The organism is Micromonospora sp. NPDC005413 (assembly GCF_040606435.1).
GTDB lineage: Bacteria > Actinomycetota > Actinomycetes > Mycobacteriales > Micromonosporaceae > Micromonospora.
Window position 1 is genome coordinate 1 of record NZ_JBEXEV010000029.1, and the last position, 56,358, is coordinate 56,358.

A 56,358-nucleotide genomic window follows, 5' to 3' on the forward strand; every position below is an offset into this window, starting at 1 on the left:
GGGGGCCGCGGGGGGCGGGGGGGGGGCGGGGCGGGCGGGGGGGGGGGGGGGGGGCGGGGCGCGGGCGCGGGGCGTGCGGGCACGGGGCCGTGAGGCGCGGGGCCGTGAGGCGCGGGGCACATGGGGTTAGAGAAAAAGCCGGCCGGAGACACCCTTGGGGTGCCTCCGGCCGGCTATGTCGGTTTGCGGATTTAGTTCGCCATCAGATCGGCGCCACGCCAACTGAAATCGGGCTCCGTCACGAACCGCTCGGTGATCTTCACGAGATCCTCCGCGTATTTGTTCGCGTGGTGTCCGCAGAACACCAGCTCGCTCCCACCCACCAGGGTGATCCGGAGCTTCCCGGCAGCATTGCAGCGGTCGCACCGTTCATCGGCGGCTGGGGGCGCCACCGTCTCGGGCGGCGGCGTGAGGGTCGAGTTCATCGCCTTCCTCCTCTGGTCGTCACCGATGAACAATCTCTTCGGTCGTTGCTCACCTATGGTGCAACACCCTTGCTAGGCACTGCCTTCCCTGTGTGCCCGCGGGGGACCGAGGTCACACATGGCAGGGACAGTGTGCCGTGCACCCAGGGTGCCACGTCAACGATCACATTCGTGCATCCGGACGATCACCATCTGGTGTTGCACACCAGGTGGTCAAAACGACACGTTCGGTTGACGAAACCCGCTCAGTCCAGGTAATCCCGCAGGACCTGCGACCGGGACGGGTGGCGCAGCTTGGACATCGTCTTGGACTCGATCTGCCGGATCCGCTCCCGGGTCACCCCGTAGACCTGGCCGATCTCGTCCAGCGTCCGGGGCTGGCCGTCGGTCAGGCCGAAGCGCAGGCGTACCACACCCGCCTCACGCTCGGAGAGCGTCTGTAGCACCTGCTGGAGCTGGTCCTGCAGGAGCGAGAACGAGACCGCGTCGACCGCGACCACGGCTTCGGAATCCTCGATGAAGTCACCGAGCTGGCTGTCGCCCTCGTCGCCGATGGTCTGGTCCAGAGAGATGGGTTCCCGGGCGTACTGCTGGATCTCCAGCACCTTCTCCGGTGTGATGTCCATCTCCTTGGCCAGCTCCTCCGGAGTGGGCTCGCGGCCCAGGTCCTGGAGCAGCTCGCGCTGTATGCGGCCGAGCTTGTTGATGACCTCGACCATGTGCACCGGGATGCGGATGGTGCGGGCCTGGTCGGCCATCGCGCGGGTGATCGCCTGCCGGATCCACCAGGTGGCGTACGTGGAGAACTTGTAGCCCTTGGTGTAGTCGAACTTCTCCACCGCGCGGATCAGGCCGAGGTTGCCCTCCTGGATCAGGTCGAGGAAGGCCATGCCACGCCCCGTGTACCGCTTGGCCAGCGACACCACCAGTCGGAGGTTCGCCTCCAGGAGGTGGTTCTTGGCCCGCTCGCCGTCACGGGAGATCCAGCCCAGGTCACGGACCATCTCCCGGACGAGCTTCTCCTCGCCCTCGTCGGCCGCGCGCAGCTGCTCGGCAGCGTAGAGCCCGGCCTCGATCCGCTTGGCCAGCTCCACCTCCTGCTCGGCGTTGAGCAGCGGAACCTTGCCGATCTGCTTCAGGTACGCACGGACCGAGTCGGCGGAGGCGGTCAGCTCGGCGTCCCGCCGGGCCTGCTTGAGGGCCTCGGACTCCTCGTCGTCCCACTCGAAGTCGTTGTCGGTGGCGGAGGCTGCGGCGTCGGTCTCGGCAGCCTGGGCCAGCTCGGCCGGCTCCTCGACCACCACGTCCTCGATCGTGGCCGCAAGCTCCTCCGGGTCGATCTCGCCCTCGGCGCCCTCGCCCTTGGCCTTGCCGCCGGCCTTTGTCGGCTTGGCGCCGGCGGCCGCGGCCACCGTCGCCTTGGTGGCCCGGGTCGGCTTGGCCTCGGCGGAGGTGCCCGTGGCCTTGCGTGCGGCCACCTTGCGCGGGGCCGGCGTCGGCGCATCGTCGCCGGCGGGCGCCTGCTTCGGGGCCGGCGCGGCGGCCTTCTTGGTGGTCTTGGCGGTGGTGGCCCGGGACGCCGGCGTGGTCGAGCGGGCCGCGGCGACGCGAGGGCGGCGGGTGCTCGCCGACCCGTCCACCACGACGGTCACTCCCGCCTCGGAGAGCGCCCGCAGAATCTTCTTGGCCTGGGCCGGAGTCACCTCGGCGGACTCGACGGTGCGCGCGAGCTGGGCCGACGTGAGCTGGCCACCGGCGCTCTGCGCGTGGGCGATCAGGGTGTCGGTGAGCGAGCGAACGTCGGCGCCGATCTGGCGGGGTTCTGTCACGAATGACCTTCCGGAGGCGAAGAGCGGGCACGGCCGGGTCGTCCGGCACAGCGTGGGTCAACCGGGCCGGGCGATGTGGTTGAGGGCCCCCGTGTCGCGGACCGGCCGGTGGTCGGCGGTCCGTGGCGCGTGGGTAGGGGTGAATTGTAACGCCGTCGGTGGCGATCATCCTGCGCCGCACTGGGTAACGGCGGTGGGACCGCCGATTCGGCGCTGATGTGGACTTTGTAAGGATGATACTCGCGCGTGACCCGGAACACCCCGGTCGTGCGGGAAGGGGACGTTGGGATGGACCGTTCGGCGCCGTCACCACGGGAACTTTTGGCGATCGGGCTCGATATTACGCGGGATGCGGCCGCCACCGCGTACCGGATGCGGGTCGAGGGTGTGTCCGTGGCGGCGACCAAGAGCACGGTTACCGACGTGGTCACCGCGGCGGACCGGGCGGTCGAGCGGCAGGTGCTCGACGCGCTGCAGCAGATGCGGCCGGACGACGCGGTGCTCGGCGAGGAGTACGGCACGGGCGACACCGGACCGGTCGCGCCGGGCGGCGTGCGCTGGATCGTCGACCCGATCGACGGCACCGTCAACTACCTCTATGGGCTGCCGTACAGCGCGGTGTCGCTGGCCGCCGAGGTGGACGGGGTGGTGGTCGCCGGTGTGGTGCGCAATGTGAGCACCGGCGAGGAGTGGACGGCGACGGCCGGTGGCGGGGCCTGGCGCGACGGTGTCCGGCTGCGCTGCTCCGGCGAGGTCGACCTGGGGCAGGCGTTGGTCGGCACCGGCTTCGGCTACGACGCCGGCCGCCGCGCGCACCAGGCCCAGGTGGTGGCCGGGCTGATCGCACACGTACGGGACATCCGCCGGCTCGGCGCCGCCGCGCTGGACCTCTGCCTCGTCGCCGAGGGGCGACTCGACGCGTACTTCGAGAAGGGTCTCGCGGCCTGGGACCTGGCGGCCGGCGGACTGGTGGCCGCCGAGGCGGGTGTGCGAGTCGCCGGCCTGGCCGGTCGGCCGCCGGGGCCGGACCTGGTGGTCGCGGCCCCGCCCGCGCTCTTCGCGCCGCTGCATGACCGGCTTGCCGAGCTGGACGCCGCCGGCGGTCCCTGACCGGCCGACCCGGCGGTGATGCAGGTCGGTTACGCCGTCACTTGGCGGCCGGGGACGGGCAGGAGCCCTTGGGTGCCTGTGGCGCGCCCGAGTCACCGAGGGACTGGTTGACCTCGGTCGTGGTGGCGAGCTGCTGGAAGCCGTTGCCCAGCACCACGTCCACGGTGTCGTCGGTGCGCTTCTCGTCATAGCCCGGCACGGCGTTGTTGAGGAAGTACGCCTGCAGCAGGTGCGCGGAACCGACGCCCTTCGGGCCGTACCGCAGCACCGCGACGCCGTCGACCTGCTTCTTTTCGTTCGCGGTCTTCTTGACCTGGAACTGCCGGTTGCTGAACTCGTCGGCGACGGTGCGGGCGAGGCCCGGCTGGTCCGTGCCGTTGAGCACGTTGATCTTCACGTCCTTGCGCTCGCGCAAGTTGAGATCAGCCAGCGGCCAGCCGTCCGGGCAGCCCGCGGCCGTGCCTGCCTTCCCCTGGCTGTCCCGAACGATCGCGGTGACCACGAATGCCAGGGCCAGCACCCCCAGCAGGCCGACGACGACGAGTGCTCGCACTCGCGCAAAACTCATCTGGCACTCCCGGGACCTCAGGTGGATGGTGGCGGCCGGCAACGATCGGACTGGCCGTCGGCCGTCGAATACGCCGCTGAGGTTAACGGTTGTCCGGCCGTCGCGTGGAAACAGCCCGACATGCCGGCGCGCCGACCGCGAACCGGGTACTACTACCCCTATCTTCGTGTCGCCTGAATCACATTGGGAACAACTTCGCGTGCGGGGGCGTACATCTCAGCCGCAAGGGCGGTATACATGCCTCGCCCAAGGGGGGGTAAGGTTCCGCGCTCGCAGGGGAGTCGCCCCAGTGAGCTCGACCCGTTCGGTCCTCGGGTCGGGTGCCCGACACAAGTGGTGGCCGGCCAATGGAACCGAAACAGCGTCGTCCGGCGTTACAACCGGAAGCGACAACATCGATATGGGAGAGTGAAAACCGATGGCCACCGACTACGACGCCCCGCGTCGCGACGAGGTCGACCTCGGCGAGGACAGCCTGGAAGAGCTCAAGGCCCGGCGCGTCGACTCACAGTCGGGCGCGGTGGACGTCGACGAGGCCGAGGTGGCCGAGAGCTTTGAGCTGCCCGGTGCCGATCTGGCCGACGAGGAGCTCACGGTCAAGGTGCTTCCGATGCAGCAGGACGAGTTCCGATGCGCCCGCTGCTTCCTGGTCCACCACCGTAGCCAGCTGGCGGTCGAGCGTAATGGCGAGCTGATCTGTCGCGAGTGCGTCTGACATCCACGACACCGGCGGCGGCCTCCTGAACGGGGCCGCCGCCGCCGGTGTAGGCATGCGGCCTTGGTGGGTACCTGCTTGACTCGTAGCGGGTAGCCACAGCACCGGGAGGTCCGACCCATGAGCGCTCGAGGCGGCACCACCGATGGCGACGCGGACGACCTCGGCGCCACCGTCGCGGCGTTGACCGCGGACGACATCGAGCCGGCCCGACGCCGTCAACTGCTGACCCGCATGGTCGGGCAGGCCCGTGCCCGGGGCATCTCCGACCTGTTCAAGCCCCGCTCCGCCGTGCGCTGGATGGTCGACGCCGTCGCCGACGTCGCTCCCCACGTACCTGTGCGGGACCTGGACACCCTGCGCCAGCACTTTCCCGGCCTGGACGACGCCGCCCTGGCCGACAGGCTCATCCGCAACGCGTCCCGGACCACCGCCGCGATCGGCGCGGCCGGCGGAGGAGTCGCCGCCGTCGAGTGGGCGGTTGCCCCGGCCCTGCTCTCCGCGCCGGTGCTGCTCGCCGCCGAGACCGTCGCCGTGGTGGCGGTGGAGCTGAAGCTGGTCGGTGAGCTGCACGAGGTCCACGGTGTGGCGCTGCCGGGCGCGGGCAGCCAACGGGCGGTCGCCCTGGTGCACTCCTGGGCCACCCAGCGCGGGGTCAACCCGATGGTGCCCGGCGTGGGAGTGGGCGCGGTGCTCGGCACCGCCGCCCGCAAGGAACTGCGGGACATGCTGCTGCGGCGTTTCGGTCGCAACCTCACCACGCTCGGCCCGTTCCTGACCGGCGCGGCGGTGGCCGGCTTCCTCAACCGTCGGGCCACCCAGCAGATGGCCGACCAGCTTCAGGTGGACCTGCGCAGACAGGGCATCGCCCGGCCCGCGCCGCCGCAGGCCCTGCCGGGCCCGCCGACCGGCACCTGACGGGCCGCGTACGGCGTGGTTGTCAGGCCGCCTCGCCGGCCGGCCGGTCGACACGCGGGCGGATGGCGTCGCGCGCGGTCAGCACCGCGTCGGCCAGCTCGACCGGGTGCCGCGTGCTCACCACCCAGAACGGGGTCGGATCCGCCGGATCGTCGAGCACCACCTGCACGGCGCCGCTGATCCACGGTCGCTGCACCACGAAGGCGAGCGGGTCCGCGCCAACCCCGAGCACCTCACGGCGGCCGGACGCGTCCAGCGGCACCACGTCGGCCACGAAGCGGACCGGCAGGCGGGCGTCGTCAACCCTCAGCTCGGAGTCGGCGACCCCGACCCGGATCCGGCCCAGCCACCACATGCCGGCCGCGGTGAGCGGCAGCAGCACGGCGAACGGCAGCCAGGTGCGGACGCCGGAGGCGCCCATCCAGATCTCGACGGCCAGCAGCGCGGCGGCCACCAGCCCGACCAGCCACAGCCACCAGGGCAGATCCAGCCGTTCGGCGTACGTCGTGCGGGCGGCGACCGGCGGCTCATCGGCGGACGGGGAGGGCGACATGCTCACTCCTGCGAGGGTACGGCGCACGGTGGCTCGGCGAACCGGCAGGATGGCAGGGTCACCCCGAGAACCGGACAGAAGAGGGGACCCGTGACCGACGTCGTACCCGTGCCCGTACAACTGCTCGACTCCGAGCTGCCGCTGCCCACGTACGCCCATCCCGGCGACGCCGGGGCCGATCTGGTGGCGGCCGCGGACGTGGAGCTGCCACCAGGTGGCCGCGCCCTGGTGCCCACCGGCGTGGCCATCGCCCTGCCGGAGGGGTACGTGGGCCTGGTCCACCCCCGCTCCGGTCTGGCGGCCAGGCTCGGCGTGACGGTGCTCAACGCGCCCGGTACGGTCGACGCCGGCTACCGGGGTGAGATCCTGGTCAACCTGATCAACCATGATCGGGATGTGCCGGCGAAGATCTCCCGCGGCGACCGGATCGCGCAGCTCGTGGTCCAGCAGGTCGCACGGGCGCGGTTCGAGCCGGTGGTCGAGCTGCCCGCGTCCCGGCGCGGGGCCGGTGGGCACGGGTCCACCGGTGGGCACGCCGGGCTGGTGCCGTCGCCGGCGGGCCAGGACCGGGTCGAGCAGCGGCCAGATGAGCCGGGCCGCGGGCAGACGGAAGAGGTGGCAGGGTGAGTGTGAACAGCGGAGGGTGGGTGCAGTGATCTTTTCCCGAAAGCGGGCCGATGCCGAGCGGCACACCCGTGACGAGCGGGCCACCGAGGTCCCCGACCAGGGCGATGCGGCGCCGGCGCTGGTGCGCGGCCCGTACGACATCTCCGAGAGCTACGACGACGTGCAGCGACTCGACCTGGGCAGCCTGCACATCCCGGCGATCGCCGACGTGGAGGTGCGGGTGCAGGCTGACCCGCAGGGCGTGATCCAGCAGGTGGTGCTGGTGCACGGGGACAACGCGCTCCAGCTGGGTGTCTTCGCCGCCCCCCGGTCCGAGGGGATCTGGGGCGAGGTGCGCGAGGAGATCCGCCAGTCACTGCTTCGCGACGGCGCGAGCGCGCAGGAGGTCGAGGGCGAGTACGGCCCGGAGCTGCACGCCCAGGTGCGCACGCCGGACGGCCCGACGAACCTGCGGTTCGTCGGCATCGACGGGCCCCGCTGGATGGTTCGCGGCGTGTTCCAGGGCCCGGTCGCCACGGATCCGGCCGCGGCCGGCCCGCTCGCGGAGTGCCTGGACGGCCTGGTGGTCGACCGTGGCCAGGAGGCCAAGCCGGTCCGCGAGCCGCTGCCGCTGCAGCTGCCCCGGGAAATCGCGGACCAGGCCGACGCCGAGGCGGGCGACGCCGCCGCCGAGCCGCGCCAGGTCTGACCCACGCGCACCGGCCCGCCGGAACCAGCCCCGTCGGCGTACGCTGGCGGCACGGTTCCGGCGTCGCCGGGGTCGGCCGGGGTCGGCAAGCGTGGAGAGGGTGACGCGGAGGTCATGATGACCGACGAGAGCCGGGTGTCGCTGCGGCGCATCCTGCAACGGTTCACCGCCAGCGAGGCCGAGATCGACGCACAGGAGCTGCGTCGGGAGAGCGCCCAGTGCGGCGGCATCCCGGCCCAGCAGTGCTCCCGGGGCCAACTGGTCTCGGTCGCTGGTCGGCTGCGCACGGTGGTCTACACGCCGCGTACCAACCTGCCCACCCTCGAGGCCGACCTGTACGACGGCACCGACGTGGTCACCCTGGTCTGGTTGGGTCGACGGCACATCGCCGGGATCGAGCCGGGCCGGCACCTGACCGCCCGTGGCCGGGTGGCGGTGCGCGACGACCGCAAGGTCATCTACAACCCCTACTACGAGCTGGACCTGCCGAAGTGACGGCTCTGCGGACGGAAGGCCGGCGATGACGACGGGACAGCACCGGGCGGCACAGCCGGAGACCGGCCCTCAGGACGAGGAGCGGCTGCCGACGATCGCCGAGCAGATGGCCGACCAGCTCGGCGGCTGGCGAGGGCTGGTCGAGTCCAGCATCCCGGTCGTGGTCTTCGTCATCGCCAACGTCATCGGCGACCTGCGGCCGGCGGTGATCGCCTCGATTTCCGTCGCGCTGTTGATCGCCGGGCTGCGGCTGGCCCAGCGCCGGCCGATCCGGCACGCCGTCAACGGGCTGTTCGGCGTCGGCGTCGGTGCGGCCATCGCCTGGCGTACCGGCGACGAACGAGATTTCTACCTCCCCGGCATCCTCTACGGCATCGGCTACGGCATCGCCCTGCTGATCTCGGCGGCCATCCGGCAGCCCCTCGTCGGCTGGATCTGGTCGGTGCTCGTCGCCAAGGGCCGCTCGGAGTGGCGGGACGACCCGAAGCTGGTGCGCACCTTCACCCAGCTGACCGTGCTCTGGGGCGTGGTCTGGCTGGCCAAGGTGGGCGTGCAGGCCGGGCTCTACCTGGCCCACCAGGACACCGCGCTGGGCGTGGCCCGGCTGGCTCTGGGCTACCCCCCGTACGCGCTGCTGCTGCTGATCACGGTCTGGACGGTGCGCCGGGTCACCCGGGAGTCGCAGCCGACCCCGCTGCCCGGCGCCTGAGCGGGGCTGGGCAGCCCGGCGCTTTCCGTCGGCTCAGCGTGAGCCGCGGGTCCGTTCGACGCTGTCCGGCCCGAGGATCACCGCGCGGACCTCGTCCTCCACCTCAGCGGTGCAGACGAAGATCAGCTCGTCGCCGGCCTCGATCGGGTCGTCCGGGCTGGGCACCAGGACCCGCTTGCCGCGCAGGATCGCCACCAGCGCGGCGTCGCGGGGCAGCGGCACGGCGTGGATCGGCTGACCGACGTAGGGCGCGGTCGGCGGCAGGGTGATCTCGACCAGGTTCGCCTCGCCCTGCCGGAAGGTCATCAGCCGCACCAGGTCGCCGACGGTGACCGCCTCCTCGACCAGCGCGGCCATCACCCGCGGCTTGCTCACCGCGACGTCCACGCCCCACTGCTCGGTGAACAACCACTCGTTCTCGGCCCGGTTCACCCGGGCGACCACGCGGGGCACCGCGAACTCGGTCTTGGCGAGCAGCGACACCACCAGGTTGGCCTTGTCGTCGCCGGTGGCCGCGACCACCACGTCGCAGCCCGCGATGTTGGCCTCCTCCAGGCTGGCCAGCTCGCAGGCGTCGGCCAGCACCCAATCGGCGGCCGGCACCCGCTCCGGGCGGAGCATCTTGGGTTGGCGCTCGATCAGCATCACCTGGTGGCCGTTGTCGATCAGCTCCTGGGCGATCGAGCGGCCCACGTTGCCCGCGCCCGCGATGGCGACCCGCATGGCTCAGTGCCCCCCTTCCGGCGGCGTCGCCGCCACCGACGTGACCGTCGCCACGATGTCATCGCTGACCAGCATGAACACCTGGTCACCCTCCTGCACGACGGTGGAGCCGGTGGGCAGCGTGCCGATGCCGAAGCGGATCAGGTAGGCCACCCGCGCCCCGGTCGCCTCCTCCAGCGTTCGCACCGACCGGCCGATCCAGTCCTTGTGCACCGGGACCTCGACGATCGACACCGTGCTCGTGGGGTCGCGGAAGATCTCCACGTTGCCCTCCGGCACCAGGTGCCGCAGCATCCGGTCGGCCGTCCAGCGCACGGTCGCCACGGTGGGGATGCCCAGCCGCTCGTACACCTGCGCCCGGCGCTGGTCGTAGATGCGGGCAGCGACCCGGGACACGCCGAACGTCTCGCGGGCCAGTCGGGCCGAGATGATGTTGGAGTTGTCGCCGCTCGACACCGCCGCGAAGGCGTCCGCGCGCTCGATGCCGGCCTGTCGCAGCACCTCACCGTCGAAGCCCGCCCCGGTTACCGTGATCCCGGCGAAGTCGGGGCCGAGCCGGCGGAAGGCGTCGGCGTCCTGGTCGATCACCGCCACCGAGTGCCCCCGGGACTCCAGGCTGTGGGCGAGGGTCGACCCGACCCGGCCACATCCCATGATCACGACGTGCACGCTGTCCCTCCCAAGGTGCGTACCGCTCCGGTTGCCGGTGGCCTCCGAGTGCGAGCCTGCCACGTCCCGGTGGGAAGCGGGGACCGACCGTACCCCGTCGTGCCGAACAGCGGGGATCGCCCACCCCCGCGCTTCCGCCGTGGTGGTCGTACTCTTGGCGATCGTGGCCAGTCCCACCTCGCTGCTGAAGCGGCTTCTCCTCGGTCGACCGTTCCGGTCCGACCGGCTCCAGCACACCCTCCTGCCGAAGCGCATCGCGCTACCCGTGTTCGCCTCCGACGCGCTGTCCAGCGTCGCGTACGCGCCCGACGAGATCCTGCTGACCCTCTCCATCGCCGGAGCCTCCGCGTACGTCTTCTCGCCGTGGATCGCCCTGGCGGTGGTCGTGGTCATGCTGACGGTGGTCGCCAGCTACCGGCAGAACGTGCACGCCTACCCCTCCGGGGGCGGGGACTACGAGGTGGCCACGGTCAACCTGGGCCCGAAATTCGGCGTCGGCGTGGCCAGTGCCCTGCTGGTCGACTACGTGCTCACGGTGGCGGTGTCGGTCTCCTCCGGGGTGGCCAACCTCGGCTCGGTGGTGCCGTTCGTGGCCACCCACAAGGTCATGATCGCGGTGGCGGCGGTGGTGCTGCTGAGCGCGGTGAACCTGCGCGGTCTGCGCGAGTCGGGCACCGCCTTCGCCATCCCCACCTACGGCTTCGTGATCGTGATGGGCGCGATGCTGCTCACCGGGCTGGTCCGGGTCTTCGTGCTGGGTGACGAACTCCGCGCGCCGAGCGCCGATCTGGTGATCCAGGCCGAGCACAGCGTGACCGGTTTCGCGCTGGTCTTCCTGCTGCTGCGGACGTTCAGCTCGGGCGCCGCCGCGCTCACCGGAGTCGAGGCGATCTCCAACGGGGTGCCGGCGTTCAAGGCGCCGAAGAGCCGCAACGCCGCCACCACCCTGCTGCTGCTCGGCACCATCTCGGTGAGCATGCTGGTCGGGATCATCTGGCTGGCGCGGCTGACCCACTTGCAGTTCGTCGAGGACCCGGGCCTCCAGATCCTCTCCGGCCCCGAGGGGTACGTGCAGAAGACCGTCACCACCCAGCTCGGCGAGACGGTCTTCGGCTCCGGATCGATCCTGCTCTACGTGGTGGCCGGGGTGACGGCCCTGATCCTGTTCCTGGCCGCGAACACCGCGTTCAACGGCTTCCCGGTGCTCGGCTCGATCCTCGCGCAGGACCGCTACCTGCCCCGGCAGTTCCACACCCGGGGCGACCGGCTGGCGTTCTCCAACGGCATCGTCTTCCTCGCGCTCTTCGCGATCGTGCTGATCGTCGGCTTCCAGGCCGAGGTGACCCGGCTCATCCAGCTCTACATCGTCGGGGTCTTCGTCTCGTTCACCGTCTCCCAGGCCGGCATGATCCGGCACTGGAACCGACACCTGCGGACCGAGCGGGATCCGGAGGCGCGTCGCCGGATGCACCGGTCCCGGGCCATCAACACGTTCGGCATGGGCCTGACCGGCACGGTGCTGGTGATCGTGCTGATCACCAAGTTCCTGCTCGGCGCCTGGATCGCGATCGCCGCGATGGCGGTGATCTACCTGTTGATGCTGGCCATCCGCCGGCACTACGACCGGGTCGCCCGGGAGTTGACCCCGCCGGACGAGGGCCGCGCCGTACTGCCCGCCCGTAACCACGCGATCGTGCTGGTCAGCAAGCTGCACCAGCCGACGCTGCGGGCCATCGCGTACGCCCGGGCCACCCGGCCGGACACGCTGACCGCCGTGACCGTCAACGTGGACGACAAGGACACCCGGGACCTGCAGGCCGACTGGGAGCGGCGGGAGATGGCCATTCCGCTCACCGTCGTCGACTCGCCGTACCGGGAGATCACCCGGCCGATCCTGGACTTCGTCGCCTCCACCCGCCGCAAGTCACCCCGGGACGTGGTCACCGTCTTCATCCCGGAGTACGTGGTCGGCCGCTGGTGGGAGAACCTGCTACACAACCAGAGCGCCCTGCGCCTCAAGGGCCGGCTGCTCTTCGAACCGGGGGTGATGGTGGTCAGCGTGCCGTGGCAGCTCGCCTCGACAGCGAACAAGAACCTGGACCGGCTGGACGCCACGCTGTCCCGGACCCCGGCCCGGGGGCCGCGGGGTACGGTGCCGCCGCTGGTCTCCGCACCGCCGGTGGTCGCCGCACCGCCCGGCGAGGGTGGCCCGGCGGACAGCGGAACGAGCGGAGACGGCCGTGACTGAGCGAAGCGGGCAGCAGACCACGACACCTCCGACGTCGGAGCGTGGCCTGGTCGAGACGGAACGGGTCGAGCTGACCGTCGACGCGGTCGCCCCTGGCGGGCACTGCGTGGCACGCGTGGACGGGCAGGTGGTCTTCGTCCGGCACGCGCTGCCCGGTGAACGGGTCATCGCCGAGGTCACCGAGGTGCACCGGGGGTTCGTCCGGGCCGACGCGGTGACCGTGCTGGAACCCTCACCGGACCGGGTCGAGCCGCCCTGCCCGTACGCGAAGCCAGGCGCCTGCGGTGGCTGCGACCTGCAGCACGTCGCCCCGGACGCGCAGCTGGCCTGGAAGACCGCCGTGGTGCGCGAACAACTGGTCCGTCTCGGCGGGCTGACCGACGTCGAGCTGGACCGGCTCGGCGTCCGGGTCGAGGCGCTGCCCGGCGGGCTGCTGGGCTGGCGCTCCCGGGTCCGCTACGCGGTGGACGCCGCGGACCGGGCCGGCCTGCTCAAGCACCGCTCGCACGAGGTGGTGCCGATCGACCGCTGCCGGATCGCCCACCCGGCCATCCAGCAACTGCCGGTGCTCATGCCGACCGGCGCGCGCTGGCCGGCCGCCGAGGCGGTGGAGACCATCGCCAGCACCGGCGGGGACGTGACCGTCGCGGAGGTCCGCGACGGCGTGCCCACCCCGGTGAGTGGGCCGACCGAGGTCCGCGAGGTGGCCGCCGGACGGGACTGGACGCTGCCCGCGTCCGCGTTCTGGCAGGTGCACCCGGCCGCCGCGGACACCCTGTCCACGGCGGTGCTGGAACTGCTCGATCCCCAGCCGGGCGAGGTCGCCTGGGACCTCTACGGCGGCGCCGGGCTGTTCGCCGCAGGGCTGGCCGCCCGGGTCGGTGCGACCGGCCGGGTGACCCTCGTGGAGGCCGCGGCGCAGGCCGTCGCCGCCGCCCGGGAGAACCTGGCCGACCTGCCCCGGGTCGAGGTGGTGTCGGCCCGGGTGGAGACCGCGCTGGCCCGCCGACGGATCACCGGCCCGGTCGACGTGGTGGTGCTCGACCCGCCGCGCGCCGGGGCGGGCGCCCCGGTGGTCCGCGCGCTGGTCGCCGCCGGCCCACGGGCGATCGCGTACGTGGCCTGCGACCCGGCCGCCTTCGCCCGGGACGTGCGCACCTTCGCCGAACTCGGCTGGCGGCTGACCGCGCTGCGTGGCTTCGACCTGTTCCCGATGACGCAGCACGTCGAGCAGGTCGGGCTGCTGCTCCCGCCGGCATGAGTGACCCGCTGACGGTCGTCGGGCTGATGTCGGGGACGTCGTATGACGGGGTGGACGTCGTCGCGGCGGAGTTCAGCGTCGAGGGGGACACCCTGTGGCTGCGGCCATTGGGGCATCGTGGCCTGGACTACGACGAGCGGCTGCGGGCCGAGATCGCCGCGCTGCTGCCCCCGGCGGCCACCACCATCGAGGCCGTCTGCCGGCTCGACAACCGTCTGGGCGAGGTCTTCGCCGAGGCGGCGGCGGTCGGGGTGGAGCTGGCCGGTGGGCGCGCCGACGCGGTGGTCTCTCCGGGTCAGACGGTCTTTCACTGGGTCGCCGACGGGGTGGCCCTGGGCACCCTGCAACTGGGCGCGGTGGCCCGGGTGGCCGCCCGGGTCGGCGTACCGGTGCTCAGTGACCTGCGTTCGGCGGACATCGCCGTCGGCGGGCAGGGCGCGCCGCTGGTGCCGGCCTTCGACGCGTTGCTGCTCGACGGTGCCGCCGGGCCGCGCGCGGCGCTGAACCTTGGCGGCATCGCCAACCTCACCGTGGTCGCGCCCGGGGCCCCGGTGCTCGGGTACGACGTGGGCCCGGCCAACGCCCTGCTGGACGCGGCGGCCCAACGCTTCCTGGGCCGGCCGTGTGACCTCGACGGTGCGCGGGCGGCGGCCGGCCGGGTGCACCCCGGGCTGCTCGCCGCGCTGCTGGCTGAGCGGTACTACGCGGCAGCACCACCCAAGTCCACCGGCAAGGAGCTGTTCCACGCCGGCTACCTGGACCGGCACCTTGCCGCGCTCGGTGCGCAGGTGCCGGTGGACGACCTGCTGGCCACGCTGACCGAGCTGACCGCGCGGGTGGTTGCCGCCGAGTGCGATCGGCACGGCGTGGTCGAGGTGGTCGCCGCAGGTGGTGGTGTGCGCAATCCCACCCTGCTGGGTCGACTCGCCGCACTCGGTGCCGGCCGGTGGCGGCTGCGCCGCAGCGACGAGCTGGGCGTCCCCGCGCAGGCCAAGGAGGCGTACGCCTTCGCGCTGCTCGGCTGGCTGTCCTGGCACGGACTGCCCGGGTCGATCCCGTCGGTGACCGGCGCCACCCGGGGCGCTGTGCTCGGCTCGTGGACACCGGCCGGGCCGGCGTACCCCGGCATCCCGACCGACCCGCCGCTCCGGCTGCGCATCCGGGCCTGATGAGGGTTGCAGCCGGCCTTGACCAGGCACGCGGCAGATCGCCCGCGCCGGGCCGACCGGGCTCTGACCAGGCGCTCAGCCGTCGGCCGCGGGTGAGCCGGGCTCGGGCCGGGCTGCGGAGTACCGCACGGCCGATAGACTCTCTGGTCATGAGTGTTGAAGAGGACACGGCCAACCACGGCCGGCTGTTGGGGACGGTGCGTAGCCCGCAGGACGTCAAGCGGATGTCGGTTGAGGAACTGGATGTCCTCGCCGCCGAGATCCGGGACTTTCTGATCGCCAAGGTCTCCCGCACCGGTGGGCACGTCGGGCCCAACCTCGGTGTGGTCGAGCTGACGCTGGCCATGCACCGCGTCTTCGACTCCCCCCGTGACCGGCTCCTGTTCGACACCGGCCACCAGTCGTACGTGCACAAGATCCTCACCGGGCGCCAGTCCGGCTTCGACAAGCTCCGCCAGCGCGGTGGCCTCTCCGGCTACCCCAGCCAGGCGGAGAGCGAGCACGACCTCATCGAGAACTCGCACGCCTCCACCGCGCTCTCCTACGCCGATGGCCTGGCCAAGGCGTACGCCCTGCGGGGCGAGGCGCGCAGCGTCGTGGCCGTGGTCGGCGACGGCGCGCTCACCGGCGGCATGTGCTGGGAGGCGCTGAACAACATCGCGACCGCCGGAAACTCCCTGGTGATCGTGGTCAACGACAACGGCCGGTCCTACTCGCCGACCATCGGCGGCCTGGCCGACCACCTCTCGTCGCTGCGGCTCAACCCGGGCTACGAGAAGGTCCTCGACACGGTCAAGGACGCCCTCGGCTCCACTCCGCTGGTCGGCAAGCCGATGTACGAGGTGCTGCACGCGGTCAAGAAGGGCATCAAGGACGCGGTCGCCCCGCAGGCCATGTTCGAGGACCTCGGCATCAAGTACGTGGGCCCGGTGGACGGGCACGACGTGGTTGCGGTCGAGGCGGCGCTGCGCGCGGCGAAGAACTTCGGCGGTCCGGTGATCGTGCACGCGGTCACCCGGAAGGGCTACGGCTACCGCCCCGCCGAGGAGGACGAGGCGGACTGCCTGCACGGCCCCGGCAGCGCCTTCGACGTCGAGACCGGTGCGCTGCTGGCCGCCCCGTCGGTGAAGTGGACGCACGTCTTCGCCGACGAGCTGGTCGCGATCGCCGACGAGCGGCCGGACGTGGTGGGCATCACCGCCGCGATGGCTGAGCCGACCGGCATCGCCAAGCTGGCCCGCAAGTACCCCGAGCGGGTGTACGACGTGGGCATCGCCGAGCAGCACGCCGCCACCTCGGCGGCCGGGTTGGCGCTCGGCGGCCTGCATCCGGTGGTCGCCGTCTACGCCACCTTCCTCAACCGCGCCTTCGACCAGGTCCTGCTGGACGTGGCGATGCACAAGCTGCCGGTGACCTTCGTGTTGGACCGGGCGGGCATCACCGGCCCGGACGGCCCCAGCCACTACGGCATCTGGGACATGTCGGTCTTCGGGGTGGTGCCCGGGCTGCGGATCGCCGCTCCCCGCGACGCCGCCACGCTGCGGGAGGAGCTGCGCGAGGCGATGGCCGTCGACAACGGCCCGACCGTGGTGCGTTTCCCGACCGGCGCGGTCGCCGCGGACCTGCCGGCGCTGCGCCGGGTCGGCCCGGTCGACGTGCTGGCCGAGTCGGCGCGTACCGACGTGCTGCTCGTTGCCGTCGGCTCCTTCGGCCAACTGGGCATGGAGGTGGCCGCCCGGGTCGCCGAGCAGGGCTACGGGGTCACCGTCGTCGACCCCCGCTGGGTGCGTCCGGTCCCGGCTGAGCTGGTCGAGCTGGCCGCCAGCCACCGGCTCGTGGTCAGCGTCGAGGACGGCGTCCGGGTCGGCGGGGTGGGCGACGCGCTCGCCCAGGCGATGCGCGACGCCGACGTCCGGGTGCCGCTCAAGGACCTGGGCGTGCCAGCCGACTGGCACCCGCACGGCACCCGCGCCCAGATCCTCTCGGACCTGGGCCTGACCGCCCAGGACGTGGCCCGCAACGTCACCGGCTGGATCTCCGGCCTGGATGCCGCCCCGGACCGCCTGACGCCCACCAGTAACGCCTCCGCGCAGAACTGACCCACAACACGACGACGGCGGGCGGCCCCTCCGGGGACCGCCCGCCGTCGCGTCACGCCCTCTGGTGGGGTCAGTGGGGTTTCACTGAGCGGTAGTGGGTCTTGTCGGTGTTGGCGAGGCTGTAGGTCTGGGTGCGGGGCGGGCTGGGGATGACCACCAGGCCGGGGTGTTCGACCAGCAGGGGAGTTCCCGGCGGAACGGACAGGGAGCTGTCCCGGGTGGGCCGCCAGCTGAGCACCACCAGCGGCTGACCGGGCACCGGCAGTTGGTACGCCTGCAACGGGGTGGCCCGGTCGGCGGGCGAGACGACCGGCGCGCTCCCGTCGGCCGGTCGGTAGACAACGGCGGTCATCGCGCCGGCGTCGGTGTCCCAGCTGAGCTGCTGCAACTCGGCTGCCTCGCCACCGCCGAGGGCGACCTCACCGAGCGACCGAACGGTGAGCTTCGCCATCGGCCAGGACGTCGGCACCGAGCGCGGCGCATCCCGGTCGCCGATCCGGCGCGGGATGCTGCCGAACGGACCCCGGTCGCCGGCCAGCACGCAGGTGTCCAGGCCGGTGAGAGCCCGCCGTCCCGTGCCGGACTCGTCGCGGACCAGTGGGTAGCGCGGATCGACGGTGCCGGTGCCCAGGTCGAGCAGCCGGTCGGCGGCCCGCCCGCGGGGCAGTGACTCGGTGGTCTTCAGGGTCGCGGTCACGGCGACAGCCGTGCAGGACGGCACGTCGACCGGCGCGCTGAGGCCGTCAGCGACGGTCAACGTCCGATCCTGTGGCCCAACCAGCGTCTGCACCCGAGCGGAGACCAGGTAGCGCCGGCCGCCGGCGGTCTGCACCGGCAGCACGTCGGAGTAGACGAGGTAACCCGGGTCGGTGTATTCGGTGGCGCGGGTCACCGCGTACCGGTCGCCGTCGCGGGTGAGTTGCAGCAGCCAGGAGGCGCTCTCGCCCGGCACGTCGGCGGCCACGAGGGCCACCGGGGCGCCGTCGACCCGACCGGAGAAGAGGATGCCGGACGACGGCAGGTGCGCGCGGTCGTCGGCCGGCGACCGCCAGGCACGGACCGCCTCGGTGACCGCTCTCGTCGCCGTGGCGTCACCCGAGAGGTCGCCTCGGGGCGGCCACACTGCCAGCGCGCCATCCAGGCTGTCGTACCCGACTCGCAGGTCCTGCGGCTTCCGGTCGGCCCCCGAACCACAGGCCGTGGTGGCCAGCAGCGCGCTCAGCAGGACGGGAAGCGCCCTGCCGTACCGACGGCCTGGAGTCACCTGGCCCGCCCTCCGATCGCCTCGCCATCGCTGTCGGAAAGCGCCATAGTACGAGATGTCCGATGCGGGGCCTCAGGTGGCCGTCGCCAGACCCACCACATTGGACACCACCGGGGCTTTAGTGCGTTTTGGTTGCTCCGGTAGACTCCGCCGACTGTGACGCCTGCCGAGTCCCGCGCCCTGCCCGCGCCGCATTCGGAGGCGGCAGCCGGCTCCGACGAGATGGTGAGCTATCGCACTCCGGTCGGCCTCTTCGCCGGCCCCGCCGCGCTGACCAGCACATCCACCGCACCGGTCGAGGCCCGCGGTGCCACCGGCTCCACACTCGCCGCGCCAACCGAGGACGCCCCGCCCGAGGATGCGCCGGCCGAGGACGCGGTGGCCGTACCGACGCGGGCGTGGTGGCGTCGGTGGACTCGGCGGCGGCAGCACCTCGCGGTGGGCGGGCTGTTCCTGCTCGCCGCGCTCTGGGTGACCAGCCGGATCTGGCTGGACCCGTCCGGCCGGGTGGCCTCGCTCTACACCGGGGACCCGGCCCAGGTGCAGTTCTTCCTCGCCCACTCGGTACGCGTGGTGCTGCATGGCGAGTACCCGTTCTACACCGAGCAGTTCAACTACCCGGACGGCGTCAACCTGATGGCCAACACGGCCGTGCTGGCGCTGGGCATCCCGATGGTCCCGGTGACGCTGCTCTTCGGGCCGGCGGTCTCCTTCGTGCTGCTGGTGACCCTCGGTCTCGCCGGCACCGCCATGGCCTGGTACCTCATGCTCTCCCGCAACCTGGTGCGTACCCCGCTCGCGGCGGCGGTCGGCGGTTGGTTCTGCGGGTTCTCGCCCGCGATGCTCTCGCACGCCAGTTGGCATCCGAACATCATCAGCCAGTTCCTGCTGCCCTTCATCGTCTGGCGGGTGCTGGTCCTCACCCGGTCCCGCCGACCGGTCCGTGACGGGGCGCTGCTCGCTCTGCTGGTCGTGGCGCAGGCGTTCATCAACGAGGAGATTCTGCTCTTCACGGCGCTGGCCTGCGGGGTCTTCCTGCTGGCCGTGCTGGCCCAGGAGCCGGTCCGCTGGCGGGCGGCGTGGCGACCCCTGGGCGCCGGCGTGGTGACCTGCGCGCTGCTGGCCGGGGCACTGCTGGCGTACCCCCTGTACGTGCAGTTCGCCGGGCCCATGGCCTACCACGGGCTCAGCGATGCGGTGCGGGACTACGGCAACGACATCGCCGCCTTCTTCGCCCCCGGTTCGCCCACCCTGGGCGGCAACCAGCGAGCCAACATCAACCTGGCGCCGAACTACTCCGAGGAGAACGCCTTCTTCGGCTGGAGCCTGTCGCTGCTCGCCATCGGCATCGTGGTCTGGCTGCGCCGGGAGTTGATCGTTCGGGCGCTCGCGGCGACCGGCCTGTTCTTCGCCGTGCTCTCCCTCGGCGAGCGGGTCTCCTGGTGGGACCGGGAGCTGGTCAGCGGGCCCTGGCAGTGGTTGGTCCACCTGCCGCTGCTGGACGCGGTGGTGCCGACCCGGTTCGGTCTGATCACCAGTGTGGTGATCGGTCTGCTGCTCGCGCTCGCCGTCGAGCGGGCCTGGGCGCTGCGCCCGGCCGACCAGCGCACCGTACGGATGCTCACCGCCGCAGGCCTGGTGTTCGCGCTGCTGCCGATCGCTCCGATGCCGCTGCGGGTGGTCTCTCGGCCGCCCGTGCCGGACTTCATCACCGCCGACCGCTGGCGGGCGTACGTCGGGCCGGACCAGACGCTGGTGCCGATCCCGGTGCCCAGCATGGGCAACACGCACGGCATGCGCTGGGCGGCGGCCACCAACCTCGACTTCAAGATCCCCGGCGGTTATTTCCTCGCACCCCGGAACGGCAACACCGGTGACCCGGGCCGGTTCGGCGGCCGACCCAGCGGGGTGGGCCAGGCGCTGGAGGAGGTGGCGGCCACCGGTCGTACGCCCAAGCTCGACGACCGGCAGCGCCGTCGATTCACCGACGAGCTGCGGCACTGGCGGGCGGCGATCCTGGTGCTGCCGGTGCGGCAGCACAACGCGGAGCCGCTGCGGCGTACGGTCGAGGAGCTGGTCGGCCCGGGACACCAGGAGCTGGACGTCTGGGTGTGGGACGTCCGGGGTCTGGCCGGCTGACCCCGGCGGCGGCTAACCCACCAGGTCGCGGACGTCCCAGACCCAGACGTCGTCGACGCGCTGCGGCGGCCCGATCAGGCCGGTGACCAGCTCGCGCAGCACCGCCTCGCGCGGGTGCGCCCCGAGGACCACCACCGACGCCCGCCAGAAGCGCAGGTCTTCGACGGCCTGGCGGCGGTTCTCGTCGGTGAGCACGGGGACCGCGTCACGGTCCATCGTGGAGTAGACGAGGCTGCTCGTGGGCCGGTTCGGCGCGCCGAACACGCCCTCGCCCAGCTCGTTCGGGCCGATGAAGTAGCCGCCCGGGACGGGGAACTCCTGCTCGGTCAGCGCGCTCCAGCGCAACGTCGGCAGGCCGTGCACGTTGCTCGGGATCGGCACCGGCACCAGGGTTCGGCCCGCTGGCACGTACGGCCGCCAACCGCCGGCGGTGATGAAGTGCGGCGGCGGGTCCATCTGCTGGGCGGGCAGCGGCCGGGGGAAGAGCGGCAGGACGGCGAGGGCGACCGCCGCGTACCCCACCGGGCGCAGCCACCGACGGCGCGCCGCGACCGGCGTGGGCGTGGCCGCGTCGTCGGACGCCGCCGGGGCCGGTTCGCCGGTCCGCTGGGCCGGCACCCGGGGCCGGTCGGCCACCGGGCGCCCCTGGCGGTACGCAGCGTCCCAGGTCAGCGCGAGGAGTACGCCCACCGCGGCGGCGACCACCAGCGTCAACCTGGTCGGCATCATCATCTCGACCAGCGGCAGGTCGTCCGACACGTACGACCACGGGCCGCGCACACCGGTCTCCACGCCGTTGAAGCGCACCCACGGCCCGATCGCGGCCACGCTGAACACCACGATGAGCACCGCGACGATCCGCGTGGCCAGCGACCGGCGCACGAGCAGCACGAGAGCCACCAGCGAGAGCAGCACCAGCGGCCAGCCGAACCAGGTGTTCTGCTCGGTCAGCCCGATCGTCTTCTCCACCTCCGGGTCACCGGCCCAGGTGTCCCGGGCGAAGGTGACGAAGGCGACCAGGTCCTCGCCCCAGTTGTGGAAGACGCCACCCTGCAGACCCCGGTAGGACTGTGGGCCGTTGAACTGGAACCAGATCGGGTACGCCGCGAGCACCAGGGCCAGCCCGCCGGCGACGCCGAGCCCGGCCAGGAACGTGCCGGCGACGGCCCGCGTGGCCGCCGGCCGTTGCACGGCGTACGCCAGCACGATGACCAGGCAGGCCAGCGCGGTGAGCAGCAGCATCTCCTCGTTGATGAAGATCTGGTACGTCACCAGCGCCCCGAGCACCAGCCCGTTGCGCCGCCAGCGGCCCGGCTCGCCCAGGCGCAGCACCCGCACCACGATCAGCGGCAGCAGGAAGTTGGACACGAAGTTGGGCTGGCCGTTGGCGTGGTGGATGATTCCCGGCGCGAAACCGAGGAACGCGCCGCCGACGAAGGCCGCCGCCCGGGAGCGCACCAGGTGGCGGGAGAGCATCCAGTACCCGGTGCCGGCGGTGGCCGCCAACGCCCCGCCCAGGTAGAGCGCGTACATCACCTGGGGGCCGAGCAGCATGGTCAGCGGGGCAAGCGGCAGAGTCACCCCGAGCAGTGAGGTGTTGGCCATCATGTTCACCCCGTCCGGGGCGTTCTGCTGGGCCGTGAACAGCGGGTTCTCCAGGTGCCGCACCGAGTACGCGCCGTGCGCGAACAGCCACTCGAACCAACTGTGGTCGGTGGGCAGGTGCGAGGAGACCCGGCCGGTGACGTCACCCCAGTAGTTGAGGCAGACGAAGATGCCCAGCAGCACATAGGCTCCGAGGGCCAACAGGTCGGCTCGGGCCGGGCGGCGTCGAGGCCGCCGTGTCGGCTCGACCTCGACCGGGTCGGCGTCGGTCACGGGATTCAGCGAAGGGTTTACCACCGGCACGGCCACGACGCGCCATCGTACAGGCGAGGGTGCGTCGCTTTTGCCGGGCCGGTGCGCCCACGGCCGATATGCCGGACGTTGACGCGTCAGCCAGCCGTACTCGGTGACGGAAGGACGGTCTTTGTCGATCATCGAGCTGGGCGAGGTCCGGGACGAGCCGACATCGGTGCCTCCGGTCCGTCGGCCCCGCGCCGCTGGCCGCCCGCTGCGCAGCGCGGCGGTGCTACTGCTCGCCCTGGTGGTGCTGGCCGGGGCGACACCGCCGTCGGAACGGACGGTGAGCGTGGTGCCGGCAGCGCGGGGCGCCTCGGTGTACCTCGCCGCGGACGGCGTCTTCGTGGTCGACCCGGCGACACCCGACGAGGACCGGTTCCTGACCGCGTACGCCCAGCCGTCGCCGGGCGCCGGTGTGCGGCGGCGGTGGCAGGCGTCGCTGGCCCGCGACGGTGACTACCTCGACGTCCGGGTCGAGCGGGGACTGGTGCTGGCGATGGGGGTCAACGCCGCGAACGGGGTGTTCCAGACCACCGCTTTCGACGCCGAGACGGGCCAGCAGCGCTGGCAGCACCCGGGGGCTCCCCAACCGAGTGCCGACGGTGGCCTGCTGCTGACAGACATCCGAGAGGAAGGGCCGGTCGCGATGATCCGGGTCGAGCCCGACACCGGCCGGATGCTCTGGACGGTGGCACTTCCACCGCCCGCCAACGCCTCCTACCACGTGACCGACGGCCTGATCGACCGGTTCGTGCTCGTCCAGCCGACGGGCGAGGTGCAGGTGCACGACGCCGGCACCGGCCGGATGCTGGGCAGCGTCGACACGCTGCCGGGCGACCGATCGGCGTTCCAGCGGGTGCAGGTCGTCGACGACCTCCTGCTGCTCGCCCCACCCGGCAGTACCCGACTGCTGAGCTACGGGCTGGCCGGGTTGGAGCCGCGGTGGACGGCCGAGGTGCCGCTGATGTCCTATGTGGTCGGCTGTGGCGGCCTGCTCTGCGTGATGCAGCAGACCGGCGGTCTCCAGGTCCTCGATCCCGCCACTGGTGCGGGGCGCTGGTCGGACGTGAGTGGGGAACTGCTGGCCGACGTCCGGCACGGCCGGCTTCTGATGGTGGGGCCCGAGGAGCGGTACGCGGTGCGGGATTCGGCGACCGGGCAGGTGCGGGCCGAACTGGGCCGGTGGAACCTGATCCCGACGCTCCGGCCCGCCGACCCGCTGGTCGGGGTGCGGCTGGGCGACGACGGTCGGCTGGTCGTCGCCGAGCTTGACCTGGTGGCCGGCCGGGCACGGATCAGCGACGTGCTGCCGGGTGTCGCCGGCAGCTGCCAGGCGGCCCTGCCGACCCTGCTCTGCCGGCGTACCGACGGCTCGACCGCGCTGTGGCGGTTGCCGCGGTGACCGGCCCGGTGATCGACCTCGGCGAGCTGCGGCACGGGCCGGATCCGGACCCGCTGCCCCGTCCACCCCGGGCCAACGGCCGGCCGCTGCGCTGCGCGCTGGTCCTGTTGCTCGTACTGGTCACTCTCGCCTCCGCCGCCGTGCCGCCGCCCCGGCGGGCCCCGGTGACATTGCCGGCCTGGCCCGGGGCCGACGTCATGGTCGACGGTGACCTCGTCCTGGTCATGGAGCCGACAAGCCCGACGCGGCAGGGGCGGCTGGCCGCGTACCGGCTGCCCGGCGTTGAGCCGGTCTGGCAGGCGCCGCTGTCGGCGGAGGCGCGGTACTGGGGAATGACCCAGCTGGCCGGGATGGTGCTGGCCACCGGGTACGAGATCGGCCCCGAGGGTCGGGAGACACGCACCATCGCACTGGACCGGGCGACCGGGGCGTACCGGTGGCAGCAGCCGGGTGGCGCCTACAAGCTGGCCGACGGCAACGTGCTGCTGCGTACCGGCGGCGAGACCGAGCCGTCCAGTCTGCGCGCGGTCGACCCCTGCTGCGGCACGGTGCGTTGGCAACTGCCCGCCACCACCGCCGAGGTCAGCGTTCGGGACACCGGGCACGGAGTGGACCGGGTCGTGCTCAACCAGGTGGACGGTCCGGTCGAGGTACGCGACGCGATCACCGGTGCGGTGCTGTCCAGCGCCGACCTGCGCCCGCCCGACGGTGGTCCGATCGCTGTGGACCTGACGAAGGACCTGTTGCTGTCCATCGACAGAGGCGCGGGCACGGTCACCGCGTACGGGTTGGACCAGCTCGACCGACGCTGGGCCCGCGTCGGCGTCCTCGTGGACTTCGCGCTGGACTGTGGCCCCGTCCTGTGTATGCGCGCCGGTCAGAAAGAACTGCAGGCGGTCGACGCCGCGACCGGCGAGCTTCGCTGGCGCAACAGCCGGTGGGGGTGGGCCTGGCCGTACGACGGTCGGCTGATCGTCAACGTGTTGGCCAGCGCGGACGGGCCGGAGCACTTCGTCGTGCTCGATCCGCTGACCGGCCGGGAGCTGGCCGACCTGGGCCGGTGGGACCTGTACCAACTCAGTGCCGGCGGCCGGCTGGTCGGCACCCGTCGGCATCCCGACGGAGGGGTCCTCCTCGGCGAGGTGGACGTCCGCGCCGGGAAGGTGCGCGTCCTGGACGTGCTGCCCGAGGCCACCGGCGACTGTCAGGCGATCACCGGTCACCTGGTGTGCGGTGCCGCCCCGGCCGGCGCGTACCGGATCTGGAAGTTGCCCGACTGACTACCAGTTCGCCTGGGCGGGCGGCGGGGGCAGCGGCACCGACGGGGGCCGCAGCACGTACGCCACACCGCCGCTGCCGCGCTGCCAGACCGCCTCGAACCGCTGCCGGGGCACGGTACGACGGACCGTGTCGTCGTCCGGGGCGTACGGGTCGTTGAGCACCGGGTCGCCATCGGCGGTGAAGCCGACCAGCACCATGAGGTGTCCACCGGTGTCGTAGGCGAGCCCCGGCACCTCGTCGGCCCGGAACGCGGCGGAGACGATCAGGGGGATGCCGGCGGCGAGGAACGCCTCCGCCTCGACCAGTGACCGCAGCCTCGTGACAAAGGCGTCGACCCCGTGCAGACCGGCGTACGCGGTGTTGAACGGCCAGTTGCCGGCCCCGGCGTACGCGTGGTCGTAGCAGTGCCGAGCGGCGTGCACCACCACCGGACGCGGGCCGGACGGCTCCACCCAGGCGTAGTGCTCCGGCACCGGCTCGGCACCCCAGTAGGCGAGCACCATCGAGGTGCAGGTGGGGCTGCACCAGGAGTCGCCGCCGCCACCCCACTGCGGGTACTGGCCGGCGTGCAGCCGCTGCGAGTAGCAGGGCACGTCCAACACCCGCCCACGGGCAGCGGCCTCGTCTGCGTCGTACCCCGGTTCGTCGGTCGGGTCGGTCGAACCAGTCGGGACGGTCGGAGCGGGGCCGGTGGCGACCGCGCCGATGCTGCGCAGCCTCGGGCCGGTCGGGCTGTCGATCGGCCGGCACAGGGTCACCCGCGCCTGCCAACCGGTGACCGTCGCCCCGGTCACGATCAGGGTGTCGGTGTCGACCCGGGCGTCGCCGTCGCGCTGCCCGGGCACCGAGGCGCGTCGCACCGCGTGGTCGTCGGCCGCCCAGCGGGCCAGCCGGTACCAGTCGGTGCTGGCCGCGTCGCCGTGCCAGCCGCGCAGGTCGACCTCGATCCAGCAGCCGTCCGGGGTGTCGGCGGTCCAGGACGGCACCACCTCGGCGACCGTAAAGCCGACCCGCACCGGCGGAGACGTCCAGGTGCCGCGCTGGTCGGCGCCGTCGAGGGCCAGCCCTCGATGGGTGGCCAGCAGACCGTCACCGCTGCTGGCCGTCATGTCGTCCGGCAGCTGGAAACCCCGGTAGGCGATGTCCCGCTGGGTTGGTGATGCCGCGATGGTCATGCCAGGTCCGCCCGTCGCTCGGTGCCGCCGGACAGCATCGCGTACGCCGCAATGGTCCGCAACGCCGACCGACGCGGGCGGCGAGGGACGATGGTTGCCAGCCGGCACTAGGTTGGCGGTGGTCAGCAGCGAGGAGGCCGGGATGCGGGTACTGGTGGTGGAGGACGAGCGCAACCTCGCCGACGCGATCGCGCGCGGGTTGCGCAAGCGGGGGATGGCCGTCGACGTGGCGTACGACGGCGACGCCGGCCACGAGGCGGCGTTCGTCACCCGGTACGACGTGGTGGTGCTGGACCGCGACCTGCCGGGCGTGCACGGAGACCAGATTTGCGCGGACCTGGCCGCCTCCGGTGCGTTGACCCGGGTGCTGATGCTCACCGCGAGCGGCACGGTGGCCGACCGGGTGGAGGGGTTGCAGCTCGGCGCGGACGACTACCTGCCCAAACCGTTCGCCTTCGACGAGCTGGTCGCCCGGGTGCAGGCACTGGGCCGGCGGGCCACCCCGGCCGCACCGCCCGTGCTCGAACTGGCCGACCTGGTGCTCGACCCGGCCCGCCGGGTGGCCACCCGCGCCGGCCTGCCGGTCGACCTCACCAACAAGGAGTTCGGGGTGCTCAGCGAGCTGCTCAAGGCGCGCGGCGCGGTGGTCTCCAGCGAGGAGCTGCTGGAACGGGTCTGGGACGCCAACACCGACCCGTTCACCACCATCGTCCGGGTCACCGTGATGACGTTGCGCAAGAAGCTCGGTGACCCGCCGCTGATCGAGACGGTGGTCGGCGCGGGTTACCGCACCGCCGAGGTAGGCGCGTGAGCGCGAGGAGTGAGCCGGGTTCGCGAGCCCCGCAGTCGCGAACCGAGGTCGTACTGTGAGTCGCCGGATGCGGCCCACCCTGCGGTTGCGGCTGACCCTGCTCAACGGGGTGCTGCTGATCGGCGCGGGGGCGATCCTCGTGCTGCTGGCCTGGCTGCTCGTCCGTGACGCGCTGCGACCCACCGACGAGTTGCTGCCCGGCACGACCGTGGTGCTCGCCGACGGTCGGTCGCTGGACGCCGGGCAGTGGCAGCGGCAACTGGTCGACGCCGCGTCCGGGGAGCTGCTGGCCAAGGGCCTCGTCGCGCTGCTGGCGATCAGCGTGGTCGGGGTGGCCGGCGCGTACGCGGTGGCCGGTCGGGCGCTGCGCCCACTGCACCAGGTCACCGCGACGGCGCAGCGGCTCGGCGAGGCGACCCTGGACCAGCGGATCGGCTACTCGGGCGCCGACGACGAGGTGGCCGAGCTGGCCAAGACGTTCGACGCCATGTTGGACCGGATCGCGTCCGCGTTCGAGGCGCAGAAACGCTTCGTGGCGAACGCCTCGCACGAGCTGCGTACCCCGCTCGCCGTGATGCGGACCGAGATCGACGTGACACTCAGCGACGACGACGCGGACGCCGGCGAGTACCGCCGAATGGCGACCGTTGTCCGCGACGCCTCGGAACGGGCCAATGGCCTGGTGGACGCGCTGCTGGTGCTGGCCCGCAGCGAGGCGCAGGCCGGCCGGCGGCTGGGCCGGCGCACCGAGTGTGACCTCGCCGCCGGCACCGCCAACGCGCTGTCGGCGATGCGCCGCGAGGTGGAACGGATCGGCCTGCGGGTGCAGACGTCGCTGGAGTCCGCGCCCGTCGTCGGCGACCCGGGGCTGCTCGACCGGCTGGCCGGCAACCTCATCGAGAACGCGGTCCGCTACAACCACCTGCACGGCCGGCTCTGGGTGCGTACGGGCACCGACGGCGAACGATCCTGGCTGGTGGTGGGCAACACCGGTTTCGAGGTGGACCAGACCGACGTGCCAGGGCTGTTCGAGCCGTTCCAGCGCGGCGGCCGCGAACGCACCGGAGCCCGCGGTTCCGGCCTGGGGCTGTCCATCGTCCGGGCGGTCTGCAACGCGCACGGCGGCACCGTACGGGTGATCGCCCAGTCCGGTGGTGGCCTGGAGGTGACGGTCACCCTGCCGTCGGCGGACGCCCAGGCGGCGCCCGCCGCCGGCTGAACGGGGTTGCGCGGGGCGCTCACCCGCTGGCAAGATCACGCCGTCAGCTCATGACCGAAGGGGGGTGCGTCGATGTTCACCAACAGTGACTCCGCGCCCCGGGTCTCGGCCGGCTGACCCCGGAGGCGGAGCGTCCCCATCCAGCACCACGGAGGGAACACCCGTGTATCCACGGATCCGCAACATCAGTTTTGACTGTCACGACACGTACGCCCTGGCCGGCTTCTGGTCGGCGGTGCTCGGGTACGCCCGGCACTCCGAGGACGCCCCGGGTGACCCGGAGGCGGCCCTGCTGCCGCCGGACGACGCCACCCCGAACCTGTTCTTCCAAGCGGTGCCGGAAGACAAGGTGACCAAGAACCGGCTCCACATCTGCCTGGAACCCGTTGACCGGACCAGGGACGAGGAGATCGAGCGGGTGCTCGGCCTCGGGGCCAGCATGGTTGCCGACCGACGGCACGCCGACGGCACAGGCTGGGCGGTGCTCGCCGACCCGGAGGGGAACGAGTTCTGCGTGGTCCGCAGCGCCGGGGAGCGTGTCACCACCACCACTGTGGAGGACCAGCTGTGAGTTCGACGATCCACAACATCAGCATCGACTGCCACGACACGTACGCCCTGGCCGGCTTCTGGTCGCAGGTCTTCGACTGCCCTCGGCAGCCCGACGACTTCCCCGGTGACCCGGAGGCGATGCTCCTGCCGCCGGGCGGCCCGGAGGTGCTCTTCATCGCCGTGCCGGAGGGCAAGGCGGTGAAGAACCGGCTGCACCTGGATGTGCAGCCCGCCGACCGAACCCGGGCCGAGGAGGTCGAGCGACTGCTCGGCATCGGTGCGGCGCACGTCGCCGATCACGTCGGCCCGACCGGCGGGGGTTGGGTGGTGCTCGCCGACCCGGAGGGCAACGAGTTCTGCGTGCTCGGCAACGCGGCCGAGCGTGCGGCGGCAGCGGCGGCGCGGGCCGCGGCGGGAGCTGGCGAACCGGCCTGACCGCCCGCGTACGGCACGGGGCCCCGGCCACCTTCGGGTGGCCGGGGCCCCGGTCGGTACGACTCAGGAGCGCTGCTCGACCTGGCCCCGGATCGTGGTGAACTCGGCCTTCGCCTGGTCGGCGGACTTGAAGTACATCACCACCATGCCCAGGCTGCCCCGGTCGGCCCAGACGCAGATGCCCAGCGGCACGCTCCCGGCCTTGCCGTCGCCGCAGCTCGCCTCACCGCCGAGGGGGCCTGCCTCGACCGCCGCCATGTTGGTCACCGCCAGCTCGGTGGAGAGCCCGGTGATGGCGTCGTCGAGTTCCTTCTTCGGTTCCGCCAGCAGGCCCGACACGGCGGCGATCATGACGAGGTCCTGCTTGGTCCGGTCGCCGTAGAAGGCGCCGACGGTGCTGGTCTCGTTCTGCACCTCCGCCTTCATCCCGGTGACCAACTGGTCGGCGGACGCCTGCAGCTGCGGGTCGGTGAGCTTCGGCCGGCCGGCGAGGGTGGCCGGCGCGACCACCCGGGTCTTGGTGGCGTCGACGACGTCGCCCACGTCGTCCTTCACGGCGAACCAGGTGATCGCCACGCCGCCGAGGCAGAGCACCAGCACCACGGACAGCACGATCAGCACGATCTTGCCGACATTCGACTTCTTCGCGGGCGGCGGGCCGGCGTGCATGCTCGGGTCGCCGTACGGCTGACCCTGCTGCGCGGGCGGGAATCCCTGCTGCTGCGGCGGCCCCCAGGCCCCGGCCTGCTGCGGCTGGCCCGGCTGCTGCGGCGGGGTAGGGGAGTCGTGCGGCGGGCCGTAGGGGTTGGCCGGTGGCTGGGACATTCAGTCAGCTCCAAGGTGGGTGTGCAAAGCGCGTGATCCTAACCCGGTGAAGCTTTCGACGTTGTCCCTGCCCACGTCCCCTTTCGACGGTCGGCCGATCACAAACGGTCGCGGTGGCCGGCCCGCCCACGAAGGACGGTCCGACCACCGCGACGGTGATGCTGCGATCTCCTCAGGCGGGCAGGCTCGCCGCCCCGAGCGGCAGGAACCGCTTGCCGGTGACCCGCTCGCTGGTGCCGGTCCGGTCCAGGTACGGCGTGACGCCGCCCAGGTGGAACGGCCAACCAGCGCCGAGGATCATGCACAGGTCGATGTCCTGTGCCTCGGCGACCACGCCCTCGTCCAGCATGAGCCGGATCTCCTGCGCCATCGCGTCGAGCGCGTTCTGCCGGACCTGCTCGGCCGTCAGCGGCTCGTCACCGACCACGAGCAGCTTGGCGACGTCGGCGTTGATCTGGTCGTCGACCACGATCGGCTGGCCCGAGTCGGCGATCCGCTTGAGGTTCTCGCTGACGCCGAACCGGTCCGGGTACGCCGCGTGCAGGGTGCCACCCACGTGGTACGCGACGGCCGGCCCGACCAGCTGGAGCAGGGCGAGCGGGCGCATCGGCAGACCCAGCGGGTCCAGTGCGCTGTTCGCCACGTCCAGCGGGGTGCCCTGGTCGACAGCGGCGAAGACGGTGCCCAGGAACCGGGTGAGCAGCCGGTTCACCACGAACGCCGGGGCATCCTTGACCAGCACCGACGACTTCTTGAGCTGCTTGCTCACCGCGAACGCGGTCGCGAGCGTGACGTCGTCGGTGCGCTCGCCGCGGACGATCTCCAGCAGCGGCAGCACCGCCACCGGGTTGAAGAAGTGGAAGCCGACCACCCGCTCCGGGTGCTCCATCTCCGCGGCCATCTCGGTGATCGAGAGCGAGCTGGTGTTCGTGGCGAGCACCGCCTCCGGAGAAACGACCTTCTCCAGCTCGGCCCAGACCTGCTTCTTGACGCCCAGGTCCTCGAAGACCGCCTCGATGACGAAGTCACAGTCAGCGAACGAAGTGAGCTGGCCCGGCGTCGACGCGGCGAAGGCCTCTGCCTTCGTCGTGCCGCTGACCAGGCCGTACAGCTTGGCGGCGGTGCCCTTGTCCATCCGGCCCTTGGTGACGGCCTTCTCGATCTGGGTGTGCACGTAGCCGACGCCCTTGTCCACCCGGGACTGGTCCAGGTCGGTCATCACGACCGGCACCTGGAGGCGACGCGCGAACAGCAACGCCAGCTGGCTGGCCATCAGGCCAGCGCCGACGATGCCGACCTTGGTGATCGTGCGGGCCAGGCCCTTGTCCGGTGCGCCGGCCGGGCGCTTGGCCCGCCGCTGCACCAGGTCGAAGGCGTACAGGCCGCTGCGCAGCTCCTCGGAGAAGACCAGGTCCGCGAGGGCCTCGTCCTCGGCGGCGGTGCCGGCGGCGAAGTCCCCGTCCTTCGCCGTCTCCAGCAGATCGAGGGCCTTGTACGCGGACGGGACCGCGCCGTGCAGCCGCTGGTCGAGGGTCTGCCGGGCGAAGTAGAGCACGCCCGCCCACATGTCCTTGTCGACCTCGGGCCGGGTCACGGTGACCTGGCCCCGCACCACGCCGGCGGCCCACTCCAGGGAACGCTCCAGGAAGTCGGCCGGCTCCAGCAGCACGTCCGCGATGCCCAGCTCGGCGGCCTGCTTCGGCTTGAGCATCTTGTTCTGCATCAGCGGGTTCTGAATGATCACCTGGGTGGCGGCGGGGATGCCGATCAGGTTCGGCAGCAGTTGCGTACCGCCCCAGCCCGGGACCAGACCGAGGGAGACCTCGGGCAGGGCCAGCGCCGCCGCGCCACCGGAGAGCGTCCGGTAGTGGCAGTGCAACGCCAACTCCAGGCCGCCGCCCATCGCCGCGCCGTTGACGAACGCGAAGGTGGGGACGGTGCTGTCCTTGAGCCGGGCGAAGACCCGGTGGCCGAGCCGGCCGATCTCCAGCGCCTGCGCGCGGTCGGCGAGCTGCGGCAGCCCGACGATGTCCGCGCCCACGCAGAAGATGTACGGCTTGCCGGTGACCGCGATGAACGCCGGGTCGGCGGCCAGGGCAGCGGTGATCGCCTCGTCCAGGCTGGTCAGCCCACCCGGGCCGAAGGTGTTCGGCTTGGTGTGGTCGAAACCGTTGTCCAGCGTGATCAGGGCGGCTGGTCGGTCCAGCCCCGGTACGTTCACCTGACGCAGCAGCGCCTTGGTGACGACCTCGTTCGGTGCGGCCAAAGCGCTCACTTGGCTCCCTCCCAGTGCGGGTTCTCCCAGATCACGGTGCCGCCCATGCCGATGCCGATGCACATGGCGGTCACGCCGTAGCGGACCTCGGGGTGCTCGGCGAACTGGCGGGCCAGCTGGGTCATCAGCCGTACGCCGGAGGAGGCGAGCGGGTGACCGATGGCGATGGCGCCGCCCCACGGGTTGACGCGCGGGTCGTCGTCGGCGATGCCGAAGTGGTCGAGGAAGGCGAGCACCTGCACGGCGAAGGCCTCGTTCAGCTCGAACAGGCCGATGTCGTCGATGCTGAGCCCGGCGATGCGCAGGGCCTTCTCGGTCGACGGGATCGGGCCGATGCCCATCACCTCGGGCTCCACACCGACGAAACCGAACGACACCAGCCGCATGGCGACCGGCAGGCCCAGCTCGCGAGCGACGTCCTCGGAAGCGAGCAGGCTCGCGGTGGCGCCGTCGTTCAGGCCGGCCGCGTTACCCGCGGTGACCTTGCCGTGCGGGCGGAACGGCGTCTTCAGGGTGCCGAGCTTCTCCAGCGACGTGTCCCGGGGGGCCTCGTCGATGGTGGCCAGACCCCAGCCGCCCTCCGCGTCACGGATGGACATCGACACCAGGTCGTCCTGGAGCTTGCCGTTGGCGTAGGCCTTGGCGGTCTTCTGCTGCGAGGCCAGCGCGAACGCGTCGGTGCGCGCCTTGGTGATGTGCGGGACCAGATCGTGCAGGTTCTCCGCGGTGGAGCCCATGACCAGCGCGGACGGGTCGACCAGCTTCTCCGCGACGATGCGCGGGTTGGGGTCGACGCCCTCACCCATCGGGTGGCGGCCCATGTGCTCGACGCCGCCGGCGATGGCGATGTCGTACGCGCCCATGGCGATGCCGCTGGCCACGGTGGTGACCGCGGTCATCGCGCCGGCGCACATCCGGTCGATGGCGAAGCCGGGAACGGTTTTGGGTAGACCCGCCAGCAGGGCGGCGGTCCGCCCGATGGTGAGGCCCTGGTCGCCGATCTGCGTGGTGGCCGCGATGGCGACCTCCTCGACCCGCTCCGGTGGTAGCTGCGGGTTGCGTCGCAGCAGTTCACGGATGCAGCGGATCACCAGATCGTCGGCGCGGGTGTTGGCGTACATGCCACCCGCCTTGCCGAACGGGGTACGGACGCCGTCGACGAAAACGACATCCCGAACTTCACGGGGCACTTGAGCCTCCTTTTCGACCGTCATTCGGCCTTCGCGCCGGCAGGCGGCACTCCGAACCGTATGAGGTCGCCGACACGGGCACGTTCCAACGAATGCTACTCGCCAGTAACCAACCCCGCCCCACCCCCCGTTGTGGCCCACCCCACACCCCAGGCCCGACCCGGGCCGCACGGCCCGGGTCGGTCAGGGAAGAGGAGGGGTGGCGGATTCCGGGGTCAGGGCCGGGGTCAGGTGCGGGGTGAGGAGGGCGATCTGCCATTCGCGCGCGTTGAAGCCGCGCAGGGTCTCCGCCACGGTCTCCTCGGTGAGCTCCTCCGGCGGAGTCCAGGCCAGCCGGCGGACCGAATCAGGGGTGATCAGATTTTCCGGCGGCAGGTTGTGCTCCCCGGCGATGCGGATCACCACCTCCCGGCTGCGGGCCAGCCGACCGGCCGCCACCGGGTCCCGTTCGGCCCACCGGTGCGGCGGTGGCGGACCCTCCACAGCCGGCGAGACCGGCAGCGAATCCTCCGGCAGTTGACGGGCGTCGTCGAGAGCGGCGAGCCAGGTGCGGGCCAACCGACGGACCGACCGACCGCCGAAACCGGGCAGGGTCAGCAGGGTCTTCTCGTCCTTCGGGTCCAACTCGGCCGCAGCGATGATCGCCGAGTCGGGCAACACCCGACCGGGCGCGGCGTCCCGCCGGGCCGCGATCTGGTCCCGGGCGTACCACATCGAGCGGACGCGAGCCTGGGCCCGCGCCCCCCGCAGCCGGTGGATGCCGGAGGTACGCCGCCAGGGTTCCGCGCGGACCCGCGGCGGGCGTGCACCGGTGCGGACCAGCGCCGCGAACTCCTCCGCGGCCCAGGCCGACTTGCCCTGCCGGGTCAGTTCGGCGTCGAGCGCGTCGCGCAGGTCGGTGAGCAGCTCCACGTCGAGAGCGGCGTACGTCAGCCACGACTCGGGCAGCGGCCGGCTCGACCAGTCGGCCGCCGAGTGGTGCTTCTCCAGGGTGAACCCGAGCAACTGCTCGGTCAGCGCGGCCAGCCCGACCCGCTCGAACCCGGCCAGCCGAGCAGCCAGTTCCGTGTCGAACAACCGGCGCGGACGCAGCCCCACCTCCGCCAGGCAGGGCAGATCCTGGCTGGCCGCGTGGAGCACCCACTCGGCCTCGCCGATCACCGCGTCCAGCGCACTGAGGTCGGGCAGTGGCAGCGGGTCGATCAGCGCTGTGCCCGCGCCGGCCCGGCGCAGTTGCACCAGGTACGCCCGTTGGCTGTAGCGGTAACCGGAGGCCCGCTCGGCGTCCAGGGCGACCGGGCCGGTGCCCGCCGCGAAGCGGGCCACGACCTCGGCGAGCTCGGCCGGAGCGGCCACCGTATCAGGGGTGCCGTCACGCGGGGCGATCAGCGGAACGGGCCCACCGTCGGCCGGGTCGGCCACCCCGCCCGCCGGCTGCGGCTGGGCCGACGGCGGGTGGTGGGGTGCGTTGCCCGGAAGTTCCTCGGTGGGCCGACGGCGCAGGGGTGGTTCGTCGGTCACCTGCCAACCCTAGTGCGCGCGGTGATCCGGCGGGTGCAGCCGGTCCGGGGTGTGTCGGTCAGGTGTCCGCAAGGTGTCCTTCCGGATGCCGGACATTGGGGGAGACAAAGCCCGTTCGCGCAGGTACGGTCCATCGGCACCGCGGTCCCGCAACAGATGACACACGAGTTGCGGCGCCGCGTGAAACCACGGGGAGAGGCACTGCGATCATGACGGCTGGCTACGGTTCGGGGGACGGGCGACCGGCGGGCGCCGAGCCCGACGAGGTGAGCGGGCCGTTGGCGGACCGACCCGGGCCGCTCCCACCGCGCATCGAGCCCTACCCGGGCGCCGGATCGACCTGGCCCACGCCGTCGGCCGGGGGCACCGACCCGTCCCGGCCAGTCCCGGCACCTCGCGCCGACCGCCCCGCCCCGTCCCACCCCGGCCAGTGGGGCACCGCGCCGGTCGCGCCGCATGGCACCGCGCCGGTCGCGCCGCATGGCACCGCGCCGGTCGCGCCGCATGGCACCGCGCCGGTCGCGCAGTACGGCACCGCGCCGGCCGTGCCGCACGGCACCGCGCCGGTCGCGCCGTACGGAAACCCGCCTGCCAGCTCGTACGGCGGCGCCGTTCCGGGCACCGTCGGGCCGTACGGCGCGGGCGCTCCGACGGCTGCTGTGGGCCACGCTGGCTACTCCCCGGCCACACCGGCTCTCCCGGGCGCGGCCTACCCGTCAACCGGTGGTCCGGCCAGCGTCCCGCCTTCGCTGACCGCCGGACACCTCGGCGGTCCCGCACAACCCGGCTGGCCGTCCGCCGCACCGCAGCAGGCGGCCCGACCCACCCGCCGCCGCTGGCCGGCCGTGCTCGCCACCCTGGCCGTCGTCGTGCTCGCCGCGGTGACCGGGCTCCAGGCGTACCAGCTCGACCGGCTCGGGGACCGGCTCGCCGACACCGATCGACGGTTGGCGCAGGCCCAGGACGGCGACGGCACCCGCCTCGACAGCCTGGACAAGCGCGCGCAGGCGTTGGAGAAGCAGGCCGGCGCCGCGTTCAACCCGGAGGCGGTGGCCAGTGCGGTGCTGCCCAGCGTGTTCCGGGTCCGGGCCGGCCAGTTCACCGGCACCGCGTTCGCGGTGGGCAAGCCGGCGACGGGCGGCGGGACCAACCTCTTCACCAATTTTCACGTGGTCGAGGCGGTCTGGGACGGCGGCGGCCGCGAGGTCTTCCTGGAGCGTAGCGACCAGCGCTTTCCAGCGACCATCGTCAAGGTGGACAAGACCAACGATGTGGCCCATCTGCGTACCAGCGGCAAGTTCACCGGCCTGGTCAGCGCTCCCGCCGCTGCGAAGTCCGGTCAGCAGATCGTCGTCGTCGGCGCCCCGCTCGGCCTGGAGGACAGCGTCACCACCGGCGTGGTGAGCGCGTTGCGCCCGGCCCAGGGCGGGTCCGGGCAGGCCCTCCAGTTCGACGCTCCCATCAACCCGGGCAACTCCGGCGGGCCGGTGATCAACGGCAGTAAGCAGGTGGTCGGAATCGCCACCGCCAAGGCGCGCAACGCCGAGGGCATCGGACTGGCCGTGCCGATCAAGGTCGCCTGCGACGGTTTCAAGATCTGCTGAGCAGTCTGCCGACGCGGACCTGCCCACCTGTAGGAGCGAGAAGATGAACCAACCACCGCCGGTCTCCCCGACGCCGTCCGACGCCGACCCAACCGTGCCGCAGCCGAGCAGCACCGACCCGACGGTGCCGCAGCAGGCCGTGCCGCAGCCGAGCAGCACCGACCCGACCGTGCGGCACCCGGTCGGCCAGCCCGCGCCGCAGGCGTACGCCCCCGGCCAGGCCGCGCCGCAGTACGCTGCGCCCACTCCCGTGCCGCCGCAGTACGGCGTTCCGCAGGGCGCGCCGGGCCACCCGGCCAGCACCCCGCCGTACGCCGGCTCGGGCTACGGGCAGCCGACGTCCGGCCCTGGCTATGGGCAGCCGACGTCCGGCCCGGGCTATGGGCAGCCGACGTCCGGCCCTGGCTACGCGCCGCCGACGTCCGGCCCGGGCTATGGGCAGCCGACCTCCGCGCCGCCGACCTCCGGGCCGGGCTACGGGCAGCCGACCTCCGCGCCGCCGACCTTTGGTCCCGGCTACGGCCAGCCGATGTCCGCTCCGCCCGGGATGGCGCCGCCGCCGTACGGCCCGCCCGGTGTGCAGCCCGCCGGTCGGGGTCGTCTCGTGCTGGGGCTGATCCTGGTGGCCGCGCTGTTCTTCGTTATCAGCGGGGTGATGACGGTGCTGTTCGTGACGAAGAACGACCAGCTGAACCGCACCGAAAAGCGTCTCACCGCTCAGGTCAGCCAGCGCGACGACACCATCGCCACCAACACCACGGAGATCGCGAAGCTGAGGACCGACCTGCAGGCCATGCAGGCCAAGCTCGACAACACCGAGCAGGACCTGACCGGTACGCGCAACGACCGTGACGAACAGACCCGGCAGAAGAAGGTCATCGCGAGCTGCCTGGACAAGCTGACCACTGCGCTCGGCGCTGCGGCGGCCGGCAACAAGGGCGCCTACGACACGGCGATGAAGGGTCTCGACAAGGTCTGCAACGAGGCAGAGGACTACCTGTAAGCCGTCCCGCCTCCCCCTCCGCTCAACCCCCGCCGGGGTCGATCATGGAGTTGTGGTGGTACGCGAAAGCCGCGAATGGGGACGCGTCGCCCACCACGACTCCATGATCGACGCAGCGGGGAGTTGGGCGGGACGGGGCTTGGTGGAGTTAGGCGGCGCCGGCGGGGCGGCGGTCGGACAGGGCCGTGACACCGGGTGGGGGCAGGCCGGCCGTGGAGGCGAGCAGCGCGCACCAGCCGAGCAGGTGTGGGGTCAGGTCGTCGTCGACCGGCGTCCAGGAGGCGCGGATCTCGATGTCGCCGATGGTCGGTGGGCCGGCAAGGTCACCGAACCGGGTCGACATGGTCTGTGTCACCGTCCCGCCGATCGCCCGGTGGCCGGCGTCCTGGGCGTCCAACGCGTCAGTCAGCCACGTCCAGCCGACCCCGGGCAGCAGCGGGTCGGCGGCCAGGTCGACCTCCAACTCGGCGGTCACGTAGGTGACCAGCCGCAGGGTGCCCTGCCACGCCTCGTGACCGACCGGGTCGTGCAGCAGGATCAGCCGGCCGGAGGCCACCTCGTCGCCGTCGCGCAGCACGGTCGCGGAGAGCGCGAACGTGTACGGGGCCAACCGCTGGGGGGCGCCGACCTCCTCCAGGGTGATCTCCGGCCGGGGCGCCGCCGACTGCAGGCCGGCGACCGCGCGGGCGAACGTCTCCGGGAGCGCGATCGGGGGGGCCATGTCGGCAGCCTATGCCGACGCCCGGCCCCCGCTTCGGCGGCGCGCCGACGCTCACCAAGGGGCGCCTGCTCCGATGCGGGCGTAAGGAACGGTGCCCTTCCTCTCACCCCCACCCGGGTGGAGGTGGTGGGCGTGGCACGATTGCGGCGATGACCACGGACACCACGGGCACTGTTGCCCGAGACGGAGAACCCCGCCCCGGCGGACCGGCCGACTCGCCCTTCATCCGGGCCTGCCGACGCCGGCCCGTCCCGCACACCCCGGTCTGGTTCATGCGCCAGGCTGGCCGCTCGCTCCCCGAGTACCGGGAGATCCGAGCGACCGTGCCGATGCTGGAGTCCTGCCGTCGCCCAGAGCTGGTCACCGAGATCACCCTCCAACCGGTGCGCCGGCACGGGGTGGACGCGGCCATCCTGTTCAGCGACATCGTGGTGCCGGTCGCCGCAGCCGGGGTGGACCTGGACATCGTGCCGGGCACCGGGCCGGTGGTCGCCGAGCCGATCCGCACCGCCGCCGACGTGGAGCGGATCCGCCCGATCACCCGCGACGACGTCTCGTACGTGGATGAGGCCGTCCGGCAGTTGGTGGTCGAGCTGGGCGACACCCCGCTGATCGGCTTCGCCGGTGCCCCGTTCACCCTGGCCAGCTACCTGGTCGAGGGCGGGCCGTCGCGGACCCACGCGAAGACCAAGGCGATGATGTACGGCGATCCGGAGCTGTGGCACACGCTCTGTGGCCGGCTGGCCGAGGTGACGTTGGCCTTCCTGCGGGTGCAGATCGAGGCCGGCGTGTCGGCCGTGCAGCTCTTCGATTCGTGGGCCGGCGCGCTCTCCGAGGCCGACTACCGTCGTTTCGTGCTGCCGCACTCGACCGCCGTGCTGAGCGGGCTGGTCGACGACTGCTCCGGGTCGGGGCGCGGCGACAGACGCGCCGAGCCGGAGCGGTCGCACGCCGAGGTGCCGCGGATCCACTTCGGGGTGGGCACCGCCGAACTGCTCGGCGCGATGGGCGAGGCCGGCGCGGACGTGGTCGGCGTCGACTGGCGTACCCCGCTGGACGTGGCCACCGGCCGGATCGGCCCGGACAAGGCGGTGCAGGGCAACCTGGACCCGTGTGTGCTGCTCGCGCCGTGGCCGGTGGTGGAGGCCGAGGTGCGCCGAATCCTGGACCAGGGCAGGGCCGCCCCCGGGCACGTGTTCAACCTCGGCCACGGCGTGCTGCCGGAGACCGACCCGGAGGTGTTGACCCGGGTGGTCGCACTCGTGCACGAGCTTTCCAGCCGCCGGGCCGACCAGGGCTGAGGCGGCAATGCGGCAGCCCTGGCGGGTGGCGGTGGTCGGCGGCGGGATCGCCGGGCTGGCCGCCGCGGTCCGGTTGCGCGACCGAGCACCGGCCGGCACCGAGATCACGGTGTACGAGCAGTCCGGCGCGCTGGGCGGCAAGCTGCGCACCGGCGAGCTGGCCGGCCAGCCGGTGGAGTTCGGCGCCGAGTCGTTCCTGCTGCGCGACCCGACGGGCGCCGAGAGCGCGGCGGTGGCGTTGGTCCGCCGGCTCGGGCTGGCCGATCGGATCGTGCACCCCACCGTGGGGCAGGCCGCGCTGGTCATCGACGGAGGGCTGCGCCCCATCCCGGGCGGCACTCTGGTGGGCGTACCCGGGGACCTGGACCGGGTGACCACGGTCGCCCGCCCGGCCGCGGACGCCGACACCGACGACGGCCGGCCGCTGGTCGGGCCCGACGCGGATGTCTCGGTGGGCGCGCTGGTCCGGTCCCGCTTCGGTGACGAGGTGGTCGAACGGCTGGTCGACCCGATGCTGGGCGGCGTGTACGCGGGCCGTGCCGACGATCTCTCCCTGGTCACGACGATGCCGGCGCTGGCCCGCACGGCCCGGGTGGAGCACACGCTGGTCGGCGCGGTTCGGGCCGCGCAGGCCGCCGCGCCGCGTGCGCCCGGCGCTCCGGTCTTCGGCACCCTGGTCGGTGGGCTCAGCACCCTGGTCGAGGCGGCGGTGACGGCCAGCGGCGCGACGGTACGGCGGGACGCCGCAGTCCGCGAGTTGACCCCGACCGACACGGGTTGGCGGCTCACCGTCGGCCCGACGCGGGCCCCGGAGATGATCGACGTGGACGCCGTGGTGCTGGCGGTGCCGGCCCGACCGGCGGCCCGGCTGCTCGCGGGCCCGGCCCCGGCGACCGCGGCGGGTGTCGGCGAGCTGGACTACGCGAGCGTCGCGCTGGTCACCCTGGCGGTGCCGCAGCCGCGACTGCCCGAGCTGTCCGGCTTCCTGGTGCCGAGCACCGAAGGGCTGCTGATCAAGGCGGCCACCTTCTTCACCACCAAGTGGGGGCACCTGCGCCGGCCGGACGGGTTGGCGTTGGTGCGCGCCTCGGTGGGCCGGTACGGCGAGGAGGCGCAGCTCCAACGCCCGGACGCCGACCTGGCTGCCACCGTGCACCGAGAGCTCTCGGCGGTGCTCGGCGAACCGTTGCCCGCCCCGGTCGACGGGCACGTGCAGCGGTGGGGCGGGGCGCTGCCCCAGTACACCCCGGGGCACGCCGACCGGCTCGCCGCAGCACGGACGGCGCTGCGGGCAGAACACCCCACCCTGGTCCTTGCCGGCGCCGGCTACGACGGCGTCGGCATTCCGGTCTGCGTCCGCTCCGGCGAGACGGCGGCCGACGAGATCATCACAGCACTGGGAGGATCGGCGAGATGACCGAGCAGACCAACGCGGCCCGGTTGCGGGAGCTGAACGACAGCGTCCGCTACACCATGTGGTCGGTGTTCCGGGCCAGCGCACCGCTGCCGTCGCTGCGGGACAACGTCACCGGTGAGGTGGAGTCCCTCTTCGAGGAGCTGGCCGGCAAGGACGTGGTGGTCCGGGGCGTGTACGACGTCTCCGGCCTGCGCGCCGACGCGGACGTGATGATCTGGTGGCACTCCGAGTCCAGCGACGCGCTGCAGGACGCGTACCTGCGGTTCCGCCGCACCACCCTGGGTCGGGCGATGACCCCGGTCTGGTCGCAGATGGCGCTGCACCGGCCGGCTGAGTTCAACAAGAGCCACATCCCGGCGTTCCTGGCCGGCGAGGAGGCCCGCCCCTACATCTGCGTCTACCCGTTCATCCGCTCGTACGAGTGGTACCTGCTGCCCGACGCCGAGCGGCGCGAGATGCTGGCCGAGCACGGGAAGATGGCCCGCGGCTACCCGGACGTACGGGCCAACACGGTTGCCTCGTTCGCGCTCGGCGACTACGAGTGGATGCTCGCCTTCGAGGCCGACGAGCTGCACCGGATCGTCGACCTGATGCGTGACCTGCGCGCGTCGAGTGCCCGCCGCCATGTCCGCGAGGAGGTCCCGTTCTACACGGGCCGCCGCCGCTCGGTAGCCGAGATCGTCAACTGCCTGGTCTGACCCGGGGCCCACGCCCCCACGCCCCCACGCCCCCACGCGCGCGATCTTGCACTTTCTGCCTTGACGAACAGGGCATAAGCCGCAATAGGCCGACCGAAAGTGCAAGATCGCGGGGCAGAGGGGGTGGGGCACGGCGCACCGGCCGGTGCCGCACCCCCGCCCGGGCGCGGCACCGGCCGGGGATCAACTGGTCGTTGTGCAGGAGACCAGCGGAGCCGGGTTGCTGCCGTTCCATGAGCCGAGCAGACCGAACGTGGTGCTCGCTCCGGCGGCGAGGGTGCCGTTGTAGTTGACGTTGCGCGCGGTGACCTGCGTGCCGTTGGTGCTGACGGTGGCGTTCCACGACGAGGCGACCTGTTGGCCGTTGCCGTAGTTCCAGCTCACCGACCAGCCTCGGGTGGGTGAACCGCCAGCGGTCACCTTCACCTCAGCCTGGAAGCCGCCGGCCCACTGGCCGGTGACCTGGTACGTCGCCGTGCAGGCCCCGGCCGGCGGAGTGGTCGGCGGCGGCGTGGTCGGCGGGGGAGTCGTGGGCGGGGGAGTCGTGGGTGGCGGAGTCGTGGGCGGCGGGGTGGTCGGCGGCGGGGTGGTGGGCGGTGGCGTGCCCGTTCCGCCGAAGTCGACGTCGCTGCACAGGTAGTACGACTGGTCCAGGTGGCTGGCCTGCCAGATCGTGTAGACGATGTGCCGGCCGGTGCGTCCCGGCGCGCTGGCCGGGATCTGGATCGAGACGCCGCCGGTGTCCGGGTTCCACTGCGAGGCCGGGGTGTTGCCGATCTGGCCGGCCAACTCCAGGTCATTCCAACCCAGGGGCTGGGTGGCCGCGTTGAAGCCCTGCTTGGTCACGTACACCCGGATGTAGTCGGCGCCGTGGCTGGCCTGGTCGAAGAAGCGGACCCGGAAGTTGTTCGAGATCGAGGTCGTCTTCCACGCGCCGACGGTGTCCAGCGCGTTGTAGCGACCGCTCTGGGTGCGCCCGCCGCTGCACAATTGGCCGTTGGGGATGGCGCCCTGGTGGTTGCCGGCCACACCCTCGCGGAACAGGCCGTTCCAGTTCCACATGGCGTTCGGGTCGGCCTGCCAGGCCTGCCAGCACATCGGGTCCTCGGTGGCCATCCGAGGGTTCTGGAAGTCGCTGCCCCAGCGTTGCCAGCAGCTGTAGTTGCGCGAGGCCGGGTCGACGACCGACCCGTGCGCGGAGGCAGGCCGGACCAGCATGGTGCTCAGCGCGGTCGTCAGTAGGAGCGTGATGGCCGCCGCGATGGCAAGCAACCAGAGCACGCGTCGTGATCGGGTGAGAGTGGACATGGAGCCCCCGGGGGGATGAGGTCGGACGACGACACCCGGACCGCCGGGAGTTGCCCACTCCCGTGCCTACTCGCTGGCTCCCGCGATGGCTCTACCCGGCACCCTGCCAGATTGATCGTCAGGCGTCAATGGCTTCGCGCCGCATCGGCGTGTGCGGGATGCCGTCCTCGACGTACTCCGGGCCGCTGACCGCGAAGCCGTGCCGTGTGTAGAAGGCGACCAGATGCGACTGGGCGTCCAGCACGCTGGGCCCGTTGCCCACCACCTCCAGCGCCGCGGTCATCAGCCGGCCGGCGTGCCCGCCGCCGCGCGCCGCCGGTGCCACCACCACCCGGCCGATCCGGGCGGTGCCGTCCGGGTCGGCCAGGATCCGCAGGTACGCCAGCGGCGCGTCGCCGTCGGTCAGCCAGAGATGTCGGGTGCCCGGCTCCACGTCCCGCCCGTCGAGTTCCGGGTACGGGCAGTGCTGCTCCACCACGAACACGTCGATGCGCAGCTTGAGCAGATCGTGGAAGGTGCGGGCGTCCAGGTCGGCGAAGGAGGCCGTACGGATCTCGGTGGTCTGCTGGGGCACCCGCCGATGGTAGGCCGTTTCGCCCGGCCGGGCCCGTTCACGGTGTGTCCGGCGGGGCGGGTGCCAGGTAGGTGGCGGCCACGGCGGTGAGCAGCAGTACGCCGCCGACGATGACCGGCAGCGGGAGCGGCTCGTGCAGCAGTGCCACCGCCAGCGCCGCGGCGGTGAGCGGTTCGAGCAGGGTCAGCACGGCGGCGACGCTGCCCGGGGTGGTGCGCAGCCCGGCGTAGAACAACGCGTACGCCACCGCGGTGGTGACCACGCCGAGGTGCAGCAGCAGTGCCACGGTGTCGAGGCGTACCGGCACACCGACCCCGGCGACCAGGGCGAACGGCGCGAGCGTCAGCGCACCGACCGTGGTGGAGATGGTGGTCAGCGTCATCGGCGCGGCGCGCTGCGACACCTGTCGGCTGATCAGGGTGGTCACCGCGTACCCGAGGCCGGAGCCGGCCGCCGCGAGCAGGCCGAGCAGTGGTGCGGGCGCCGCCGCGCTGGGATCTGCCGTGGCGCTGGTGATCAGGACGAGACCGGCCACGGCCGCGACCAGCGTGCCGAGTCGCAGCGGGCCGGGGATGCGTCGGGCGCGCGCCGACTCCCAGATCGCGGCGAGCACCGGGGCCAGGCCCAGGCTGACAACGGTGGCCACGCCGACGCCGGCCCACGCCACGGCGACGAAGTAGAGCGCCTGGTAGAGGCCGAGGCCGACGCCGGTGAGCAGCAGCGGTACGGGCGCCGCGCGCAGGGCGGCCAGGATCGTGCCGAGCCGGCCGGCGGTGCACGCCAGCAGCACGAGCGCGGCGATCGCGAGGCGGTGGAAGCCGATGCTCACCGGGCTGAGCCCGGTGCTCTCGCGCAGGAGTTGCACCGCCACACCGGTGGTGCCCCACAGCACGCCGGTGACGGTGATCTGGATCAGGCCGGTGCGGGCCTGGGTGACGGCCGGTGCCGGGGCAGCCGGGCGCGCGGTACGGGAGGTGGACACGGATGCGCTCCGAAGGGTGAGCCGTTGACGGGGACGACGTCGACGGAGCGCGTACGGCAAGGTGGCCGAGCCGGGTCTGTCACCCGCTCGGCGAAAGGCGCGGCGCTCCGCTCAGGAGCGCGGCGGGGGCAGGACGCCCTGGAATGGCCGCATGGGGAGGACCGTACCGCAGAATCGCGGTCAGGCGGGGGCGGTCAGGCCGGGCATGCGGTCAGGCCGGGCGTGCGGTCAGGCCGGGCGTGCGCCGACGGCGTCGCGGATCTCGGCGCCCTCGGCGCCCTCGACGGCGCGGGCGCAGTGTGCGCAGCAGAAGAACCGGCCGTTGACCTCGACGCCATGCCCGACGATCTTGACCTGGCAGTGCTCGCAGATCGGTGCCATCCGGTGGATCGCGCATTCGAACGAGTCGAAGGTGTGCACGTCACCGCTGACGGTGTGCACCTCGAACGCCATCCAGTAGTCGTTGCCGCAGACCTCGCAGTTTGCCACCGAGAACCCCCTGTATCAGGACATGTGCCTACAGAATCCTCTGACTTCGGGTGGTCAGGGGGCGAATGTCGGTGTCGAGGGGTTCCGGCGGCGTGTCGGCTCGGCGTGTTGCCGGTTGGGCCGCCGAATCCGCCGACCAGGGCGGCCCGCTCCGGCCCGGACAAAAAACTCGTCACCATCGATGGATTTATCGATAGGGGTCTTTACTGTAAACAAAGTTTAAATTACCTTGAGGGGCACCACCGGACCTGGAGAAGGAGCTCCCCCCATGCGTCGAAGAATCACCGTCCCGCTGGTGGCGGCGGGCGCCGTCGCCGCCACCCTCACTGTCGCCGCGCCGGCCCAGGCGCACGGCTACGTCTCCGCCCCGCCCAGCCGCCAGGCGCTCTGCGCGCAGGGCCGGGTGCCCGACTGCGGGCAGATCAAGTACGAGCCGCAGAGCGTCGAGGGGCCCAAGGGCCTGCGCAGCTGCAACGCCGGAATCGCCCAGTTCGCCGTCCTCAACGACGACAGCCGGGGCTGGCCGGCGACGTCGGTCGGCAGTTCGCTCACCTTCACCTGGGTGAACACCGCCCGGCACGCCACCAGCAACTGGGAGTATTGGATCGGCAACACCCGGGTCGGCGTGGTCAACGGCAACAACCAGCAGCCGGGCGCCACGGTCTCGCACAACGTCAACCTCGGCGGCTTCTCCGGCCGGCAGAAGATCCTCGCGGTGTGGAACATCTCCGACACGGCGAACGCCTTCTACTCCTGCATCGACGTGCAGATCGGCGGCGGAGGCGGGCCGGTGCCCACGCCCACCCCGACCCCGACCGCCTCACCCACGCCACGGCCTACCCCGACCACCACGCCGACGACTCCGCCCGCGCCGGGTGGTAGTTGGACGGCCGGCCGGGCGTACCAGGTCGGCGAGCAGGTCACCTACGGCGGGCAGACGTACCGCTGCCGGCAGGCGCACACGGCGATCCCCGGGTGGGAGCCGCCGAACGTACCGGCGCTCTGGCTTCAGGTCTGACCGCACGGGTGCGGCCCTCCCCGGGTCGCACCCGTGTCGCCGCCCTCGCGTGAACGGAGCACCCGACATGCCCCGCCGTACCCACCTGGCGTACCTGCTCGCCGTTCTGCTGTTCACCAGCGCCTGCGCCGGGTCGGCCCCGTCAGCCGTACCACAACCGGCCCCCGTGGCCGGGTCCACGGCGGGCGGGTCCACGGCCGAGGGCGACGCGATGAGCGGCATCGACGTCGTGTTCCTGAGCACCATGGTGGGGCACAGCGAACGCACCCTGCAGATCGTCCGGCTGGCTCGGGACCGGGTGCGCGACGACGCGCTGCGTACCCTGGCCGCCGCCATCGAGGCGACCGAGGCCGACGAGCTGTCGGCGATGCGCGGCTGGTTGCCCACGGCCGGGCCGGGCGCCAGCGTGGGCGTACACCATCATGAAGGGCACGGCGACGACGCCGCGCTCGACCGGCTGCGGACCGCGCCGGACGCGGACGTCGATCGAGTGCTGCGCGAGGTTCTCGCCGACCACCAGCGGTCGGCGGCCGACCTGGCCCGAGCCCAGGTCGGCGTCGGCCGTAACGAGCGGGTCCGCGACCTGGCGCGGCGGATCGAGCAGTCCAGGACCGCCGAGGTCGAGCTGCTCACCAAGCCAGGCTGATCCGGGGTACGCCGCTGGCGGGCCCGTCGGGGTACGCCGCTGCCGTGCGTACCGGCGTGCGGAGACCGCTCAGGTCAGCGGGGTTCCAGCCGGATGGAGACCGAGTTGACGCAGTGCCGGGTGTCCTTCGGCGTGAAGCCCTCGCCGTGGAAGACGTGCCCGAGGTGACTGTTGCAGCGGGCGCAGCGGATCTCCGTACGGGCCATGCCGAGGGTGCTGTCCTCGATTTCCTTGACCCGGCCGGGGATGGCGTCGTCGAAGCTCGGCCAGCCGCAGTGCGAGTCGAACTTCGTGTCGCTGGAGAAAAGCTCCAGCCCGCAGGCGCGGCAGTTGTAGACCCCCTGGGTCTTCGTGTCCACGTACTCGCCGGTCCACGGCCGTTCGGTGCCGGCCTCCCGTAGGACGTGGAACTCCTCGGGGGTCAGTCGGACCCGCCACTCGTCGTCGGTGCGGGGCAGCTCGTTGTCGTCAAGACTCACCCCTCAACGGTACGTCGAACGTCGGGGTCGTGGCATATGGTCGCGAGATGGCTGGCACCAAGGCAGCGGTCACCGAGGTCGAGGTGGCCGGGCACAGCGTACGGCTGAGCAGTCCGGACCGGGTGATCTTCCCGCAGCGGGGCTTCACCAAGGCGGACGTCTTCCACTACTACCTCGCGGTCGGCGACGGGATCACGCGTGCCCTGCGGGACCGGCCCACCACACTGCAACGCTTCCCCGAGGGCGTCGAGGGTGAGGCGTTCTTCCAGAAGCGGGTGCCCACCCGGGGCGTCCCGCCCTGGGTGACGACCGCGGAGATCACCTTCCCGAGCGGCCGGAGCGCGGCGGAGCTCTGCCCGGTCGATCTGGCGCACGTGGCGTGGGCGGCGCAGATGGGCACGATCGTGTTCCACCCGTGGCCCGTGCGTGCCGCCGACGTCGACCGACCCGACGAGCTGCGCATCGACCTGGACCCACAGCCGGGCACCGACTTCGCCGACGCGGCGCGGGCCGCCGGGGAGCTCCGCGCGCTCCTCGACGAGCTGGGTGTGACCGGTTGGCCGAAGACCTCTGGCGGCCGGGGCGTGCACGTCTACCTGCGCATCCAGCCGCGTTGGACGTTCACCGAGGTGCGTCGGGCCACCATCGCGCTCGCTCGGGAAGTGGAGCGTCGCCATCCCGACCTGATCACCACAGCGTGGTGGAAGGAGGAGCGCGGCAGCCGGGTCTTCGTCGACTTCAACCAGATGGCTCGGGACCGGACGATCGCCTGCGCGTACTCGCTGCGGGCCAACGCGCGTGCCACCGTCTCGACCCCGGTCACCTGGGACGAGTTGCCCGACGTCGACCCGGACGACTTCGACCTGCGCACCGTTCCGGCCCGGTTGGCCGAGCGCGGCGACCCGCACGCCGGCATCGATGACGCGCCGTGGGACATCACTCCGCTCCTGGAGTGGGCCGAACGGGACGCCGCCGCCGGTCAGGGCGACCTGCCGTACCCGCCGGACCACCCGAAGATGCCCGGCGAGCCCAAGCGGGTCCAGCCCAGCCGCGCCAAGCGCACTCCCGCCGACGAGAGCGCCTGATCCGCTCGGCCGGCGCTTCCCGTCGATGCCTAAACGGCCGAGAGTCGTCGTACGTCTGTTCTAAAATTTGCCTGTGATCGATGAGTTGGCGCGGGCGGCCGAGACGGCCGCCACGGTGTCGGCCTCGACGGACGCCGAGGTGGCCGACAAGGCCGCGGGTTTGCTGGTTGAGTGGGCCGAGCAGTTCGACCCCGCACTGTTGCGCAGGATGGGCACTCGGATCCTCGACCACGTCGCCCCGGACCTTGCCGACGCCGCCGCTGCGGCGGCCCTGGAGGCAGAGGCCGCCCGGGCGGCCCGCGATCGGCACGTCACCATCTCCGAGCAGACCGGTGGTCGATTGCGGCTCAGCGGCACCCTCGACGCGGAGGCCGCCGCGCTGCTACGTGCCGTCATCGACCCGCTCGGCGCGCCCTCCGGGTCGGACGACACCCGTTCCGCCGGGGAGCGCCGGCACGACGCCCTCGCCGATGTGTGCCGGCTGGCCCTGAGCATCGGTGAGCTGCCCGAGAACGGTGGCGACCCGGCCCAAATCGTCGTCATGACCAGCTACGACGGCCTGACCCAGCTGTTGGGCGCCGGCGCCGGCGCCGGCGCCGGCGCCCTCGACATCGGCCCGCACCTCACTTCCGATGCGGTGCGCCGGCTCGCGTGAGGCGTGGTCGGTCCTATCGGGCGCTGGCGATCTGGGTGATGAGGAAGTCGACTCGTTCCTCCTGTCCATCAGCGGGGATGCGGCCGCTTTGCGACAGGACGGCGATGCCGTGCAAGGCGGCCCAGATGACTTCGGCGAACAGTTCGCGTCGCTCGCTGTCCGGGCGGAAGCAGTTGACGAACTCGTCGAACGAAGCCCGCAGCGGGACCGGTGTCTCGGCGCTCGCAAACTTCAGGTCGGTGGGCAGGATGAACATGGCCTGGTACAGGGCAGGTCGATCGGTCGCGAACTCCAGGTAGGCGCGGCTGACGGCGCGCAAGGCGTGTTCGGGCTCAGGGGCCGCCTGCCGTGCGTGGCTCAGGTAGGCGGCGAGTTGGCTGAATCCGTCCAGGGCGACGGCGCTGACGATGGCGTCTTTGCCGTCGAAGTGGCTGTACAGCACCGGCTGGCTGTACTCCACGCGTTCGGCCAGCCGTCGTGTCGTGACTGCCTCCCAGCCTTCGGCCTCCGCGAGCTCACGCGCGGCCGAGATGATCAGCTGATGACGGTGAGCACGTTCACGCTCGCGGCGCTCGCTGATGGCGGACATGACCACATCCTAGCAACGCTAGACATCCTGTCGGCGGCAAACTATCGTCGCTACCGCATCTAGCGCCGCTAGAAGTACGCCGGTGTCACTCAGGAGGAAGCCGCCCATGCTCACCAACGTCGCCAACGTGCTCGCCGGACTGATCGGCGCAGGCATCATCTTCATCGGCGTGCGCGCCTTCTGGGCGCCGCAGGCCGCAGCCGGCTTCGGCATCCCGGGCACGCCGACCGGGGACCGCAACTTCCAGGCCTGGCTTTCCGTCAAGGCCGTGCGCGACATCGCCTCGGGGGTCTTCATCTTCATCCTGCTGGCTGGAGCGACACCCCACCTGCTCGGCTGGTTCATGCTGGCCGCCGCCGGCATACCCGTCGGCGACGCGCTGATCGTGTTGCGCAGCAACGGTCCCAAGGCGGCCGTGTACGGCATCCACGGGGCCACCGCCCTGGTGATGGTGGCGATCAGCGTGCTCCTGCTCGTCGCGTGACCACTTGTCACGCCGCCCCGGCCAAAAGTCGCGTTCGCTGAAGGGAACAGCCTCTCCATGCCCAGCTTCGAGATCAACCCGATCGGTACGGTCCGAAACGACAGAACGGATGTCCAGCACACCGACCACTGGGGTGCCGTCCGCAGCACGATCACCATCGACGAGCGCTTCGGCGATGCGTGCCTCCAGGGACTGGAGGGCTTCTCCCACGTCGAAGTCCTCTTCATCTTCGATCAATTCCCGGAACACGGCGACTACCGCGAACCCCGCCCCTACCGTGGACGCCCCGACCTCCCGCCGGTTGGCATATTCGCGGGCCGCGGCCCCCGCAGGCCGAACCGCATCGGAGTGACATGCTGCGCCATCGAAGCCGTCCACGGCCGCGAACTGACGGTGGTGGGCCTCGACGCGGTCTCGGGGACCCCGGTCATCGACCTGAAGCCGACGATGACGGAGTTCCTGCCGGTGAACGTCCAGCAGCCGGAATGGGTCAGCCGCCTGATGTCGGAGTACTTCCAGCCGTAAGCGAGGTCCACAACCGCCACTACCACCGACGAGTGTGGCCAATCGGCCCTGGCGTCCAGGGCGCGCCCATCACCGGTCAGGGCAGCTGGCCTGGCCGGTCGACGATTGCGACGCGGAGCAGCGCGGCAGCCGCATGCAGCGACTCCTTGCCGTTGCGCACCACCGACCCACGGGTGCCAAGGTAGACGTGGGTGTCTCGGTCGAAGAGGAAGTCTTCGCTACCACCGATCACACCGGGCATCCGAATCGCCACCCCGTGCCGGCCGGCGGCGTCCACCACGTCGCCCGATATGACGACCGCTCCGGGCTCCCGTGCCAGCAGTTCGAACAGCGCCGCCAGCGCTCGGGGCGGCACGTAACCGTCGAGCATCGACCGCGCGGTGGTGTACGGCATGCTCTCGCCCCCGTACACGGCCTGCTCATCGGCAGCCTCGGGGAGGTGCAGGTCGACCGGGTGTTCCCGAAGGTATCGAAGCAGTTCGTCCGGGTCGGTAGGCAAATCGCCGTGGTACGCGGGTGACGGGAACACATCGAGTTCCTTGTCGGGATCGGCGGGATCATCCGGGCGAAGCACCTTCAGCTCGCTCCACCCGTTCGGATCGGCCTCCGGTCGGTAACGTGCCTGCGTGTGCGCGACGCCCCCGGCCGACTGCCAAATCTGCGTTCGTACGGTGGTGTACGGGCCGCTGTCCGGTCTCTCCCGCATCGTCGCCAGGAGTTCCGTGAAGACGTACTGATCGGGTCGGGCGGTGAGCTCGGGCTGCTGCCGGGCGGCATCGGCCGCCATACGAAGGACCTCCGACGCGCTGGCCGTGGGCGGCGGCTGGTCGCCCACTCTCATCGTCTGGACCGCCAGGCCACCGACGGTCAGTGCGACTGCCAGCCCGACTGCTCCGGCGATGCGCCAACCGCGCACGTACCGGGTACGTCGTCCGACCGGACGGGCCGCCGAAACCATCTCGGCCCGCCAAGCGACGTGTGCGGTCAGATCCGTGAGGAGCTGCTCTTCGAAACCGTGCGGCGACTGTTCGATCTTGTTCACAGCGTCATCTCCGTCTCATCAGGCGAGGGTGGTGGCCGGGCGGGCGAGCACTGCGCGGACGAGGCGACGGGCACGATGCAGGCGGACCCGAGCGGCGACCGGGGACATTCCGAGCACGGTCGCCGCCTCCGCGACAGTGAGGCCGTCCACGGCGACGAGTTCGACAAGCGCCCGGGTGCCCTCGGGTAGCCCGCTCAGCGCCCGATGGGTACGGCGGGCCGCCGACTCGGCGTCGATCCGCTCCTCGATGCGGGCGATGTCGTCGGTGCTCAGGTCCCGTCGTCCGGCCAGTCGTCCGGTCACCCGCAGCCGTTGGGCAGCCCGACGCCGCTCGTCGCCGATGACGTTGCGGGCCACCCCGAACAGCCAGCCGATCTGGCTACCCCGGTCTGGCCGGTAACCGGCCGCCGATTCGACCACCGCCAGGAACACGTCCGCGGTCAGGTCGGCCGCGAGGTGTGGGTCGTTGACCCGCCGCGCCACGAACCGGCCCACCGCCTCCAGGTGCTGCCGGTAGAAGGCCTCGAAGGCCACCGGATCGACGCCGATGCCAGAGATGTCACCCTCCGCTTGGCCAGGTTCATTCACAGGCCGTCCTCTCTCGTAGCCGCCACACCCTCTCTTCGTCAGGCGGAGCGCGGGTGTTACCGAACCATCCGGCACGACAAAAAGGTGGATCAGTGGTTGAGATGCCGGCCGACCTCCTCGACGGGAGCGGCGAACCCGCGAACCGATTGACTTTCGATAGGTAACGAGCGAAACTCGATGGATGGTTGTAGAGCATCGAGCGGTAGCCGCTCTCCGGGTCTTTCTCGTGGTGTTGTTCGGGGTCCTGGTCGTGTTCCAGACCCTCTCGCTGCCCGGGCAGTTCGCGTACATGGCGCAGGAGTCACCGCAGGACGCCTACCTGCGATGGCCGGCGACCGTCGTGACGGTGTTCTGGGTGCTGTGCGTCCAGGTCGTCATCGTCTCGACGTGGAAGTTGCTCAGCCTCGTCAAGACCGACCGCATCTTCACCGAGGCGTCCCTGAAGTGGGTGGACGCGATCGTGTGGGCCATCGCCGCCGCGTGGGTGGTGCTCGTGGGTGTCTTTCTCTGGGTCGGGTTCAACGCGGATGACCCAGGAGTGCCACTCCTGCTGTTCCTGCTGACGGTGGGCGTCACCGTGCTGGGGCTCCTCATGGTGGTGATGCGTGCGCTGCTGAGGCAGGCAACCACGCTGCGGACCGACATGGAAGCGGTGATCTGATGCCCATCGTCGTCCGCATCGACGTCGAGTTGGCCAAGCGCAAGATGAGCGTCGGTGAGTTCGCCGAACGTGTCGGGCTCACGCCAGCCAACGTGGCGGTGCTGAAGAACGGCCGTGCCAAGGCCGTCCGCTTCAGCACGCTGGAAGCGATGTGCCGGGTGCTCGACTGCCAGCCCGGGGACCTGCTCGAGTGGGTTGAGGAGGAAACCCCATGAGGTACGTCCTGACCGTCCTGGCCATTCTCGCGACCGCGGTCGGCGTCGCCGGCATCGTGCACGGGGAGGCCGACGACTCGCCGGGCCTCCAGCTCCTGGGCGTCGCGCTGGTGATCGGCGCGGTCGCGTTCGGCATCCGGAACGTCCGGGGCGGCAGTTAGCCGTCCAGGCGCGCGGGCCGGTCTGAGCTGACCCCCTCAGAGTAACGATCATGTAACGGGCGCGAACCTTTCCCGGTGGGTGGCGTGTCTTGATGGTCGTCGGCCCGTCAGGGCCAGGGGAGGCGTCGGATGAAGCTGGTGTGGAGGCGGGCCCGCGAGGCGCGAGGGTTGCTGGTTGCCGCGGTGATCGCCGCCCTCGTCGCCGTCGCGTTGGTCACCGGCCTGTCCGACTACAACCGCCGGGCGGTGGACGCCGGGCAGCGTTCGCTGGTCGCCGCCTCGCCGGCCGAGGAGCGCGGCCTGCTGGTCAACGGCTCAGGCGGACGCGACGCGGCCGAGTTCGCTACCCGGGACAAGGCGGTCCGAGACGGGTTCGCCGCAGGGCTGGCCGGCGTCCCGGTCAGTGTCGCCGCCGCCCGCTACGGCACCGGCCGGGAGTTGACCGGCGACCTCGGGCAGGTGCCCCGTCCGGACGACGAACCGGTCTTCGCGAGCCTGGCCACGCTCGACGACCTCACCGGCCACGCGGAGCTGACCAGCGGAGCCTGGCCCAGCCCTGGGGCGAACCCGATCCAGGTGAGCCTGCCGGAGCGGGTCGCCGGCGCGCTCGGACTGAGCGTCGGCGAACGCGTCCCGGTGCGTGACCGGGCCACCGAACGACGCGGCGAACTGGTGCTCGCCGGCACCTGGCGGCCCCGCGACCCGACCGACGCGTACTGGCTGCTGGCACCCGGAGTGGGGGCGGGCAGCGTCGGTTCCGGCACCTCGTACGGGCCGTTCGCGCTCGACCCGGCTGACTTCGCGGCCACCTTCCCGGGCTCGGTGTCGGCGTCCTGGCTGGCCGAACCGGACCTCGGCGGCGTCGACACCGCCGACCTGCCCGCCGTGCGGAAAGCCCTCGCCGAGGCCGCCTCGGCGGTGCCCGAGGCCGCTCAACTGGGCAGCTCCGGGCAGGCGGTCACCAAGATGGAGCAACTGCTGGACCGGATCGCCCGCGCCGACCTGGTGGGTCGTTCCTCGCTGGCAACCCCGCTGCTGCTCATCCTGGTGCTCGGTGGGTACGCGCTGGTGCTGGTCGCCGCACTGCTGCACGAGGACCGCCGCCCGCAGACCGCGCTGCTGCGTGCCCGCGGTGCCGCCCGCCGCCAGTTGGCCGGCCTGGCCGCCCGCGAAGCGACCCTCGTGGTCGCCCCGGCCGCCGTGCTCGGTCCGCTGATCGCCAGTGTGGCGCTGCGGTACATCCGCCCCGGCGGGGCGGGCGACCTGTCCACCGCTGGCGGCAACACCACACTGGTCTGGGCGGCAGCCGCGGCCACCGCGGCCGGCTGCCTCGTCGCCATGGTTCTCCCGACGCTGCGCAGCGCCGGCACGTACGTGGCCGACATGGCCGCCCGGTCCCGCCCGAACCGCGCGGCGAGCGTCCAACGTGCCAGCATCGACCTGGTGCTCGTGGCGCTCGCCCTGCTCGCCTGGGTGCAGCTACGCCGGTACGCCTCCCCGCTGGCCGGCTCAGGCGGCCGACTGGGGCTCGACCCGCTGCTGGTCGCCGCCCCGACGCTCGGCGTGCTGGCCGGTGCCGTGCTGGCGCTGCGGGTCCTCCCGCCGCTCACCCGGTTCGCCGAGCGGTTCGTCGACCGACGCCCCTGGACGGCCACCATGTTCGGCATGTGGCAGGCCGGTCGGCGTCCACACGCCGGCCCGGTGCTGCTGCTCGCCCTCGCCGTCGGTGGCAGCACCCTGGCCTGGTCCCTGATCAGCACGGGGGAGCGGTCCCAGGTCGAGCAGGCCGGTCACACGGTCGGCGCCGACCTCCGGGTCACCGAACGGACCGGGACCGCCCCGCCGACCCGGGCCGACCAGCTCGCCGCGCTGCCGAGCGTCAATCGGGTGCTGCCGGCATGGCGGGACGAGATGCGGGTTGGCCGGGAGGACCTGCCGGTGACCGTGATCGGTGTCGACCCGGCCAGCGCCGCCGGGGTCGTCCGTCTCGCCGACCGCCTGAGCGACGGACCCGCGTCGACGCAGTACGAGCGGATGGTCGGGGCGCGGGGAGCCTTCGCAGGCGTCGAGTTTCCTGCCGACGCGCGCGCGATCACCGGCACGGTCCGTACCCCGGTGAGCAACGCGAGCCGGCCGGTTCAGGTCGCGGTGACGCTGTTGGTCACCAGCTCCGACGGGCTCGCCCTGCGGCTGCCGGCAGCCAACGCCGACAGTGACGGCCGGACGACCCGGTTCACCGTGCAACTGCCCGACGTGGGTGGGGCGCGGCTGCGGCTGGCCGGGTTCGAAGCCGACGGCGGGCTGGCGGCCGGCAACGCCTACCGGCTCCAGGTGGACGGGTTGACGGTGGTCGTTGCCGACGGCACGACCCGACCCGCCGAGCTGAGCGGTGACTGGATGATGACCGTGCCCGGCGAGATACCCACGCCGGTGCGGACCACTCCCACCGGGTTCGCCGCGGTCCACTCGGTGGAAGTGATTCCTGGCGGGCAGTTCTTGTACCAGCCGCCGAGCCGGTTCACGATCGTGCCGGGCGGGGAGAGCAAGCCCGTAGCGGTGCTGATGACCCCCCGGGTCCGCGAGGCACTGAGCCTGCGCGTCGGCGACACCGTCGACCTGACGCTCTCCGGGGCGACGCTGCCGGTCCAGCTGGTCGGCGAGCTGAGTGCGGTGCCGACCACCACCGGGGAAGGCATGCTGCTGGACCTGCCCGCGGCGGTCGACACGCTGATCCGGGGCAGTGGCGCGATGCGACCCGTACCGGAGTGGTGGGTGGGCGCCGACGACGCGACGGCCGCCGCCCAGGCGGCCAGCGAGCTGCCGGGCGTCACCGTGCTCAACCGGGAAGCGGTGTACGAGTCGGCCGCCGACGACCCGTACTGGCAGGGGTCGCGTACCGGAATGCTCGCCGCCGCGCTCGGCGCGGTGCTGCTCGCCCTCGTCGGCCTGATGGTGGACGTGTGGGCCACCGCCCGGCACCGGCTCGGGGAGTTCGCGGTGCTGCACACCCTCGGCGCCACGCCCCGGCTGCTGGCCCGGGCGCTGCTGGCCGAACAGACCTTCCTCGCCGGCATCGGCGTGGGGGTCGGGCTACTACTCGGCGCCGCGGTCAGCGCAACCATGGCCCCACTGGTCATCCTCACCCCGGCCGCCGGCCGGCCGATTCCCCCGGCGGCGTTCGCGCTGCCCTGGGTGCCGATCGGGCTGACCGCGGTCGGTCTGCTGCTGGCGGCGCTCGCCTTCAGCGCTTTCATCGCCACCGGCATCCGGCAGCGGGTGGCGGCGGTGCAGCTGCGAATCGGGGGAGAACGATGAG

The 56,358-nt window shown here is 72.1% G+C and carries 56 protein-coding genes (1 of these 56 only partly in view); 34 read left to right on the plus strand and 22 right to left on the minus strand.

The genetic code is table 11. From position 1 onward, the window contains the following. Positions 1-191 precede the first annotated feature (191 nt). Together ABZS37_RS24865 and ABZS37_RS24870 are read right to left on the minus strand one after the other, a co-directional pair. Positions 192-425, minus strand: a complete 234-nt coding sequence (locus ABZS37_RS24865) for a hypothetical protein (RefSeq protein WP_354993315.1) — start codon at positions 423-425, stop codon at positions 192-194. Positions 426-670: 245 nt separating this feature from the next. Further along, positions 671-2,254 carry an RNA polymerase sigma factor gene (locus ABZS37_RS24870; protein ID WP_354993316.1) on the minus strand — a complete coding sequence of 528 codons (1,584 nt, stop codon included), beginning with the start codon at positions 2,252-2,254 and terminating at the stop codon, positions 671-673. 288 nt (positions 2,255-2,542) lie between these two features. Here ABZS37_RS24870 and ABZS37_RS24875 point away from each other — a divergent pair, with 288 nt between their 5' ends. Continuing rightward, complete coding sequence (locus ABZS37_RS24875; RefSeq protein WP_355172645.1) at positions 2,543-3,364, plus strand: inositol monophosphatase family protein; 822 nt, start codon at positions 2,543-2,545, stop codon at positions 3,362-3,364. Positions 3,365-3,401: 37 nt separating this feature from the next. On the opposite strand, the gene ABZS37_RS24880 is transcribed toward ABZS37_RS24875, so the two are convergent. Further along, entirely contained in the window at positions 3,402-3,917 is a 516-nt protein-coding gene (locus ABZS37_RS24880) for a LytR C-terminal domain-containing protein (protein WP_355172773.1), read from the minus strand. Between the two features lie 433 nt (positions 3,918-4,350). Between ABZS37_RS24880 and ABZS37_RS24885 the strand changes: the two genes are divergently transcribed. Together ABZS37_RS24885 and ABZS37_RS24890 are read left to right on the plus strand one after the other, a co-directional pair. Next, positions 4,351-4,647 (plus strand): DUF4193 domain-containing protein, encoded by a 297-nt coding sequence (locus ABZS37_RS24885; RefSeq protein WP_007075406.1) that lies wholly within the window; start codon positions 4,351-4,353, stop codon positions 4,645-4,647. A 120-nt stretch (positions 4,648-4,767) separates the two neighbouring features. Then, a complete protein-coding gene (locus ABZS37_RS24890; RefSeq protein ID WP_355172647.1) occupies positions 4,768-5,565 on the plus strand; it encodes a hypothetical protein in 798 nt (265 codons plus the stop codon). A 22-nt stretch (positions 5,566-5,587) separates the two neighbouring features. Here the strand turns inward: ABZS37_RS24890 and ABZS37_RS24895 are convergent, their stop codons facing one another. Then, a complete protein-coding gene (locus ABZS37_RS24895) occupies positions 5,588-6,118 on the minus strand; it encodes a DUF3093 domain-containing protein (RefSeq protein ID WP_355172775.1) in 531 nt (176 codons plus the stop codon). Positions 6,119-6,208: 90 nt separating this feature from the next. Here ABZS37_RS24895 and dut point away from each other — a divergent pair, with 90 nt between their 5' ends. The 4 genes from dut (at position 6,209) to ABZS37_RS24915 (ending at position 8,637) form a co-directional block, all read left to right on the plus strand. Further along, positions 6,209-6,745, plus strand: a complete 537-nt coding sequence (gene dut, locus ABZS37_RS24900) for a dUTP diphosphatase (protein WP_355172649.1) — start codon at positions 6,209-6,211, stop codon at positions 6,743-6,745. A 25-nt stretch (positions 6,746-6,770) separates the two neighbouring features. Then, positions 6,771-7,433 (plus strand): DUF3710 domain-containing protein, encoded by a 663-nt coding sequence (locus ABZS37_RS24905; protein ID WP_355172651.1) that lies wholly within the window; start codon positions 6,771-6,773, stop codon positions 7,431-7,433. Positions 7,434-7,547: 114 nt separating this feature from the next. Beyond that, complete coding sequence (locus tag ABZS37_RS24910; protein ID WP_354993321.1) at positions 7,548-7,928, plus strand: OB-fold nucleic acid binding domain-containing protein; 381 nt, start codon at positions 7,548-7,550, stop codon at positions 7,926-7,928. A 25-nt stretch (positions 7,929-7,953) separates the two neighbouring features. Continuing rightward, entirely contained in the window at positions 7,954-8,637 is a 684-nt protein-coding gene (locus ABZS37_RS24915) for a DUF3159 domain-containing protein (RefSeq protein WP_355172653.1), read from the plus strand. Positions 8,638-8,670: 33 nt separating this feature from the next. Here the strand turns inward: ABZS37_RS24915 and ABZS37_RS24920 are convergent, their stop codons facing one another. Together ABZS37_RS24920 and ABZS37_RS24925 are read right to left on the minus strand one after the other, a co-directional pair. After that, a complete protein-coding gene (locus tag ABZS37_RS24920) occupies positions 8,671-9,360 on the minus strand; it encodes a TrkA family potassium uptake protein (RefSeq protein ID WP_355172655.1) in 690 nt (229 codons plus the stop codon). Between the two features lie 3 nt (positions 9,361-9,363). Further along, the gene (locus ABZS37_RS24925; RefSeq protein WP_354993324.1) at positions 9,364-10,029 is read right to left on the minus strand and encodes a TrkA family potassium uptake protein; all 666 of its coding nucleotides are present in this window, start codon (positions 10,027-10,029) and stop codon (positions 9,364-9,366) included. A gap of 163 nt (positions 10,030-10,192) precedes the next feature. Here ABZS37_RS24925 and ABZS37_RS24930 point away from each other — a divergent pair, with 163 nt between their 5' ends. The 4 genes from ABZS37_RS24930 to dxs all read left to right on the plus strand — a co-directional run bounded on the left by ABZS37_RS24930 (position 10,193) and on the right by dxs (position 16,806). Beyond that, positions 10,193-12,277 carry an APC family permease gene (locus ABZS37_RS24930; RefSeq protein ID WP_355172657.1) on the plus strand — a complete coding sequence of 695 codons (2,085 nt, stop codon included), beginning with the start codon at positions 10,193-10,195 and terminating at the stop codon, positions 12,275-12,277. A 46-nt stretch (positions 12,278-12,323) separates the two neighbouring features. Next, positions 12,324-13,538, plus strand: a complete 1,215-nt coding sequence (locus ABZS37_RS24935; RefSeq protein WP_355172777.1) for a TRAM domain-containing protein — start codon at positions 12,324-12,326, stop codon at positions 13,536-13,538. Then, positions 13,535-14,707, plus strand: a complete 1,173-nt coding sequence (locus ABZS37_RS24940) for an anhydro-N-acetylmuramic acid kinase (protein ID WP_355172659.1) — start codon at positions 13,535-13,537, stop codon at positions 14,705-14,707. The genes ABZS37_RS24935 and ABZS37_RS24940 overlap by 4 nt, the downstream gene beginning before the upstream one ends. A gap of 149 nt (positions 14,708-14,856) precedes the next feature. Continuing rightward, positions 14,857-16,806, plus strand: coding sequence for a 1-deoxy-D-xylulose-5-phosphate synthase (dxs, locus tag ABZS37_RS24945; protein WP_355172661.1), 1,950 nt, complete (start codon positions 14,857-14,859; stop codon positions 16,804-16,806). Positions 16,807-16,876: 70 nt separating this feature from the next. Here dxs and ABZS37_RS24950 read toward each other — a convergent pair whose 3' ends face one another. After that, positions 16,877-18,031: a hypothetical protein gene (locus ABZS37_RS24950; protein ID WP_355172779.1), complete on the minus strand. Its 1,155-nt coding sequence runs from the start codon at positions 18,029-18,031 to the stop codon at positions 16,877-16,879. A gap of 195 nt (positions 18,032-18,226) precedes the next feature. Between ABZS37_RS24950 and ABZS37_RS24955 the strand changes: the two genes are divergently transcribed. Continuing rightward, positions 18,227-20,209, plus strand: coding sequence for a hypothetical protein (locus ABZS37_RS24955; protein ID WP_355172663.1), 1,983 nt, complete (start codon positions 18,227-18,229; stop codon positions 20,207-20,209). A 12-nt stretch (positions 20,210-20,221) separates the two neighbouring features. On the opposite strand, the gene ABZS37_RS24960 is transcribed toward ABZS37_RS24955, so the two are convergent. Continuing rightward, on the minus strand, positions 20,222-22,111 hold the full coding sequence (locus ABZS37_RS24960; protein ID WP_355172781.1) for a hypothetical protein: 1,890 nt from the start codon (positions 22,109-22,111) through the stop codon (positions 20,222-20,224). 127 nt (positions 22,112-22,238) lie between these two features. Between ABZS37_RS24960 and ABZS37_RS24965 the strand changes: the two genes are divergently transcribed. Then, positions 22,239-23,513 (plus strand): PQQ-binding-like beta-propeller repeat protein, encoded by a 1,275-nt coding sequence (locus ABZS37_RS24965; protein ID WP_355172665.1) that lies wholly within the window; start codon positions 22,239-22,241, stop codon positions 23,511-23,513. Continuing rightward, the gene (locus ABZS37_RS24970; RefSeq protein WP_355172667.1) at positions 23,510-24,793 is read left to right on the plus strand and encodes a PQQ-binding-like beta-propeller repeat protein; all 1,284 of its coding nucleotides are present in this window, start codon (positions 23,510-23,512) and stop codon (positions 24,791-24,793) included. The genes ABZS37_RS24965 and ABZS37_RS24970 overlap by 4 nt, the downstream gene beginning before the upstream one ends. On the opposite strand, the gene ABZS37_RS24975 is transcribed toward ABZS37_RS24970, so the two are convergent. Then, complete coding sequence (locus tag ABZS37_RS24975) at positions 24,794-25,969, minus strand: peptidase C39 family protein (protein WP_355172669.1); 1,176 nt, start codon at positions 25,967-25,969, stop codon at positions 24,794-24,796. A gap of 142 nt (positions 25,970-26,111) precedes the next feature. Here ABZS37_RS24975 and ABZS37_RS24980 point away from each other — a divergent pair, with 142 nt between their 5' ends. From ABZS37_RS24980 to ABZS37_RS24995, 4 genes are all read left to right on the plus strand, one after another. Continuing rightward, positions 26,112-26,780 (plus strand): response regulator transcription factor, encoded by a 669-nt coding sequence (locus ABZS37_RS24980; RefSeq protein WP_124855556.1) that lies wholly within the window; start codon positions 26,112-26,114, stop codon positions 26,778-26,780. A 67-nt stretch (positions 26,781-26,847) separates the two neighbouring features. Further along, on the plus strand, positions 26,848-27,999 hold the full coding sequence (locus ABZS37_RS24985) for a HAMP domain-containing sensor histidine kinase (protein ID WP_355172783.1): 1,152 nt from the start codon (positions 26,848-26,850) through the stop codon (positions 27,997-27,999). 163 nt (positions 28,000-28,162) lie between these two features. Further along, positions 28,163-28,570: a VOC family protein gene (locus tag ABZS37_RS24990; protein ID WP_355172671.1), complete on the plus strand. Its 408-nt coding sequence runs from the start codon at positions 28,163-28,165 to the stop codon at positions 28,568-28,570. Further along, positions 28,567-28,986, plus strand: a complete 420-nt coding sequence (locus ABZS37_RS24995) for a VOC family protein (protein ID WP_355172673.1) — start codon at positions 28,567-28,569, stop codon at positions 28,984-28,986. The genes ABZS37_RS24990 and ABZS37_RS24995 overlap by 4 nt, the downstream gene beginning before the upstream one ends. Before the next feature lie 63 nt (positions 28,987-29,049). Here the strand turns inward: ABZS37_RS24995 and ABZS37_RS25000 are convergent, their stop codons facing one another. From ABZS37_RS25000 to ABZS37_RS25015, 4 genes are all read right to left on the minus strand, one after another. Further along, positions 29,050-29,811 carry a hypothetical protein gene (locus ABZS37_RS25000; RefSeq protein WP_355172675.1) on the minus strand — a complete coding sequence of 254 codons (762 nt, stop codon included), beginning with the start codon at positions 29,809-29,811 and terminating at the stop codon, positions 29,050-29,052. A gap of 172 nt (positions 29,812-29,983) precedes the next feature. Next, on the minus strand, positions 29,984-32,086 hold the full coding sequence (locus ABZS37_RS25005; protein WP_355172677.1) for a 3-hydroxyacyl-CoA dehydrogenase NAD-binding domain-containing protein: 2,103 nt from the start codon (positions 32,084-32,086) through the stop codon (positions 29,984-29,986). Then, on the minus strand, positions 32,083-33,276 hold the full coding sequence (locus ABZS37_RS25010; protein ID WP_355172679.1) for a thiolase family protein: 1,194 nt from the start codon (positions 33,274-33,276) through the stop codon (positions 32,083-32,085). Before ABZS37_RS25010 ends, ABZS37_RS25005 begins: the two co-directional genes overlap by 4 nt. Before the next feature lie 183 nt (positions 33,277-33,459). After that, positions 33,460-34,797, minus strand: a complete 1,338-nt coding sequence (locus ABZS37_RS25015) for a ribonuclease D (RefSeq protein WP_355172681.1) — start codon at positions 34,795-34,797, stop codon at positions 33,460-33,462. Positions 34,798-35,006: 209 nt separating this feature from the next. Here ABZS37_RS25015 and ABZS37_RS25020 point away from each other — a divergent pair, with 209 nt between their 5' ends. After that, a complete protein-coding gene (locus ABZS37_RS25020) occupies positions 35,007-36,401 on the plus strand; it encodes a trypsin-like peptidase domain-containing protein (RefSeq protein WP_355172683.1) in 1,395 nt (464 codons plus the stop codon). 43 nt (positions 36,402-36,444) lie between these two features. Beyond that, on the plus strand, positions 36,445-37,404 hold the full coding sequence (locus ABZS37_RS25025) for a hypothetical protein (protein ID WP_355172685.1): 960 nt from the start codon (positions 36,445-36,447) through the stop codon (positions 37,402-37,404). 148 nt (positions 37,405-37,552) lie between these two features. Here ABZS37_RS25025 and ABZS37_RS25030 read toward each other — a convergent pair whose 3' ends face one another. Further along, positions 37,553-38,125 carry a DUF3000 domain-containing protein gene (locus ABZS37_RS25030; protein ID WP_355172687.1) on the minus strand — a complete coding sequence of 191 codons (573 nt, stop codon included), beginning with the start codon at positions 38,123-38,125 and terminating at the stop codon, positions 37,553-37,555. Between the two features lie 149 nt (positions 38,126-38,274). Between ABZS37_RS25030 and hemE the strand changes: the two genes are divergently transcribed. From hemE to hemQ, 3 genes are read left to right on the plus strand one after another with little or no spacing between them, the layout of a single operon-like run. After that, complete coding sequence (gene hemE, locus ABZS37_RS25035; RefSeq protein WP_355172689.1) at positions 38,275-39,426, plus strand: uroporphyrinogen decarboxylase; 1,152 nt, start codon at positions 38,275-38,277, stop codon at positions 39,424-39,426. Between the two features lie 7 nt (positions 39,427-39,433). Continuing rightward, positions 39,434-40,843, plus strand: a complete 1,410-nt coding sequence (gene hemG, locus ABZS37_RS25040) for a protoporphyrinogen oxidase (RefSeq protein WP_355172691.1) — start codon at positions 39,434-39,436, stop codon at positions 40,841-40,843. After that, positions 40,840-41,541 carry a hydrogen peroxide-dependent heme synthase gene (hemQ, locus tag ABZS37_RS25045; protein WP_355172693.1) on the plus strand — a complete coding sequence of 234 codons (702 nt, stop codon included), beginning with the start codon at positions 40,840-40,842 and terminating at the stop codon, positions 41,539-41,541. Before hemG ends, hemQ begins: the two co-directional genes overlap by 4 nt. A gap of 183 nt (positions 41,542-41,724) precedes the next feature. Here the strand turns inward: hemQ and ABZS37_RS25050 are convergent, their stop codons facing one another. From ABZS37_RS25050 to ABZS37_RS25065, 4 genes are all read right to left on the minus strand, one after another. Next, entirely contained in the window at positions 41,725-42,849 is a 1,125-nt protein-coding gene (locus ABZS37_RS25050) for a lytic polysaccharide monooxygenase (RefSeq protein ID WP_355172695.1), read from the minus strand. 118 nt (positions 42,850-42,967) lie between these two features. After that, positions 42,968-43,423: a GNAT family N-acetyltransferase gene (locus ABZS37_RS25055; RefSeq protein ID WP_355172697.1), complete on the minus strand. Its 456-nt coding sequence runs from the start codon at positions 43,421-43,423 to the stop codon at positions 42,968-42,970. A gap of 37 nt (positions 43,424-43,460) precedes the next feature. Further along, the gene (locus tag ABZS37_RS25060; protein WP_355172698.1) at positions 43,461-44,405 is read right to left on the minus strand and encodes a DMT family transporter; all 945 of its coding nucleotides are present in this window, start codon (positions 44,403-44,405) and stop codon (positions 43,461-43,463) included. A gap of 228 nt (positions 44,406-44,633) precedes the next feature. Then, the gene (locus tag ABZS37_RS25065) at positions 44,634-44,894 is read right to left on the minus strand and encodes a Prokaryotic metallothionein (RefSeq protein ID WP_355172699.1); all 261 of its coding nucleotides are present in this window, start codon (positions 44,892-44,894) and stop codon (positions 44,634-44,636) included. 268 nt (positions 44,895-45,162) lie between these two features. Here ABZS37_RS25065 and ABZS37_RS25070 point away from each other — a divergent pair, with 268 nt between their 5' ends. Both ABZS37_RS25070 and ABZS37_RS25075 read left to right on the plus strand, forming a co-directional pair. Beyond that, positions 45,163-45,912 carry a lytic polysaccharide monooxygenase gene (locus ABZS37_RS25070; RefSeq protein ID WP_355172701.1) on the plus strand — a complete coding sequence of 250 codons (750 nt, stop codon included), beginning with the start codon at positions 45,163-45,165 and terminating at the stop codon, positions 45,910-45,912. Between the two features lie 67 nt (positions 45,913-45,979). Beyond that, entirely contained in the window at positions 45,980-46,558 is a 579-nt protein-coding gene (locus tag ABZS37_RS25075) for a DUF305 domain-containing protein (RefSeq protein WP_355172703.1), read from the plus strand. A 74-nt stretch (positions 46,559-46,632) separates the two neighbouring features. Here the strand turns inward: ABZS37_RS25075 and msrB are convergent, their stop codons facing one another. Next, complete coding sequence (msrB, locus tag ABZS37_RS25080) at positions 46,633-47,037, minus strand: peptide-methionine (R)-S-oxide reductase MsrB (protein WP_355172705.1); 405 nt, start codon at positions 47,035-47,037, stop codon at positions 46,633-46,635. A 47-nt stretch (positions 47,038-47,084) separates the two neighbouring features. Here msrB and ligD point away from each other — a divergent pair, with 47 nt between their 5' ends. Both ligD and ABZS37_RS25090 read left to right on the plus strand, forming a co-directional pair. After that, positions 47,085-48,122, plus strand: a complete 1,038-nt coding sequence (ligD, locus tag ABZS37_RS25085) for a non-homologous end-joining DNA ligase (RefSeq protein ID WP_355172707.1) — start codon at positions 47,085-47,087, stop codon at positions 48,120-48,122. Between the two features lie 73 nt (positions 48,123-48,195). After that, positions 48,196-48,777, plus strand: coding sequence for a DUF222 domain-containing protein (locus ABZS37_RS25090; protein WP_355172709.1), 582 nt, complete (start codon positions 48,196-48,198; stop codon positions 48,775-48,777). A 13-nt stretch (positions 48,778-48,790) separates the two neighbouring features. Here ABZS37_RS25090 and ABZS37_RS25095 read toward each other — a convergent pair whose 3' ends face one another. Next, complete coding sequence (locus ABZS37_RS25095; protein ID WP_355172711.1) at positions 48,791-49,366, minus strand: TetR/AcrR family transcriptional regulator; 576 nt, start codon at positions 49,364-49,366, stop codon at positions 48,791-48,793. A gap of 106 nt (positions 49,367-49,472) precedes the next feature. On the opposite strand from ABZS37_RS25095, the gene ABZS37_RS25100 reads away from it, so the two are divergent. Continuing rightward, positions 49,473-49,850, plus strand: a complete 378-nt coding sequence (locus tag ABZS37_RS25100) for a DUF4267 domain-containing protein (protein WP_355172713.1) — start codon at positions 49,473-49,475, stop codon at positions 49,848-49,850. Between the two features lie 57 nt (positions 49,851-49,907). Then, on the plus strand, positions 49,908-50,375 hold the full coding sequence (locus tag ABZS37_RS25105) for an SAM-dependent methyltransferase (protein ID WP_355172715.1): 468 nt from the start codon (positions 49,908-49,910) through the stop codon (positions 50,373-50,375). Between the two features lie 76 nt (positions 50,376-50,451). Here the strand turns inward: ABZS37_RS25105 and ABZS37_RS25110 are convergent, their stop codons facing one another. After that, positions 50,452-51,417 carry a CU044_5270 family protein gene (locus ABZS37_RS25110; protein ID WP_355172717.1) on the minus strand — a complete coding sequence of 322 codons (966 nt, stop codon included), beginning with the start codon at positions 51,415-51,417 and terminating at the stop codon, positions 50,452-50,454. An 18-nt stretch (positions 51,418-51,435) separates the two neighbouring features. Continuing rightward, positions 51,436-52,005, minus strand: coding sequence for a sigma-70 family RNA polymerase sigma factor (locus ABZS37_RS25115; protein WP_355172719.1), 570 nt, complete (start codon positions 52,003-52,005; stop codon positions 51,436-51,438). A gap of 181 nt (positions 52,006-52,186) precedes the next feature. Between ABZS37_RS25115 and ABZS37_RS25120 the strand changes: the two genes are divergently transcribed. The 5 genes from ABZS37_RS25120 to ABZS37_RS25140 form a co-directional block, all read left to right on the plus strand. Further along, positions 52,187-52,666, plus strand: a complete 480-nt coding sequence (locus ABZS37_RS25120) for a DUF2975 domain-containing protein (RefSeq protein WP_355172721.1) — start codon at positions 52,187-52,189, stop codon at positions 52,664-52,666. Further along, positions 52,666-52,881: a helix-turn-helix transcriptional regulator gene (locus tag ABZS37_RS25125; protein WP_030336216.1), complete on the plus strand. Its 216-nt coding sequence runs from the start codon at positions 52,666-52,668 to the stop codon at positions 52,879-52,881. Before ABZS37_RS25120 ends, ABZS37_RS25125 begins: the two co-directional genes overlap by 1 nt. Then, positions 52,878-53,042, plus strand: coding sequence for a hypothetical protein (locus ABZS37_RS25130; RefSeq protein ID WP_355172723.1), 165 nt, complete (start codon positions 52,878-52,880; stop codon positions 53,040-53,042). The genes ABZS37_RS25125 and ABZS37_RS25130 overlap by 4 nt, the downstream gene beginning before the upstream one ends. 129 nt (positions 53,043-53,171) lie before the next feature. Next, positions 53,172-56,357, plus strand: a complete 3,186-nt coding sequence (locus ABZS37_RS25135) for an ABC transporter permease (RefSeq protein WP_355172725.1) — start codon at positions 53,172-53,174, stop codon at positions 56,355-56,357. Further along, positions 56,354-56,358, plus strand: partial view of an FtsX-like permease family protein gene (locus ABZS37_RS25140; RefSeq protein WP_355172727.1) — the start only. 2,704 nt of this gene lie beyond the right edge of the window; 5 of the gene's 2,709 nt are visible here — the first part of the coding sequence; its start codon is at positions 56,354-56,356; its stop codon lies off the right edge, out of view. The genes ABZS37_RS25135 and ABZS37_RS25140 overlap by 4 nt, the downstream gene beginning before the upstream one ends.

Bases quoted from the DNA above. Each gene is read 5' to 3' on its own strand.
- ABZS37_RS24885 (WP_007075406.1), top strand. From the start codon at position 4,351: ATGGCCACCGACTACGACGCCCCGCGTCGCGACGAGGTCGACCTCGGC.
- ABZS37_RS25105 (WP_355172715.1), top strand. From the start codon at position 49,908: ATGCCCAGCTTCGAGATCAACCCGATCGGTACGGTCCGAAACGACAGA.
- ABZS37_RS25050 (WP_355172695.1), bottom strand. From the start codon at position 42,849: ATGTCCACTCTCACCCGATCACGACGCGTGCTCTGGTTGCTTGCCATC.
- ABZS37_RS24915 (WP_355172653.1), top strand. From the start codon at position 7,954: ATGACGACGGGACAGCACCGGGCGGCACAGCCGGAGACCGGCCCTCAG.
- ABZS37_RS24940 (WP_355172659.1), top strand. From the start codon at position 13,535: ATGAGTGACCCGCTGACGGTCGTCGGGCTGATGTCGGGGACGTCGTAT.
- ABZS37_RS25020 (WP_355172683.1), top strand. From the start codon at position 35,007: ATGACGGCTGGCTACGGTTCGGGGGACGGGCGACCGGCGGGCGCCGAG.
- ABZS37_RS24890 (WP_355172647.1), top strand. From the start codon at position 4,768: ATGAGCGCTCGAGGCGGCACCACCGATGGCGACGCGGACGACCTCGGC.
- ABZS37_RS24980 (WP_124855556.1), top strand. From the start codon at position 26,112: ATGCGGGTACTGGTGGTGGAGGACGAGCGCAACCTCGCCGACGCGATC.
- hemE (WP_355172689.1), top strand. From the start codon at position 38,275: ATGACCACGGACACCACGGGCACTGTTGCCCGAGACGGAGAACCCCGC.
- ABZS37_RS24895 (WP_355172775.1), bottom strand. From the start codon at position 6,118: ATGTCGCCCTCCCCGTCCGCCGATGAGCCGCCGGTCGCCGCCCGCACG.
- ABZS37_RS25030 (WP_355172687.1), bottom strand. From the start codon at position 38,125: ATGGCCCCCCCGATCGCGCTCCCGGAGACGTTCGCCCGCGCGGTCGCC.
- ABZS37_RS25100 (WP_355172713.1), top strand. From the start codon at position 49,473: ATGCTCACCAACGTCGCCAACGTGCTCGCCGGACTGATCGGCGCAGGC.
- ABZS37_RS25095 (WP_355172711.1), bottom strand. From the start codon at position 49,366: ATGTCCGCCATCAGCGAGCGCCGCGAGCGTGAACGTGCTCACCGTCAT.
- hemG (WP_355172691.1), top strand. From the start codon at position 39,434: ATGCGGCAGCCCTGGCGGGTGGCGGTGGTCGGCGGCGGGATCGCCGGG.
- ABZS37_RS25000 (WP_355172675.1), bottom strand. From the start codon at position 29,811: ATGTCCCAGCCACCGGCCAACCCCTACGGCCCGCCGCACGACTCCCCT.
- ABZS37_RS25070 (WP_355172701.1), top strand. From the start codon at position 45,163: ATGCGTCGAAGAATCACCGTCCCGCTGGTGGCGGCGGGCGCCGTCGCC.
- ABZS37_RS25125 (WP_030336216.1), top strand. From the start codon at position 52,666: ATGCCCATCGTCGTCCGCATCGACGTCGAGTTGGCCAAGCGCAAGATG.
- ABZS37_RS24865 (WP_354993315.1), bottom strand. From the start codon at position 425: ATGAACTCGACCCTCACGCCGCCGCCCGAGACGGTGGCGCCCCCAGCC.
- ABZS37_RS25075 (WP_355172703.1), top strand. From the start codon at position 45,980: ATGCCCCGCCGTACCCACCTGGCGTACCTGCTCGCCGTTCTGCTGTTC.
- ABZS37_RS24985 (WP_355172783.1), top strand. From the start codon at position 26,848: ATGCGGCCCACCCTGCGGTTGCGGCTGACCCTGCTCAACGGGGTGCTG.
- ABZS37_RS24975 (WP_355172669.1), bottom strand. From the start codon at position 25,969: ATGACCATCGCGGCATCACCAACCCAGCGGGACATCGCCTACCGGGGT.
- ABZS37_RS25025 (WP_355172685.1), top strand. From the start codon at position 36,445: ATGAACCAACCACCGCCGGTCTCCCCGACGCCGTCCGACGCCGACCCA.
- dxs (WP_355172661.1), top strand. From the start codon at position 14,857: ATGAGTGTTGAAGAGGACACGGCCAACCACGGCCGGCTGTTGGGGACG.
- ABZS37_RS24920 (WP_355172655.1), bottom strand. From the start codon at position 9,360: ATGCGGGTCGCCATCGCGGGCGCGGGCAACGTGGGCCGCTCGATCGCC.
- ABZS37_RS25130 (WP_355172723.1), top strand. From the start codon at position 52,878: ATGAGGTACGTCCTGACCGTCCTGGCCATTCTCGCGACCGCGGTCGGC.
- ABZS37_RS25135 (WP_355172725.1), top strand. From the start codon at position 53,172: ATGAAGCTGGTGTGGAGGCGGGCCCGCGAGGCGCGAGGGTTGCTGGTT.
- ABZS37_RS24910 (WP_354993321.1), top strand. From the start codon at position 7,548: ATGATGACCGACGAGAGCCGGGTGTCGCTGCGGCGCATCCTGCAACGG.
- ABZS37_RS25120 (WP_355172721.1), top strand. From the start codon at position 52,187: ATGGTTGTAGAGCATCGAGCGGTAGCCGCTCTCCGGGTCTTTCTCGTG.
- hemQ (WP_355172693.1), top strand. From the start codon at position 40,840: ATGACCGAGCAGACCAACGCGGCCCGGTTGCGGGAGCTGAACGACAGC.
- ABZS37_RS24875 (WP_355172645.1), top strand. From the start codon at position 2,543: ATGGACCGTTCGGCGCCGTCACCACGGGAACTTTTGGCGATCGGGCTC.
- ligD (WP_355172707.1), top strand. From the start codon at position 47,085: ATGGCTGGCACCAAGGCAGCGGTCACCGAGGTCGAGGTGGCCGGGCAC.